The sequence below is a fragment of the Micromonospora sp. NPDC093277 genome, assembly GCF_044765245.1.
Taxonomy (GTDB): Bacteria; Actinomycetota; Actinomycetes; order Mycobacteriales; family Micromonosporaceae; genus Micromonospora.
The window spans coordinates 1-56,954 of sequence record NZ_JBIWJO010000022.1; the positions used below are offsets into that span (position 1 = coordinate 1).

At 67.6% G+C, this 56,954-nt stretch carries 53 protein-coding genes and 1 tRNA gene (1 of these 54 running past the window's edge); 31 read left to right on the forward strand and 23 right to left on the reverse strand.

From position 1 onward, the window contains the following. Positions 1–276: 276 nt before the first annotated feature. Positions 277–1,290: a potassium channel family protein gene (locus ACIRG9_RS30195; protein ID WP_402863449.1), complete on the reverse strand. Its 1,014-nt coding sequence runs from the start codon at positions 1,288–1,290 to the stop codon at positions 277–279. A 143-nt stretch (positions 1,291–1,433) separates the two neighbouring features. On the opposite strand from ACIRG9_RS30195, the gene ACIRG9_RS30200 reads away from it, so the two are divergent. After that, a complete protein-coding gene (locus tag ACIRG9_RS30200) occupies positions 1,434–2,018 on the forward strand; it encodes a helix-turn-helix domain-containing protein (protein ID WP_402863452.1) in 585 nt (194 codons plus the stop codon). Between the two features lie 132 nt (positions 2,019–2,150). Continuing rightward, positions 2,151–2,744 (forward strand): ClpP family protease, encoded by a 594-nt coding sequence (locus ACIRG9_RS30205; RefSeq protein ID WP_402863455.1) that lies wholly within the window; start codon positions 2,151–2,153, stop codon positions 2,742–2,744. Between the two features lie 58 nt (positions 2,745–2,802). Here the strand turns inward: ACIRG9_RS30205 and ACIRG9_RS30210 are convergent, their stop codons facing one another. Both ACIRG9_RS30210 and ACIRG9_RS30215 read right to left on the reverse strand, forming a co-directional pair. Then, positions 2,803–4,593, reverse strand: coding sequence for an adenylyl cyclase (locus tag ACIRG9_RS30210; protein WP_402863458.1), 1,791 nt, complete (start codon positions 4,591–4,593; stop codon positions 2,803–2,805). A gap of 129 nt (positions 4,594–4,722) precedes the next feature. After that, the gene (locus tag ACIRG9_RS30215) at positions 4,723–5,076 is read right to left on the reverse strand and encodes a winged helix-turn-helix transcriptional regulator (RefSeq protein ID WP_402863461.1); all 354 of its coding nucleotides are present in this window, start codon (positions 5,074–5,076) and stop codon (positions 4,723–4,725) included. Positions 5,077–5,199: 123 nt separating this feature from the next. Between ACIRG9_RS30215 and ACIRG9_RS30220 the strand changes: the two genes are divergently transcribed. After that, on the forward strand, positions 5,200–6,048 hold the full coding sequence (locus ACIRG9_RS30220) for an SDR family oxidoreductase (protein WP_402863464.1): 849 nt from the start codon (positions 5,200–5,202) through the stop codon (positions 6,046–6,048). Between the two features lie 55 nt (positions 6,049–6,103). On the opposite strand, the gene ACIRG9_RS30225 is transcribed toward ACIRG9_RS30220, so the two are convergent. Then, positions 6,104–6,880, reverse strand: coding sequence for an HAD-IIB family hydrolase (locus tag ACIRG9_RS30225; protein WP_402863467.1), 777 nt, complete (start codon positions 6,878–6,880; stop codon positions 6,104–6,106). A gap of 258 nt (positions 6,881–7,138) precedes the next feature. Between ACIRG9_RS30225 and ACIRG9_RS30230 the strand changes: the two genes are divergently transcribed. The 3 genes from ACIRG9_RS30230 (at position 7,139) to ACIRG9_RS30240 (ending at position 9,053) form a co-directional block, all read left to right on the forward strand. Continuing rightward, positions 7,139–7,324, forward strand: a complete 186-nt coding sequence (locus ACIRG9_RS30230; protein ID WP_402863470.1) for a hypothetical protein — start codon at positions 7,139–7,141, stop codon at positions 7,322–7,324. Between the two features lie 174 nt (positions 7,325–7,498). After that, the gene (locus ACIRG9_RS30235) at positions 7,499–8,224 is read left to right on the forward strand and encodes an LPXTG cell wall anchor domain-containing protein (protein WP_402863473.1); all 726 of its coding nucleotides are present in this window, start codon (positions 7,499–7,501) and stop codon (positions 8,222–8,224) included. A 244-nt stretch (positions 8,225–8,468) separates the two neighbouring features. Further along, positions 8,469–9,053, forward strand: a complete 585-nt coding sequence (locus tag ACIRG9_RS30240) for a dihydrofolate reductase family protein (RefSeq protein WP_402863476.1) — start codon at positions 8,469–8,471, stop codon at positions 9,051–9,053. A gap of 208 nt (positions 9,054–9,261) precedes the next feature. Here ACIRG9_RS30240 and ACIRG9_RS30245 read toward each other — a convergent pair whose 3' ends face one another. After that, the gene (locus ACIRG9_RS30245) at positions 9,262–10,269 is read right to left on the reverse strand and encodes an RNA polymerase subunit sigma-70 (protein WP_402863479.1); all 1,008 of its coding nucleotides are present in this window, start codon (positions 10,267–10,269) and stop codon (positions 9,262–9,264) included. A 450-nt stretch (positions 10,270–10,719) separates the two neighbouring features. Here ACIRG9_RS30245 and ACIRG9_RS30250 point away from each other — a divergent pair, with 450 nt between their 5' ends. The 10 genes from ACIRG9_RS30250 to ACIRG9_RS30295 all read left to right on the forward strand — a co-directional run bounded on the left by ACIRG9_RS30250 (position 10,720) and on the right by ACIRG9_RS30295 (position 19,480). Continuing rightward, positions 10,720–11,184 (forward strand): amino acid--tRNA ligase-related protein, encoded by a 465-nt coding sequence (locus tag ACIRG9_RS30250; protein ID WP_402863482.1) that lies wholly within the window; start codon positions 10,720–10,722, stop codon positions 11,182–11,184. After that, positions 11,181–11,903 (forward strand): hypothetical protein, encoded by a 723-nt coding sequence (locus ACIRG9_RS30255; protein WP_402863484.1) that lies wholly within the window; start codon positions 11,181–11,183, stop codon positions 11,901–11,903. Before ACIRG9_RS30250 ends, ACIRG9_RS30255 begins: the two co-directional genes overlap by 4 nt. Then, the gene (locus tag ACIRG9_RS30260) at positions 11,890–13,269 is read left to right on the forward strand and encodes a hypothetical protein (protein ID WP_402863487.1); all 1,380 of its coding nucleotides are present in this window, start codon (positions 11,890–11,892) and stop codon (positions 13,267–13,269) included. Before ACIRG9_RS30255 ends, ACIRG9_RS30260 begins: the two co-directional genes overlap by 14 nt. A 61-nt stretch (positions 13,270–13,330) precedes the next feature. Further along, complete coding sequence (locus ACIRG9_RS30265) at positions 13,331–14,584, forward strand: acetyl-CoA carboxylase biotin carboxylase subunit family protein (RefSeq protein ID WP_402863490.1); 1,254 nt, start codon at positions 13,331–13,333, stop codon at positions 14,582–14,584. 2 nt (positions 14,585–14,586) lie between these two features. Beyond that, a complete protein-coding gene (locus tag ACIRG9_RS30270) occupies positions 14,587–15,678 on the forward strand; it encodes a branched-chain amino acid aminotransferase (RefSeq protein ID WP_402863493.1) in 1,092 nt (363 codons plus the stop codon). Then, positions 15,675–16,853, forward strand: a complete 1,179-nt coding sequence (locus ACIRG9_RS30275; protein WP_402863496.1) for a cytochrome P450 — start codon at positions 15,675–15,677, stop codon at positions 16,851–16,853. Before ACIRG9_RS30270 ends, ACIRG9_RS30275 begins: the two co-directional genes overlap by 4 nt. A 3-nt stretch (positions 16,854–16,856) precedes the next feature. Further along, positions 16,857–17,108, forward strand: coding sequence for a GNAT family N-acetyltransferase (locus ACIRG9_RS30280; protein ID WP_402863499.1), 252 nt, complete (start codon positions 16,857–16,859; stop codon positions 17,106–17,108). Beyond that, positions 17,105–18,364: an MFS transporter gene (locus ACIRG9_RS30285; protein WP_402863501.1), complete on the forward strand. Its 1,260-nt coding sequence runs from the start codon at positions 17,105–17,107 to the stop codon at positions 18,362–18,364. Before ACIRG9_RS30280 ends, ACIRG9_RS30285 begins: the two co-directional genes overlap by 4 nt. Next, complete coding sequence (locus ACIRG9_RS30290) at positions 18,354–19,328, forward strand: hypothetical protein (protein ID WP_402863504.1); 975 nt, start codon at positions 18,354–18,356, stop codon at positions 19,326–19,328. The genes ACIRG9_RS30285 and ACIRG9_RS30290 overlap by 11 nt, the downstream gene beginning before the upstream one ends. Beyond that, positions 19,325–19,480 (forward strand): hypothetical protein, encoded by a 156-nt coding sequence (locus ACIRG9_RS30295; protein ID WP_402863507.1) that lies wholly within the window; start codon positions 19,325–19,327, stop codon positions 19,478–19,480. Before ACIRG9_RS30290 ends, ACIRG9_RS30295 begins: the two co-directional genes overlap by 4 nt. Positions 19,481–19,543: 63 nt before the next feature. Here the strand turns inward: ACIRG9_RS30295 and ACIRG9_RS30300 are convergent, their stop codons facing one another. Beyond that, a complete protein-coding gene (locus tag ACIRG9_RS30300) occupies positions 19,544–22,525 on the reverse strand; it encodes a glycine--tRNA ligase (RefSeq protein WP_402863510.1) in 2,982 nt (993 codons plus the stop codon). 324 nt (positions 22,526–22,849) lie between these two features. Continuing rightward, positions 22,850–23,659 carry a dTMP kinase gene (locus ACIRG9_RS30305; protein WP_402863513.1) on the reverse strand — a complete coding sequence of 270 codons (810 nt, stop codon included), beginning with the start codon at positions 23,657–23,659 and terminating at the stop codon, positions 22,850–22,852. A 759-nt stretch (positions 23,660–24,418) separates the two neighbouring features. Between ACIRG9_RS30305 and ACIRG9_RS30310 the strand changes: the two genes are divergently transcribed. Both ACIRG9_RS30310 and ACIRG9_RS30315 read left to right on the forward strand, forming a co-directional pair. Then, entirely contained in the window at positions 24,419–25,588 is a 1,170-nt protein-coding gene (locus ACIRG9_RS30310) for a radical SAM protein (protein ID WP_402863516.1), read from the forward strand. 384 nt (positions 25,589–25,972) lie between these two features. Then, complete coding sequence (locus ACIRG9_RS30315; protein ID WP_402863519.1) at positions 25,973–28,075, forward strand: B12-binding domain-containing radical SAM protein; 2,103 nt, start codon at positions 25,973–25,975, stop codon at positions 28,073–28,075. 295 nt (positions 28,076–28,370) lie between these two features. On the opposite strand, the gene ACIRG9_RS30320 is transcribed toward ACIRG9_RS30315, so the two are convergent. Next, on the reverse strand, positions 28,371–29,000 hold the full coding sequence (locus ACIRG9_RS30320; protein WP_402863522.1) for a hypothetical protein: 630 nt from the start codon (positions 28,998–29,000) through the stop codon (positions 28,371–28,373). Between the two features lie 185 nt (positions 29,001–29,185). On the opposite strand from ACIRG9_RS30320, the gene ACIRG9_RS30325 reads away from it, so the two are divergent. Next, the gene (locus tag ACIRG9_RS30325; protein ID WP_402863525.1) at positions 29,186–29,857 is read left to right on the forward strand and encodes a dTMP kinase; all 672 of its coding nucleotides are present in this window, start codon (positions 29,186–29,188) and stop codon (positions 29,855–29,857) included. A gap of 115 nt (positions 29,858–29,972) precedes the next feature. After that, positions 29,973–30,689, forward strand: a complete 717-nt coding sequence (locus ACIRG9_RS30330; RefSeq protein ID WP_402863529.1) for a nucleotidyltransferase family protein — start codon at positions 29,973–29,975, stop codon at positions 30,687–30,689. Between the two features lie 488 nt (positions 30,690–31,177). Here the strand turns inward: ACIRG9_RS30330 and ACIRG9_RS30335 are convergent, their stop codons facing one another. Then, positions 31,178–31,612 carry an NUDIX domain-containing protein gene (locus ACIRG9_RS30335; protein WP_402863532.1) on the reverse strand — a complete coding sequence of 145 codons (435 nt, stop codon included), beginning with the start codon at positions 31,610–31,612 and terminating at the stop codon, positions 31,178–31,180. Positions 31,613–32,257: 645 nt separating this feature from the next. Between ACIRG9_RS30335 and ACIRG9_RS30340 the strand changes: the two genes are divergently transcribed. From ACIRG9_RS30340 to ACIRG9_RS30360, 5 genes are all read left to right on the forward strand, one after another. Then, a complete protein-coding gene (locus tag ACIRG9_RS30340; RefSeq protein ID WP_402863535.1) occupies positions 32,258–32,476 on the forward strand; it encodes a hypothetical protein in 219 nt (72 codons plus the stop codon). A 171-nt stretch (positions 32,477–32,647) separates the two neighbouring features. Continuing rightward, positions 32,648–32,902, forward strand: a complete 255-nt coding sequence (locus ACIRG9_RS30345; RefSeq protein ID WP_402863538.1) for an acyl carrier protein — start codon at positions 32,648–32,650, stop codon at positions 32,900–32,902. Next, a complete protein-coding gene (locus ACIRG9_RS30350) occupies positions 32,892–33,764 on the forward strand; it encodes a hypothetical protein (RefSeq protein ID WP_402863541.1) in 873 nt (290 codons plus the stop codon). The genes ACIRG9_RS30345 and ACIRG9_RS30350 overlap by 11 nt, the downstream gene beginning before the upstream one ends. Beyond that, positions 33,764–34,921, forward strand: a complete 1,158-nt coding sequence (locus ACIRG9_RS30355; protein WP_402863544.1) for a nucleotidyltransferase family protein — start codon at positions 33,764–33,766, stop codon at positions 34,919–34,921. Before ACIRG9_RS30350 ends, ACIRG9_RS30355 begins: the two co-directional genes overlap by 1 nt. A 51-nt stretch (positions 34,922–34,972) precedes the next feature. Beyond that, on the forward strand, positions 34,973–35,989 hold the full coding sequence (locus ACIRG9_RS30360; RefSeq protein WP_402863547.1) for an LLM class flavin-dependent oxidoreductase: 1,017 nt from the start codon (positions 34,973–34,975) through the stop codon (positions 35,987–35,989). Positions 35,990–36,493: 504 nt separating this feature from the next. On the opposite strand, the gene ACIRG9_RS30365 is transcribed toward ACIRG9_RS30360, so the two are convergent. Next, positions 36,494–36,569 (reverse strand) — tRNA-Arg (locus tag ACIRG9_RS30365). Between the two features lie 355 nt (positions 36,570–36,924). On the opposite strand from ACIRG9_RS30365, the gene ACIRG9_RS30370 reads away from it, so the two are divergent. Beyond that, positions 36,925–39,456, forward strand: a complete 2,532-nt coding sequence (locus tag ACIRG9_RS30370) for a hypothetical protein (protein WP_402863550.1) — start codon at positions 36,925–36,927, stop codon at positions 39,454–39,456. 40 nt (positions 39,457–39,496) lie between these two features. Here ACIRG9_RS30370 and ACIRG9_RS30375 read toward each other — a convergent pair whose 3' ends face one another. Genes ACIRG9_RS30375 through ACIRG9_RS30400 form a run of 6 tightly spaced genes read right to left on the reverse strand, consistent with a single transcriptional unit; the run spans position 39,497 to position 44,600 of the window. After that, positions 39,497–39,694, reverse strand: coding sequence for a hypothetical protein (locus ACIRG9_RS30375; RefSeq protein WP_402863553.1), 198 nt, complete (start codon positions 39,692–39,694; stop codon positions 39,497–39,499). After that, positions 39,691–40,836, reverse strand: coding sequence for a hypothetical protein (locus ACIRG9_RS30380; RefSeq protein WP_402863556.1), 1,146 nt, complete (start codon positions 40,834–40,836; stop codon positions 39,691–39,693). The genes ACIRG9_RS30375 and ACIRG9_RS30380 overlap by 4 nt, the downstream gene beginning before the upstream one ends. 23 nt (positions 40,837–40,859) lie before the next feature. Then, positions 40,860–41,468, reverse strand: a complete 609-nt coding sequence (locus ACIRG9_RS30385; RefSeq protein ID WP_402863559.1) for an N-acetyltransferase — start codon at positions 41,466–41,468, stop codon at positions 40,860–40,862. A gap of 28 nt (positions 41,469–41,496) precedes the next feature. After that, on the reverse strand, positions 41,497–42,171 hold the full coding sequence (locus ACIRG9_RS30390; protein ID WP_402863562.1) for a GPP34 family phosphoprotein: 675 nt from the start codon (positions 42,169–42,171) through the stop codon (positions 41,497–41,499). A 12-nt stretch (positions 42,172–42,183) separates the two neighbouring features. After that, positions 42,184–43,197 (reverse strand): acetamidase/formamidase family protein, encoded by a 1,014-nt coding sequence (locus ACIRG9_RS30395; protein WP_402863565.1) that lies wholly within the window; start codon positions 43,195–43,197, stop codon positions 42,184–42,186. Then, complete coding sequence (locus ACIRG9_RS30400) at positions 43,194–44,600, reverse strand: APC family permease (protein ID WP_402863607.1); 1,407 nt, start codon at positions 44,598–44,600, stop codon at positions 43,194–43,196. Before ACIRG9_RS30400 ends, ACIRG9_RS30395 begins: the two co-directional genes overlap by 4 nt. A gap of 258 nt (positions 44,601–44,858) precedes the next feature. Between ACIRG9_RS30400 and ACIRG9_RS30405 the strand changes: the two genes are divergently transcribed. The 4 genes from ACIRG9_RS30405 (at position 44,859) to ACIRG9_RS30420 (ending at position 49,295) form a co-directional block, all read left to right on the forward strand. Further along, positions 44,859–46,223, forward strand: a complete 1,365-nt coding sequence (locus tag ACIRG9_RS30405) for a helix-turn-helix domain-containing protein (RefSeq protein ID WP_402863568.1) — start codon at positions 44,859–44,861, stop codon at positions 46,221–46,223. Positions 46,224–46,270: 47 nt separating this feature from the next. Beyond that, the gene (locus ACIRG9_RS30410) at positions 46,271–47,137 is read left to right on the forward strand and encodes a phosphotransferase (RefSeq protein WP_402863571.1); all 867 of its coding nucleotides are present in this window, start codon (positions 46,271–46,273) and stop codon (positions 47,135–47,137) included. Positions 47,138–47,239: 102 nt separating this feature from the next. Next, complete coding sequence (locus ACIRG9_RS30415; protein WP_402863573.1) at positions 47,240–48,130, forward strand: ribokinase; 891 nt, start codon at positions 47,240–47,242, stop codon at positions 48,128–48,130. Positions 48,131–48,494: 364 nt separating this feature from the next. Further along, complete coding sequence (locus ACIRG9_RS30420) at positions 48,495–49,295, forward strand: class I SAM-dependent methyltransferase (protein ID WP_402863576.1); 801 nt, start codon at positions 48,495–48,497, stop codon at positions 49,293–49,295. Positions 49,296–49,545: 250 nt separating this feature from the next. Here the strand turns inward: ACIRG9_RS30420 and ACIRG9_RS30425 are convergent, their stop codons facing one another. The 5 genes from ACIRG9_RS30425 to ACIRG9_RS30445 form a co-directional block, all read right to left on the reverse strand. Continuing rightward, on the reverse strand, positions 49,546–49,974 hold the full coding sequence (locus ACIRG9_RS30425) for a DUF6069 family protein (protein WP_402863579.1): 429 nt from the start codon (positions 49,972–49,974) through the stop codon (positions 49,546–49,548). Then, positions 49,967–50,434 carry an SRPBCC domain-containing protein gene (locus ACIRG9_RS30430; protein WP_402863581.1) on the reverse strand — a complete coding sequence of 156 codons (468 nt, stop codon included), beginning with the start codon at positions 50,432–50,434 and terminating at the stop codon, positions 49,967–49,969. Before ACIRG9_RS30430 ends, ACIRG9_RS30425 begins: the two co-directional genes overlap by 8 nt. Next, entirely contained in the window at positions 50,431–50,775 is a 345-nt protein-coding gene (locus tag ACIRG9_RS30435) for an ArsR/SmtB family transcription factor (protein WP_402863610.1), read from the reverse strand. Before ACIRG9_RS30435 ends, ACIRG9_RS30430 begins: the two co-directional genes overlap by 4 nt. A gap of 143 nt (positions 50,776–50,918) precedes the next feature. Further along, complete coding sequence (locus ACIRG9_RS30440) at positions 50,919–51,896, reverse strand: virginiamycin B lyase (protein WP_402863584.1); 978 nt, start codon at positions 51,894–51,896, stop codon at positions 50,919–50,921. A 293-nt stretch (positions 51,897–52,189) separates the two neighbouring features. Beyond that, on the reverse strand, positions 52,190–52,585 hold the full coding sequence (locus tag ACIRG9_RS30445; RefSeq protein WP_402863587.1) for an Imm1 family immunity protein: 396 nt from the start codon (positions 52,583–52,585) through the stop codon (positions 52,190–52,192). 315 nt (positions 52,586–52,900) lie between these two features. Here ACIRG9_RS30445 and ACIRG9_RS30450 point away from each other — a divergent pair, with 315 nt between their 5' ends. Beyond that, the gene (locus ACIRG9_RS30450; RefSeq protein ID WP_402863589.1) at positions 52,901–55,954 is read left to right on the forward strand and encodes an ExeM/NucH family extracellular endonuclease; all 3,054 of its coding nucleotides are present in this window, start codon (positions 52,901–52,903) and stop codon (positions 55,952–55,954) included. Positions 55,955–56,099: 145 nt separating this feature from the next. Here ACIRG9_RS30450 and ACIRG9_RS30455 read toward each other — a convergent pair whose 3' ends face one another. Together ACIRG9_RS30455 and ACIRG9_RS30460 are read right to left on the reverse strand one after the other, a co-directional pair. After that, positions 56,100–56,453, reverse strand: a complete 354-nt coding sequence (locus ACIRG9_RS30455; RefSeq protein WP_402863592.1) for a hypothetical protein — start codon at positions 56,451–56,453, stop codon at positions 56,100–56,102. A 344-nt stretch (positions 56,454–56,797) separates the two neighbouring features. Then, a protein-coding gene (locus ACIRG9_RS30460) for a WxL protein peptidoglycan domain-containing protein (protein WP_402863595.1) crosses the window boundary here: on the reverse strand, positions 56,798–56,954 show its 3' end. The gene runs 923 nt beyond the window's last position; only the last 157 of its 1,080 coding nucleotides appear in the window; its start codon lies off the right edge, out of view; the stop codon is at positions 56,798–56,800.

A 56,954-nucleotide genomic window follows, 5' to 3' on the forward strand; every position in this document is an offset into this window, starting at 1 on the left:
CAGGCACCAACGACACCCCCGAACAACAACTCGCCGGCCTCCTCGCCAGCGGCGACACCTGGACCATCGACTAGGTGTAGGCAACGTTCTCCCGGACGAAGTCTTCGCTCGTCCGGGAGAACAGCTCCGGCTGCTCCAGGTGGCACAGGTGTGCCGGACCGGGCTGGTCGTCGAGCAGGCCGGTCACCTCCGCGACCGCCCGATCGAGGGTGAACGGCCCGGGAGCGCTTCCGTGGCCGGGCAGGTCCGGAGTCAGCGCCGAGAAGCCCGTGCCGCTCAGCCCGTGGCGGCCGGCAGCGGGCGGTCGTCGCGCACGTACACGAGCATGTCGCCGGTCTCGATCTCCGCGCCGGCCTTGTCGGTGAGCGTCACCACCCGGCCCCGACGGACCAGGGCGATGACCAGCGAGTCGAGCTCGCGCGGCGATCGGCCCACCTCGTCGCGTTCGGCCGAGCGCATGGCCAGCGCCATGCCCTGCCCGGGGGTGAGCAGGTCCTCCACCACGTCGATCAGCGGCGGGGCGGAGGTGGAGAGGCCGAGCAGCCGGCCGGCGGTCGCCGCGGAGACGATCACGTGGTGCGCGCCGCTCTGCTTGAGCAGCGGCGCGTTCTCCGCCTCGCGGACGGCGGCGATGATCCGGACCTGGCCGGCGGTGATCTGCCGGGCGGTCAGCGCCACCATCACCGACGAGTCGTCGCTGTCGGTCGCGATGATCACCGCCTTGGCCGACCGTACGTGTGCCTCCTCCAGCACCGCCGAGCGGGTGGCTGAACCCTCGACGGTGACCAGCCCGGCCGAGGTGGCCTGCCGCAGCGCGGTGCTGTTCCGCTCCACCACCACGATCCGGGACTTGTCCAGCCCGTCCTCCAGCAGCGCGGTGACGGCACTGCGGCCCTTGGTGCCGTAGCCGCAGATGATCACGTGGTTCTTCACGGTCTTCCTCCACTGCGTCAGGCGCCGGCCGTTCCGGTACTGGTCGGTCAGGACTTCCAGGGTGGTGCCGACCAGGATGATCAGGAAGATCACCCGGGCTGGGGTGACGAACAGGACATTGGCCAGCCGGGCCGACTGGCTGGCCGGGGTGACGTCGCCGTAGCCGGTGGTGGAGAGCGAGACCACCGCGTAGTAGAAGCAGTCGAGGAGGGTCATCCCGTCCTCGTTCGCGTCGTGGTAGCCGTCACGGTCGAGCCAGACCACCGCCACCGTGACGAAGACCAGGACCACGGCGGCGAGCACGCGCAGACTGAGGGCGCGCAACGGGGCCCGCCGGTGCGCCGGAAAATGGATCACCGTGGGCCTCGCCTCGCCACCGTCGCCTGCACGTGGACAAGATAGCTCGTGTTCGGCTCCCCGACCGCTCGGGCCAGGCTCCCTTCCCGGCGGCCGGACGGGCATGATGGGGAGGTCGGGACGACGACCGCGAGGAGGCCCGCATGTCGTTGCTGCGACGGGTGATCGGCGGGGTGCTCCGCCGGGTACGGCTGCGGCAGGGCCGGACGCTGCGCGAGGTCGCCCAGGCGGCCGGCGTGTCGCTGCCGTACCTCTCTGAGGTGGAGCGGGGCCGCAAGGAGGCCTCCTCGGAGGTGCTGGCGGCGATCTGCCGCGCGCTCGGCATCCACCTCTCCGACCTGCTGGAAGAGGCCCGCGACGAGCTGCGCCGGGTCGAACGGCGGGCACCGGTGGCCGCCGGGCTGACGCTGGCCCGGCTGGACCGGGCGCCGGCGGGGCAGGGCAGGGGCACCGGCCCGCAGCTACGGGCCGGCGGTGGCTCGCGGCTGCACGTCACCCGGCGTCCCACCACCCCGACCCCGCTCCTCGGCGGGTCGCTGCGGCAGCCCGCCACCGCGCCGACGCCGGTGGGCCCCGTGATCGGGTACGCGCCGCCGACGGTTTTCGGGACCGGCACCCGGATCTGGCTGATCCCGTCCCCGCCGGCCGCGCGCCGCCGGCCGCGTACCTCGGTCACGCTGGCCCGGCGGCGGGCCCGGGCCGGCCGGCTCCGGCTGACCGCCGCGTAGGCCCGCCCGGTTCTGCCCGCGGCAGATCTGCGGCGGGCAGAAGTGCTGGTCCCGGGCCGCCGTCCGCCGGAGGCTGGAGACCGCCGGTTGCCGGGCCGTCCGTCGCCCACCGGCACGGAGGGTGGTCAGATCATGGGGTACGGCATCTGGATGTTGGACGGCGGGCAGCCGTCCTTCGGCGACCAGGTCTTCGAGCGGCTGCTCAAGGAGCGCATCATCTTCCTCGGCACCGAGGTCACCGACGCCTCGGCCAACCAGATCTGCGCACAGATCCTGCTGCTCGCCGCCGAGGACCCGGAGCGGGACATCTTCCTCTACATCAACTCGCCGGGCGGTTCGGTCAGCGCCGGGATGGCCGTCTACGACACCATGCGGTACGTCAAGAACGACGTGGCGACCCTGGCGCTCGGGATGGCCGGCTCGATGGGGCAGTTCCTGCTCTGTGCCGGCACGGCCGGGAAGCGTTTCGCGCTCCCCCACTCGCGGATCATGATGCACCAGCCGTCCGGCGGATTCGGCGGCACGGTCGCCGACATCACCATCCAGGCGGAGAACATGCTGCACGTGAAGCGGACCATGCAGGAGCTGATCGCCCAGCACAGCGGCCACTCGCTGGGCGAGATCCAGACCGACTGGGACCGGGACCGCTGGTTCACCGCCGAGCAGGCCCGCGAGTACGGCCTGATCGACCAGGTCGTCGCCAGCGCCGAGCAGCTTGCGGCCTGACGGTCGGGGACCCAGCGGGCGGCCGGCGGGGTGATCCCGCCGGCCGCCCGCGCTCGGCTCACGGGTAGCTGATCACCGCGCTGGTGCCGTACGAGCCGACGACCGGGGTGCCGGCCTCGTTGACGGTCCGCTCGATGCCGCCGCTGCCGTCGAGGAAGACGGTGATCGCGTCGTGGAAGCGCACCCCGGCCCGGCGGGGCGCCTCGATCGCCCGGTCGCAGCGGATGTCGACCTTCTGGTTGAAGTACGAGTAGACGCCGAGCCCCCACGCCTCGTGCTCGCGGACGTGCTCGGCGACCTTGTACGACGCCCAGCCCTGGCCGGTCGGGCTGCGCCAGGCGGCCTGGCTCGGCGGGTCGTACGGCAGCTCGCTCTGGTAGAAGACGGTGCGCCCGCGCTCGCCGTTCCAGACGGTCTGCCACCGCTGGTAGTGCTCGACGAAGAGCCCGTACGCAGTCACGTCGTCACCGTTGACCACCACGCCGGTCGCGGCGGTGTTGACGGTCCAGCCGATGGTGCCCGGCTTGCCGTGGTCGCCGCGCCAGGCCCAGATGTTGTCGATCAGGGTGTGCCGGCTGTTGACCACCAGGCTGGTGACGGCCCGGCCGGCGTACGGGCCGCCGATCCGGAAGAAGACGTCCTGGAGCGAGATCGGGTTGGTGGCGTGTGAGCGGTGGCTGTTGCGCTTGCCGACCTCGACCAGCACCTCCGACTCGACCGGGCCGGCGTCGACCAGCACCCCGGCGACGCGTACGCCGTCCACGTCCTCGATCCGCAGGGCCGCGTCGCCGGTGGTCGGGGCGAGGCTGGGCATGCCGAGGCCGAGCACGACGGTGTCCGGGTGCTTGACCCGCAGCGCCCGGTCCAGGTGGTAGACGCCCGGGGTGAGCAGCAGATGCCGCCCCTGGGACAGCTCCTGGTTGATCCGCTTCGCGGAGTCGGTCGGCTTGGCGATGAAGAAGTCGGACAGTGGCAGCGAGGGCACCGGCCGGACGCCCGCGCCCCAGGTGGTGCCCGCGGTGTCGCGGCGCAGCCCGGGTACGGCCACCCGCCAGCGGCCCGCGCCGTCGACGAGGAGGTACGGCTTCTCCCGGGTGACCGGGCTGGTCGGCAGCGTGGTGTACGGCGGGTCGGGGAAGCCCTGCGCGGGCGCGCCGATCACCCCGGAGAAGACCTGGTTCCACACCCCGTTGGTCCAGTCGCCGCCGAGTTCGCTGTCCCGGGTCAGCCACTGCTGCTGGGAGCCATTGATGGTGATGCCGTCCACCTTGGAGTCGGCGATGTAGCCGCCGCTGGAGTAGCCGCCGTTGCCGGGTTCCAGCCAGAGGATGCCCTTGATGTGCACCCGGCGCATCGGGGACGCCTGGGAGACCGCCCACTGGTTCGACCAGTCGGTCGGGGTGACGGCGAGGTTCTCGACCGAGCGCCAGAAGTTGGTGAGGGCGGAGATCCCGGCCGCCGAGTTCGGGTCGGGTTGGCCGACGACGCGGACCGCGCCGTGGACCTCCACGTCGTCCGGGTGCGCGCCGAGGCCGGCGACGGTGGTGTAGTAGCCGAGCTTCGCGTCGATCTCGTACCGGCCGGGCTTGAAGAGCACGGCGTACCGGTCGGCGCCCATCTCGTTGTGTTCCTGGGCGGCGAAGAGGCGGTCCAGGGTGGACTGGATCTCGGTGGCCGGGGTGGTCGGGTCGTACACGAAGACGTTGGGACCGAAGTCCGGCTCGGCGCTGTCGTCGCGGCGCGGTGCGGCGGCGGCCGGCAGGGCCGGGAGCCCGAGGGCGGTGAGCGACGCGGCCGAGACGGCGGTGACGGTGAGGAAACGACGGCGGGACGGGTCGAGTGGTCTCATCTGCCTGCCCTGTCGGTGGTGGGGTAGGGATCGGCCAGGAAAGGGCGTGAGAGCGCTCTCCTGGCCGGACGTCCTGTTCCTACCCCATCGACGTCGATCGCGCCAGGGCGCGCGCCGGTTCCGGAACCGTCAGCGGGCGTCGTAGCGGGCCTGGGCGGCCTCCACCTCGACCAGGTGGGTGGTGGCCCACGCCTCCAGGCCGGCGACCAGGTCGAGCAGGCTGCGGCCGAGGTCGGTGAGCGCATAGTCGACCCGCGGCGGCACGCTGGCCTGCACGGAACGGGTCACGATGCCGTCGCGCTCCAGGCCACGCAGGGTCTGGGTGAGCATCTTCTGGCTGATGCCGTCGATCCGCCCGGCCAACTCGCCGTAGCGCCTGGCACCGTCGGCGAGGGTGAGCACGACCAGCACGCTCCAGCGGTCGCCGATCCGGTCGAGGACCTTCCGACTGCCGCAGTTCCGGTTGAACGGGTCCGCCTGCACGACTAACTCTCTCTCAGTGCGTATCGAACTTCAAGGTGCCTACTCTCCAACGGGAAGTAAAGCCCCGATGTTCCCGTTGCCGTGCGATGACAGTGTTCTACCGAACGACCACAGGGAGCTGCCATGTCCATCGTCGTCACCGGGGCCACCGGCCACCTCGGTCGCCTGATCGTCGCGTCACTGCTGGACCGGGGCGTACCGGCCGACCAGATCGTGGCGGTCGGCCGCGACGTCGACCGGCTGGCCGGCCTCGCCGGACGCGGAGTGGCCACCCAGCACGTCGACTACGAAGACCCGGAATCGCTACAGGCTGCCTTCGCCGGCGCGGAGCAGCTGATGTTCGTCTCCGGCAGCGAGGTCGGCCGGCGCGTGGTGCAACACGGCAACGTCGTCACCGCCGCCAAGGCCGCCGGCATCGGGCTGGTCGCCTACACCAGCATTCCCAAGGCAGACACCTCCAGCCTGGTGCTCGCCGCCGAGCACAAGGCCACCGAACAGTTGATCCTGGACGCCGGGCTGCCCCACGTTTTCCTGCGCAACAGCTGGTACCTGGAGAACTACACCGACCAGCTCCCCACGTACCTCCAGCACGGGGTCGCGGGCGCGGCGGGTGACGGTCGGGTCAGCGCGGCCACCCGCGCCGACTACGCCGAGGCCGCCACCGTGGTGCTCACCACCGAAGGCCACACCAACCAGGTGTACGAGCTGGGCGGCGCGCCGTTCACGATGACCGAAATGGCCGCCGAGCTCTCCCGGCAGAGCGGCAACACCGTGACGTACCTCGACCTGCCGGTGGACAAGTACACCGAACTGCTGGTCGCGGCCGGCCTGCCGGAGGGGTATGCGGCCGTACTCGCCGACGGCGACCGCGGCCTCGCCCAGGGCGAGCTGGAAGTGGCCGGGGACGACCTGGCGAAGCTGCTCGGCCGCCGGGCGATCACGCTCGCCGAGGCGATCCGCGCGGCGCTCTGAGGCACCTGGAAGGCGGGGTCCCGGCACGCGCCGGCCCCGCCTCCGGGCTCGGCGGTTATGCCCGCTGGGCGTGCCGCCGGACCAGGTCGTCAACGAGCACCTGCACGTAGTCGGCCGTGTCCTGCCAGCAGGTGACGGCGTGACACCGGATGCCCATCGCCTTGACCGGGTAGTCGTTGCCACCGTGGTCCAGCCGGTCACCGACGAAGAGCACGTTGTCGTGCTCCAGGTCCAGGCACTCCAGCAGCTTGCGCATGCCGTACGCCTTGTCCACGCCCTTGCGGGTGACGTCGATCGAGGTGGAGCCGCCGCCGCGTACCTCCAGGTCGGGCAGCTTCTCGGCGACCGCGTCCCGGAGCCGCCGCTTCTTGCTGCCGTCCGGGTCCCAGCCGTACTTCTCGGCGGGCGGGGCGGACTGGCCCAGCGCGGAGAAGGTGATCTGGCTGCCCCGGTCCTCGATGATGTCCCCCCAGGTCTTCGTCTCCCAGAGGTCGAGCGCCTTCGCCGACTCGGTGAGCGCCGCGACGATGCGGGCCTTGTCCGCCTCGCTCAGGTCCTCGGCGTAGATCAGCCGCCAGTCGCCGTCCTGCCAACGCAGGTAGCGGGTGCCGCAGGTCGGCATCAGGTGCAGCCGCCGCAACTGCTCCTCCGTGAGGGCGAGGTGGTCCAGCACCTGCGCCTCGAACTGCTCGAGCCGGCCGCCGGAGATGATCAGGACGTCCACCTCGCCCAGCAGGTGGCCGAGGAGTTCCGCCATCCGACCATCGATCTGGGACTTGGAGACAGCCAGGGTGTCGTCCAGGTCGAACGCCACCACTCGAAGATCGTTCATCAGGTACCACCATGTCTCGCGGGCAGGCCAGAACTTGCAGGGTACCGACGGTGACCATCCGCCAGCCTGCGAACCCCGAGCGTCACGCTGCGCAGCCCCTCATCGCGGAGGGTAACAGCGAATCGAGTCGCCCGTGCCCGGAAGACGGGTCGAGGCCGATCGGCATCACGACGTGGCAGTCAGGCGACTTTGCCGCGCCCTGGCGATGGGGGCCGGCCTGAGTCACACCCGGTCCGCGCCCGTCCATAATATCCACGCATGTCACTTCGGGAGCTGCGCCTCGCCCTCTATCTCCTCGCCATGCTGATCACCAACGGCCTCGCGATTCCACTTCTTGTCCATGTAGGCGGCTGGCCCGTGGCCTTCCTACCAGTGGCAGGCACCGTCTTCGCGATTCAGTACGGACGCACCCTGCCTCGCAGCGGTGGGACGGATCTGACCTGACGAACAGCCTCGCTCAAGCGTTCAAGATCATTGGACGCACCCTGCACGGACCGTTGCGAACGGCGGCTCCGGGCGCTTCACCGCCTGCGCAGCGCCCGGCCGAGGCGGGACCGCCAGTAGGCCCCACTAACGGTAGTATCTCCGTTTTGGTCTGCAGCGGGGAGGAAGAACCACATGCGATGGAACATCCCAGCCGGCGTCCTAATAGCGCTGGCCTTTCTGATTCCGGCGGCACCGGCGGTGGCTCAAACTGAATCGCCCGGGCTGAACGAGGCCTGCCAAACGGTCGAGCGCAAGGTGTACAAGGATATCCGCGAGCTTGTCACCATCGACCTGGATACCGCCACCGACCAAGAGGTGCGGGTGTTGACCGCCCAGATCCTGGCCGCGGCAAACGCCGACTCGTTGCCCGTTTTGCCCGGCGCAATTCAGGAACGGCTGAAGGGCACCGCGGATGATCTCCGCGCATTCCTCAAGGCGGACGTGCTGAAGGTCTGGGCAACGGATCTGCGGATCTCGGTGGTCCGGACGTTGACGGGCGCTGGTACCAACGTGCAGGCGGCCGCGCAAAAGGTGCTCGACGACCCGGCCATCGATACCTACCTGGCTTACCTGAACAACGGCCTGTACGACGCACGTGCGCTTGACTGCGCGTCTCAGCCCACACCGACGCCGGCGTCTCCCACACCGACGCCGAGCGCCACGCCCAGCGCCGCGACGACCGTTGCACCGACCCCTGCTTCCTCCGCCAGCCTGGACAACCCCGGCGGCGAGGGCGGTGGGCTGCCCGTGACCGGTGCCGACACCGCGACCGTGGCCGGCATCGGCGGTGGGCTTCTGCTCCTCGGCGGCGCCAGCTACCTGATCGGACGCCGACGCCGTACCCGCTTCTCGGCATAGCTCACTCGACGCGCCCGGCTCGATGCTTCGTCGGGCCGGGCGCGATCAGCGCTGTGCTCGGCAAGGTTCGTCGCAACTCCCATGATCGTTGATCAAGGGTGTGACCTGGCGCCCCCGGCTAACCGACGCGGTTGGCTGGCCATGCCTGCACGGTGACCTTGTGTCTGCCAGCAGCGCGCACCGATGAGGTTTTCGCGCAGCGCCCGTCTGTACGTATGAGACCGACTTACGAGAGGCTGGCATGATGCGGAAACTGACCTTCGGCATGAACGTGACCCTGGACGGCTACATCGCCGCGCCCGGCGACGATCTCGGCTGGAGTGGCGGTGAGGGACCGGACTCGTCGCCGAGCGACGAGCTGTTCCAGTGGTGGTCCGACCGGGTGGGGGCGACGGGCCTGGCGCTGTATGGGCGCAAGCTGTGGGAGACGATGAGTTCCCACTGGCCGACCGCCGACCAGCAGCCCGGCGCCACACAGGCGGAAATCGAGTACGCCCGCCGCTGGCGGGACATGCCGAAGGTGGTGTTCTCCTCGACGACCAGCACGGTCGACTGGAACACCCGCCTGGTCACCGGCGACGCGGTCACCGAGATCACCCGGCTCAAGACGGAGGACGCCGGCCCGATGGACATCGGCGGCGCGACGCTCGCCGGGGCGGCCATGCGGGCCGGGCTGATCGACGAGTACATGCTGGTCACCGTGCCGGTCCTGGTGGGCGGCGGCACGCCGTTCTTCACCGCGCTGGACAGCTGGGTGAAGCTGAACCTCGTGGAAACGCGGACATTTCCCGGCGGCGTCGTGCTGACCCGATACGAGACGAGGCGATGAGCACGGGCCGGTTGCTCGGTTCGTGAGGCCGGGTCGAAATCCGTCCTGACGTTCTTCGGGCATCAAGTTGCCCCGCCGGCAACGCCGGCGGGGCGGTGGTGTTCGCGTTGTCGCGTTGGTGTTCAGCTGGTCGGGGTGCTCATTCCGCGGTGACTTCGGTGACGCCGGCCCGTGGCGCTGGACTCGTCGACGACGGGGACTTGTCTGATCACAGTGTCGGGAGCAGGTCCAGCCATGGCTTGTCGGTGGCGTCGAATCCGGTGAGCTCGGCGATCTTCCCGTCGACGATGTGCAGGACCGCGATGTTGAACAACCGGTACTCCGGGTCGTCAGGAGTGCGGAGGTACAGCGCGGCGGCGGGCATTCGGTTGACCGTCGTGGCGATACAGCGCCAGTCGTCGTAGCCGGGTTGGAACAGCCCACCGGAGACCCACCCGTCCACCGCGTCCTTGGCCGTGATGACCGAGGTGCCCGCCTCGGGCAGCATCACGAAGCGCAGGTCGTCGCGCAGCAGGGACATCAGCCCGTCGAGGTCGTTGCGCTCATGGGCGTCGATGTATGACCTCACCACGCCGCGCTCGTCATTCGACAGCTCGTGGGCGGCGGGGCTCCGCCAGTCGAGGCGGCGGTCGGGCAGCTGCTCGCGCATCGTCACGCGCGCCCGCTGCAGCGCGCTGGTCACCGATGCGATGGTCAGATCGAGGGCGTCGGCGGCCTTCGACGCCGGCCAGCCGACGACGTCGCGCAGGATGAACACCGCCCGCTGCCGCGGCGGCAGGTGCTGGACGGCGACGATGAACGCCAGCTCGATCGTCTCCCGCGCCACCACCGATTCCTGCGGGTCCTCGGGGAGCATCCGGTCGGGGTACGGCTGCAGGTACAGCACTTCGGAGCCGGGGTCCGACAGCCCGGACGGTACGGGTGTGCGGTCATTGCGCTTCTCCAGGAAGTCAAGGCAGACGTTCGTCGCGATCCGGTACAGCCAGGTCCGCAGCGCAGCGTGGCCCTTGAACGACTCCCGCTTGTTCCACGCTCGCAGGAACGTCTCCTGCGTCATGTCCTGGGCGTCCTCGTAGTTCGCAAGCATCCGGTAGCAGTGCACCTGCAGCTCACGCCGGTGGCGCTCCGTGATGAGCGCAAACCGCGCCGTATCGCCTGAGCGAACCACCGCGATGAACGAGGCCTCGTCAGCGCCCAGCGGTCCAGCGTCGGTCATGGTCACCAATCCTTCCACCGGTGCGAGGGGGCTACCAGAACCGACGACGTGGCGGAAGAATTCTGATCGGTGAAGGGCGGCGGACGCACCGCGACCGCGGCCCTCCGTCGAGGACGTGGCCTTCTACGGCGCTGTCGCACGCGTCCGATAGTCGTCTCCGGGCGTGGTGAGCACGCCGAACACTCACCGGGTCGTGACGGCGGTCAGTGAGCGGATACCGATTGCTCGATCGATGAGTCGACCTGCACTCCACCGCTCGCCGCACATCGGCGCTCGATCGTTGTGAGATTTATCTCACCCAATGTGTGGCACTATGTCCGTCTAGCACTTTTTATGACTTCCCCATCGAGTGAATCCCGGAGGTACCGTCAGTGGCCGAACGGCCACATTGGAGCGATTTGGACGTGGCTCAGGACATCTACCGTTCGATGCGGACAGTCAACTACGGGGATGGACGTGTCTCATTACCATCACGGTGCATGGCGTTCCGCACCGGCCCGATCCCTATCGATCATCGGCGCCCCCCGCTTCAAACTCATCGCCGGTCTCCAGGATCCGATCACGGTCCTGACGACCCTCTTCTGGGGTAGACGACGGGCTCGTAACGCCCCTCTCCCGATCACCGCGAACAGCATTTCCAGCCCTATGGGACCGGGCGGCGATTCACTTCCGGTACCGGTGGACCTGTTCGGTCAGAAGACATGTCTCGCCGACGCCATTCAATTCGCGCTGGAGTACGTCTCCCGGTTCAGCGACACCGGCGCCTGGTACCTGAAGATGAAGCAGCACAGCCCGATGCGCACCGCGGGCTTCGGACTCGGCGTCGAGCGATGGCTCATGTGGGTGCTGAACGCGTCGGCCATCCGCGACCGGCAGGTCGCGCCGCTTCTGAACAGCGTCTCGTTGCAACCATGACCGACACCTCGATACCCGTGGCGGACGCCCGCTACGAACTGTCCGGCTACCACCTGTTGCGCGGCGGCGGGTCCCACGGGGCCCGCGCCGCGCTGCGAGTGGTCCGCGCCGCACTGGAGCCGCTGGGCATCCGGCAGACCCACCTCCCGGTCGTCGCCCCGGACGCGGTCACGGCCGCCCTGCCGGACGCCGGAAGCAGCGAGGTACGCCGGATGCCGGTCCGCGCGGCCGGCAGCCAGCGCATCCGCGGCTGGTACGCCTCGGCCGGACAGTGCGCCCAAGGGCTGCCGCTGCTGACCCGGCGGCAATGGAGCTGGCGTGAGCTGCCGCTGGGCTACTGGTCGGCCGGGCCGGCGGTGCTGCCCCGGGACCAGGCGAGCCCGTACGGGGTCGAGGACGTCGTCTGCGTCAACGGCCTGGTGTGCCGGCCAATCTCCGATCCGGACGCCGCCGACGAGGTGCTCACCGTCCTCGGGTCGGTCAGCGCTCACCTTGGCGCCGCGAGCCGTCGCACGGAGTTGCCGTGGGCCTTCGCGCAACCGTCGGCGGCCCTCCTCGATCCGTCGACGGGGTACGTGGTGGCGACCTGCCACACGCTGCGTGGCAGGGAGTCCGGCGTTCGACACATGGGGAAATCCGGGATGGCCTGGGCAGACGTCACCTTCTTCTACCTCTCGCAGTACGCCCTGCTCGGCGGGAGCACCGATGTCCTCCGCTAGCGCCCAGCCGACCTCCGCCGACCTCGAGCGGGCCGAGATCATCGTGGCCGGCTACCCCATCGCCGGCTCGTCCGCCTGGCTGCCGCACGGCTTCGAGCTCTGCGACCGGGTGCTCGACCGGTTCTCGGCGGCGTTCGAGGACGCCGGCTTCGAGGAGCTGGCGATGCCGTCGCTGGTCGCCGAGACGACCTTCGACCAGCAGGCCGAGGCGATCAAGGACTTCCGGCGCCGCCTGTACATGGGGGAGCACCCAGACGGCACCGGCTGGCATGTCATCGCCCCCACCATCGAGGCGCAGATCTCGACGGTATTCGCCCGCTGGCTCGCCGACGGCGACCCGCTGCCGCTGCGGATCATCTGTGTGCGGACCGTCGGACGGCACGAGACCGGCGGATTGCGGCCGCTGTGGAAGGACCGCCTGGTCTGGCCGTTCTTCGAGGCGCAGGTCGCCCTGCACGGCGACGTCGGGCCCGAAATCGACCGGCTGGTCCGGATGCCGCGTGCGGTCTGCGCCGGTCTGGGCCTGCCGACGCTGGCCATCGAACGGCTGAGCGCCGCAGCGCTGAGCTCGTCGTACGCCGACCGCCGGCTTGAGCTGGTGACCGTGCTGCCCGGGGGCGAGCTCACCATGCTGACCTCGGTGTACGACCTGGGCTCACGGTTCAGCGACGCCTTCGCCGTCGGCGCGGGCGACGAGCCGCTGACGATGCTGAACTTCGCCTTCTCCGGCCGGCTGCTGCTTGCGCTGGTGCAGCATTCCTGGGCGGCGGACGGCCCGGTGTACCAGCCGGCACTGTCGCCGGTGCAGGTGGCGGTGCTGCCGTCCCGCAGCACCTCCGCGGAGCGGCTGGCGGCCGTGCATGAGGCAGCGGGCGCCGCCGGCATCCGCGCCGCGACGATGACCGGCCGGAACCTGGCTGCCCGGCGACAGCGTGCGGCCGACCTGGGCTGCCCGGTCGTCCTGCACCTGGACGAGTCCACCGGGAAAGACCTCTGGACGGAGCGTTTCACGCAGGCGAGCCACCATGTCGACCAGCACCCGGCCGCGTTCTCCGCGATGCGGGCCGACCTCGACCGGCTCGACGAGCGGATGCGGGCCGAGCGGGCGGACCGGCCCACCGGCTGGACGGTGCGGTGCACCGACCTCACCGAGGTGGCCGCCACGGTCGGCTCCGGAGTCCTGGCGGCGGTGCCGCTGTGCGGGCACGGCAGTTGCCCTATTTCGGTCGCCGACGACGCCGGAGTGGACCTGATCGGCCGTCTCTACCCGGAGACTGCCGGCGGCTCCGGCGGCGTGTGCCTGGCCTGCGGGGCAGCGAATCCCGACACGATCCTCTTCGGCCGCAAGATCAAGGGCGAGAAGTAGCCCCACCGGTTCCCGTGGCGCGATCTTCCCTCCGTGCACCTACCTGAGTGAAGGAGATCCGATGAACGTTCTGGTGTGCCGGTGGGACCGGCTTCCCCTGGAAGCGGTGCTCGACCGAGGTGCCCGCGTCACCCTGGTCTACGACGAGTGGGAGGCGGCCAACCGGTCCTTCGATCCCGCCCTGCTGGCCCGGGTCGAACGGGTGTACGTCATCCGCAGCTTCGACGCCCTGGACGAGCTTGCACAGCTCGCCGTCGAGCTGCGTCTGTACGGTGCCCCCATCGACAAGGTGCTCAGCCTCTCCGAGTTCAGCCAGTTCGGGGCCGCCTACCTCGCCCAGCTGCTCGGCGTCGACGAGCCGTCGGTCGAGACGTCCGTGCTGGTGCGGGACAAGCGGGCGATGAAGGCCAAGGTGAGCGGCCGGGGCGTCCGCTGCGCCCGGTTCGTCTCACTGACCACGACGGACGTGGCCGGGTCGGTCAAGCGGGTCGACGCCGAGTTGGGCTTCCCGGTCATCGTCAAGCCGGTCGCCGGGCTCGGCTCGGTGGACACCAGGTCGGTGGCGAGCAGCGCCGAACTCACCGAGCTGCTTCAGGGCGTCGCGACGAACGGCGTCGTGCAGTTCCTGATGGCCGAGGAGCCGGTGCGCGGCGAGGAGTACCACGTCGACGCGGTGTGGGCCGGCGGCCGGGTCCAGATGCTCGCCATCAGCCGCTACCTCAAGCCCCGGATGCTGGTCACCCACCCCGGCAGGGAGAACGGTTCGATCATTCTGCCCCGCGCTGGCCACGCCGAGTTGTACGCGCGGGTCGAAGCCATGCAGGCCGAGGTCAACGCGGCCCTCGAGATCCACAGCGGCATCACCCACCTGGAGCTCTTCGAGGACGCCGAGGGCCAACTCTGGTTCTCGGAGATCGCCACCCGCTACGCCGGGGGCGCGATCCCGGAGAGCTTCCGGCCGTACGGGATGGACCTCCGTGAAATGTGGATCGAGTCGGCGCTGAACGGTGGCAGCGCACCGTTGCGGCTGCACGAGCCGGAGTATCCGTACATCGGCTGGATCAACCTGGCCCCGGGCGAGGCCGGAGTGATCCGGCAGGAGCCCTCGGACGAGGAGATCGCCGCGTTCCCTTACGTCCTGGAAGTGACCCGGGCCCGGGGCGTCGGTTTCCATGTCGAATCCGTGCACCCCTCCGTCTGGTGCCTGCTGCTGGTGATCGGGGCCGACAGCCCTGAGCAGTTCCGGCAACGCGCGGCCGAACTGGAGGAGCTGCTGCTGCCCAGCTACCGGATGGAAGCGGTGACGTCCGACTGACCATGCGGTCCGCCGGAGACGGGACAACGAAAGCAGGGAACACCGTGACCGACACCGCCACTCTCGGCTTCGGCGCTTACTTCACCCGGCACATGATCACGTCCACCTGGCGTGCCGGGCGGTGGACGCCGTTGCAGGTGACCGACCACGCGCCGCTGGTTCTGTCCCCAGCTGCGATGGTGCTGCACTACGGACAGGCGATCTTCGAGGGTCTGAAGGCGTACGGGCAGCCCGACGGCAGCGTGAAGCTGTTCCGGCCGCGGGACAACGCCGAGCGGCTGAACCTGAGCGCCGAACGCCTCGCCATGCCCGCCGTGCCGATCGACATGTTTCTCGAGGCCTGCACGGAACTGGTCCGGGTGGACGCCGATCAGGTCCCGCGCGGCGAGTGGCAGAGCCTCTACCTGCGCCCGACCGTCATCGCCACCGAGTCCAACCTCGGTGTCCGGCCCAGCAACGAGTACCTCTTCATGGTCATCGCCTCGCCGGTGGACCACTTCTTCGCCGGTGGCGCGGACACCATCGACGTGTGGTGCGCCGACAGCCAGATCCGGGCGGCGCCGGGCGGGACCGGTGCGGCCAAGTGCGCCGGAAACTACGCAGGCAGCCTGCGGGCGAAGCGGATGGCGGTCGAGAACGGTTGCCACGAGGTGCTCTGGCTCGACGCGAAGGAACGGCGCTACGTCGAGGAGCTGGGGGCGATGAACTTCTTCTGCGTCCGGGCCACCAAGGGCGGGGAACCCGAGCTGGTCACTCCCCCGCTCTCCGGCACGATCCTGCCGGGCAACGTGCGGGCCAGCATGCTGGGCCTGGCGCGGAGCCGCGGCGTGCCGGTCGCCGAACGTCCGATCACCCTGGCCGAGCTGATCGGCGATCCGGCCGTCAAGGAGGCGTTCGCCTGCGGCACCGCCGCCACGGTCGTGCCGATCAGCGCCGTGGTCACCGGGGGCGAGCGGCACCGGATCGGCGACGGCCGCTCCGGCGCCCTGACCGGTGCGCTGCGCGACGACCTGTTGGACATCCAGTTCGGCCGGCGGGCCGATCCGTTCGGGTGGATGCACGAGGTCACGCTGTCCGCCGAGTCGATGTCATGATGACCGAGGATCCGTACGCCTGGTACGCGCAAATGCGTGAGCAGGGCCCGCTGGTGTGGCACGAAGCCACCGCGGCGTGGTACGCCACCGGTTACCGGGACGTCTCCCGGCTGCTGCTCGACGAGCGGCTCGGCGGACGCAACAAGGAGGCACTTCTGGCCGGCCTGCCGCCGGTGCCCCGCCGGGTCTTCACGGGCGTGGAGCGGCACATCGGACGGTGGATGATCTTCGCCGACCCGCCGTACCAGAGCCGCCTGCACGCCGCCGTCGCGCCGCTGTTCCGCCCGGCCGCGGTGATGGCGATGAGCGAGTCGTTCACCGACCGTGCCGAGAGCCTGCTCGGCGGCATGTCTCAGCACGGCGACCTGGTGGCGGATCTCGCCCGGCCGTTCGCCGTCGGCTGCACCGGCGAGCTGCTGGGCATCACGGCCGACGAGTGGCCGGCGATGACCCGCCACTCCGATGACCTGATCGCCTATCTGACCATGGGCTCCCTCGATCTGGCAGTCGCGGAACGCGCCCTCGCTACGGTCGAAGCCCTGCACCGGTACGTCGTCGACGTGGTCCTGCCGCGCGGCAACGGACCGATCGCACCGATCCTGGCGGATCGGCTCGCCGACGGCACGCTCGACGGCGGCGACGTCGTCGCGATCTGGGTCCAGCTGCTCACCGGCGGCATCGAGCCCGTCGGCACGGTGGCCGCGGGGGTCGTGGCCGAGCTGCTGGACGGGCGTAACGCGATGTACCTCCCGCAGGACGACGACGCCTGGGTGGAGGAGGCCCTGCGGTTCCACACCCCGTTCCACTTCGCCCCGCGGTGCGCCCGGGAGGCATTCTCCTACGGCGGCTGCGACGTACGCCAGGGCGATCGGGTGGTCCTGGTCCTGGCCGGCGCCAACCGGGACCCGTCCGTCTTCGCCCAGCCCGACGAGTTCCGGCCGGGCCGCAACGGACGCCCCAATCTCGCGTTCAGCCGCGGCCCGCATTTCTGCCTCGGCGCGGTCCTGGCCCGACAGCAGTTGCGCGCGCTCGTCGCCGTGTTCCGCCGGCGCCACGCCGACCGGTGGATCCCGGACGGGCAGTACCGGATCCGCCACGCATTCGGGGGGTCCGCCATCGAGAAGGCCACCGTGCGGCCGGCCGCGTCGGCCGCCGTGACCACGGGAGAAAGGTAAGCCGTGTCACGTGACCTGCGTTGGGCCGAGGAGCAGCCGACCCTGACGGGTGAGAAGGTCCGCCTGCGGCCGTGGCGGGACACCGACGCCACGGCCGTGTACGAGGCGTGCCAGGCTCCTGACGTCCAGCGTTACACGACCGTGCCGGTGCCGCACCTGCGTGACCACGAGGGCGTCATGCGCGGCCGGCTGGTCCGGCACGGTGTGCGGTACGACATCGCGGTACACGCGGCCCTGGTCGGTGAGGACCGGTGAAAGCCGTCCGTCAGCTGCGCAGCCTGCCGCCGGCCAGCCGCTTCCTGTTGGGCATCAACGCGGTCTCCTCGATCGGCAACGGACTCGTCCTGCCCTTTCTCGTGGTCTACCTGCACGACGCGGTGGGTCTGTCGACCCGGGCCGCCGCGTCCCTGCTGAGCGTCACCTCGGTGGCCGCGATCCTGGGTGGCCTGGTGGCCGGCCTCGCCGCCGACCGGTTCGGGGCGGCCACCGCGTCCGCCACCAATCTGACCATGGCGGCGATCGGCGTGGCCTCGTACGCGTTCGTGCAGAACACGACCGGAGCGGTCGTCGCGGCCTTCGTGGTCGGGATGGGCGTGGGGGGTAACGCCGCCTTCATGGCCGTGCTGGCCGACGTCACCCCCGAGCATCAGCACCAGTCCGTGTTCGGGTTCAACGCCGCCGTGGTGAACGCCGGCATCGCTATCGGAGGCGTGCTCGGCGGTTTCGTCGGCCACGTGGAGCAGATCTGGTCGTTCCGGATCCTGTACCTGTGCGACGCCGTCTCGTACCTGCTGGCCGCGGCCTGCATGGCCGTCCTCGCCGCCCGGCTGCGCCGGCAGACCCGGGCCCGGACTCCCGATCCGGCCGGCACACCGTCTCCGACGAGCTATCGGACCGTGCTGCGGCAACGCCCGTTCGTCATCCTGCTGGCCTTGGTCGTGCTGCTGTACTTCATCGGGTACGGGCAGCTGGAGTCGGGCTTCCCCGCCTTCGTCATCACGTCGACGCCGCTGGGCAGCGGCAGTCTGGCTACGCTGTTCGTGCTGAACACGATCGTCGTCGTCATCACTCAGCTGCTTCTCGGCGACCTGCTACAGGCCAGGACCCCGCGGCAGGTGGCGACGGCCGCCGCGGTGTTGTGGTCGGGTTCGTGGCTGTTTCTCGCCTTGGCGGCCACCATGGACAGCCGCGGGTGGGCGCTGGCCTACGCGGGCGGCGCCATGACCGTCTTCGCCGTCGGTGAGGTGTGCTTCGCCACCGCGCTGCCGACCCTGGTCAACCGGTTCGCCACCGACGGGCGCCGGGGCCGGTACAACGGCGCGTACTCGATCGCCACGTCGATCGGCTTCATCGCCGGACCCGCCTACGCCGGGCTGACGCTGGGCGCCGGGCAGCCCGCCTTGCTGATCGGCACCATTCTGGTCGTCGGCGTGGTCATCGTCGCGGCGCTGGTCCGCGCGTCGATCGTCCCGGCCACCTCCGTTGGACAGGAGCACGTGCATGTCGTCTGAGCAGGTGCTCGAGGCGCTCGCCGCCCATCGCACGTCGGCGCGCGGGGCGGGCTTGGTGAGCGTCCACGAGCACGTCGGCTCAGAGCTTCTGTACCAGGACAACCCGGGCCGCCACCTGTACCGGCAAGATCTGACCGAGCTCGCCGGCGTGCTCGACGGCGCGCGTCAAGCTCTCGAGGTAGGCGACGCCCGGACGGCGGTGCTCACGTTGCCCATGCCGTTCTACCGCACGTTCAAGCCGGCCTGCACGCGTACCGATCCGGCCACCGCGGTCGCCGAATCGGACGCCCGTAACGACGCGCTGATCGCCGCGTGTGCCGGGTGGCGGCGGGCGGACGTGTCGCCGCTGGTCGCGCTGCTGGCCGACCCAGCGCGACCGGCGAAGCTGTTCACCGAGCGGTACGCCCTCTGGCTGCCGGCCGTCTCGGCGTTGAAGTGGCATCCGCCAGCGGCCGGCACCCCGGTCGTCGAATACGTCCGCGGCGGCTACCTCGACCTGGCGGCCGAACTCGAGGTGCCGCTGATCGTGCACTGCTCGCCCGCCGGTCGGCTCGGTGACCTCGACGAGATCCTGCGTGACCTGCTGCCCGAGGCCGACCGGCTGGGTGTGCGGGTCAGCATCGCGCACGCCGCCTTCCTCAACGCGGCCGTCTCCCGGGTCGCCGAGTATCCCAGCGCCTACCTGGAGGTCTCGCCCTGGGAGGTGATCCGCCAGCGGACGGTCGGTGACGTCCCGGAGCCTCCCGACGAGCTGCTGATTCGACTGCTGCGACAGCACCCAGGACGCGTGGTGTTCTCCCTGGATACTCCCTGGCACCGGCAGCCGTGGGACGACGGGCGGGTGCTCGGCGTCGAGGTGGCCGCGACGTGTGCCCGGCTGCGCGCCAGCGCGGAAGCGGCCGGGGTGGCCCTCGACGAGGTGATCCGCGTCAATCCCGGCCGCCTGTTGTGGGGCGGGTGGTGACCGACCCTCGACGCTGGCCGGATCCGGGTGAGCAGGATCCGGCCCAGCGGGAGCAGCTCGCCGAGTTTTCCGTGCCGCTCGGCGCGGCCGGCGAGGTCCGCACCGACGAGCTGACCATCACGGGCCGGCCGGACCGAGCCGGCCGGACCTGAAGCCGGTGGTCACCGCTGTCGGCGGGACCCCGGCACCGGGCCGGAATCCCGCACGCCACCGCCTCAGCCGCGCAGCTGAGACCAGTCCAGGACGCCCTCGCCCAGGTCGCGGACGGAGGCGAGCAGACCGAGCCGGGCCGCCCGGAGCTGCGGCGCGTCGGCCATCACGAACACCTCGTCGAAGAAGGCGTTGACCGGGACGACCAAGCGGCCGGCGACGCGCCGAAATGTGTCCAGGTCGGCCTCCGGGTCCAGCTCGGAGCGGACCTGGGTCACGGCCTGGTGCAGGTCGAGCTCGACCGGCTCAACGAGATCACCGGGCTGGTATCCGGCGGGGTGACCGGCCGGAACGATGCGGCTGCACCGGCCGATGGCTGTCGCCAGGGACTGGAAGTCCTCGTCGGTCACGGCCGCCGCGAGCTGCTTCAGGGTGAGGTCGGCCAGCCATGGGCGCCCGGCCCGTACGGCAACGGCGCGGGCCAGGTGGGTCGGGGTGCCCGCCTCGGTGAGGCTCTGTTCGTAACGCTGGCTGATGAATTCGAGCACCTCGTCGAGCTTCTCCAGCGCGACCGGTACCGGTTGCTGCTCGGCCGCCAGGGCGAGGACCGCGCGGAGGTCCAGGGCGGCCAGCGCGGACTGGGAACGCAGCACGGCGAGCGCGCCGAGCACGGCACGCCGGACCGCGAACGGGTCGCTGGACCCGGTGGGCAGTCCCGCGGTGGCAGCCAGGCCGACTATCAGGTCGAGCCGGTCGGCCACGGAGAGCAGAGCGCCGGGAAGTGACGCGGGCAGCGCGTCGCCCGAGGCCCGCGGCATCTCCGCCTCGGCGATTGCGACGGCGACCTCTTCCGATTCGCCGCCGTGCCGGGCGTACTCCTCCGCCATGATGCCGGCCAGGCTGGTCAGCTCGGTGACGAGCTGCGAGCCCTGGTCGAACTTCACCAGGCCGACCGCGCGTTCCAGTGTCTTGCGCTCGTCGTCGGTCATGGTGACCAGGCCGGCCAGCCGCATGCCCAGCGCGCCGACCCGGGACGCCCGGTCCGCCATCGAGCCGAGTTCCTCGGTGAAGGTGAGGTTCTCCAGACGGTCACGCAGTGCGGGCAGCGGCATACCGCGGTCCGCACGGTAGAAGAACGCCGCGTCCTCGTACCGGGCACGCAGTACCGCCTCGTTGCCGGCGCGGACCAGATCGACGTCGATCGGGCCATTGGCCACCGCGACGAACGAAGGCAGCAGGCCGCCGCTGGCGTCCCGGACCGGCAGGTAGCGCTGGTGTTTGCGCATCACCGTGGTGAGCACCGCCTCGGGCAGTTCCAGGTAGCGCTCGGAGAACGCCCCCAGCAGTGGCGTCGGCTGCTCGACGAGGTAGGTGATCTGGTCCAGCAGCCGCGACTCGGCGGCCAGGTCGACGGTGCCGCCGACGGCGGCGGCCAGCTCGGCGCACTGCTCGCCGATGAGCCGCCGGCGCTCGGCCGGATCCACCACGATGCCGGCGGCGGCCACCACGTCCAGGTACTGCTCGGCGGTGGCGACAGACACGACCGGCTGTTCGCTCGTCCGGAGCAGGCGGGTCTGCCGGTCTGAGGCGAGACCGGACGCGGTCATCGGCACCACGTCGGGGCCCCAGAGCGCGAACAGCCAGCGGATCGGGCGGCTGAAGGCCAGGGCGGGGTCGTTCCATCGCATGTTCTTGGCGGACCGCAGGGTGCCGACCGCACGGCCGGTGACCTCGGCCAACACGTCAAGGGCGGAGCGGCCCTGCTCCTGGCGGGTGACCGCCACGTAGGTGACGCCGTCGAGATCCATCCGGTCCAGCTCGGCGACCTCACGGCCCTGAGAACGGGCGAAGCCCTTCGCCGCACCGGTCGGCTCACCGTTCTTGTCGTACGCGGCGGCCAGCTTGGGCCCCTTCATCGAACGAGTGAAATCCTCCTCCCGGGCGGCGACGTCGTCGACCACGACGACGAGCCGGCGGGGCGTCGCGTACACCCGCGTCGCGCCGTGGGCGAGCCGGGTGGCATCGAGTCGGGTCTCCACCTCGCGACCCAGGGCGGCGGCCGCAGCGGGCGCCTCGGCGGGAGGCAGTTCCTCGCAGCCGACCTCCAGCACGAACCGGCGGGCCGCGGACGTCTCGGTCTGCTCCGTCGCGACCGGGACGGCGGCGGTAACCGCCGGGGCGATGCCGAGGGGGTAGCCGAGCTCCTCGCGGCGGCTGATCCACAGGTCGGCGATGCGCCGGGAGAGCCGGCGCATCCGACCGAACGCGGCCGCCCGGTCGGCGGTGGCCACCGCGCCGCGCGCGTCCAGCACGTTGAACGCGTGCGAGCTCTTGAGCAGGTAGCCGTGGGCGGGCACGGGCAGTCCGACGTCGAGCATCCGGCCGGCCTCGGCCGTGTACAGCTCGAACAGCGAGCGGTTGGTCTCGATGTCGGCGTCGTCCAGGTAGTACCGCGACATCTCGTACTCGGCCTGGCCGATCATCTCGCCATACCTGACGCCGGGGGCGTACTCAATGTCCTTGAAGGTGGTCACCCCTTGCAGGGCCATGATGATCCGCTCGACACCGTAGGTGATCTCCACCGCGGACTGCTCGATGTTGATGCCACCGGCCTGCTGGAAGTAGGTGAACTGGGTGATCTCCAGGCCGTCCAGCCAGACCTCCCAGCCCAGGCCCCACATGCCGAGCGCCGGCGAGGTCCAGTTGTCCTCGACGAAACGGACGTCGTGGGCGACGACGTCGATGCCGAGCGCGGCGAGGCTGTCCAGGTAGAGCTGCTGGGCGTTGCCCGGCTCGGGCTTGAGCACGACCTGGAACTGGGTGTGGGTCTGGAGGCGGTTCGGGTTGTCACCGTAGCGGGAGTCATCGGGCCGTACCGATGGTTCCACGTACGCCACCCGCCACGGCTCGGGACCGAGAGAACGCAGGAAGGTGGCCGCGTTCCAGGTGCCGGCTCCGACCTCCGTGTTCATCGGCTGGACGCTCAGGCAGCCCTGCCCCGCCCAGTACTCAGAGAGCCGCGCGAGCGCGTCTTGCATGGTCAACATCGATGTACTCCGTCCGAATGACAACAGCCCCCGAGCTAATCCAGCGGGGGACACGTTCGCCCGGTCCAGATCCTACGGACGTCCGTGCCCGACACCGGGTCAACCGTAGGGCATTGATGGCCGATGAAGCGCCGCTGCCAGCTTCGTACGGATTTCGGTAACGTCGCGCTCCGTCTGATCGACGCGGCCCGGACAGCACGGTTCATATTTCGCCGGTGCGCCGGGCGACGCGACAACGTGGGGGCATTCGCGCCAGTCGGTGGTCACGCCGATCTCGAATCCGCACGCCAGCCGGGTCAGGGGTGTCGCCGTTACGTAGGTGGGTCAGGTCGAGCAGGGCTCACCGGCCAGGGGCAAGGTGACGCCATCGGGACCGGCGCTGGGTGCCGTCGGCTCGGATGACGGGGCCGTGGCGGTGGCCCGAGCAACGGTGCGAGCAGCGTTGACGACAGGTGTGAGTAGGTCGCGGGTGTCGTCGACGCTGACAGCCGGGTCGAGGTTGACGGTGTGCCAGCCAAGCGCATTGGCGAGGTTTTGCAGGCGGACGAGACCCTGGCGCTGGTAGGTGACGAACGTGTCGCGCCCGAGCGCCTGGTAACCCGCGTGCATGCCGAGCTCGGAGGGACGGAACTCGGCTTGCCTCCGGTCGTAGAGAGCACCAGGATCGGCTGCCAGCAGGATGACCGCGTCAGGCATGCGTACCCGGCCGAAAATGACCTCAAGCTGGTCGAGCGTGTAGCCCTGCACGAGAAGCTTCGAGAAGAACTTGTAAACCCAGCCGTCCGTTATGACGTCGTAGCCGGCCTCGAGAAGCGGACCGAGAACCGTTGTGCCGTGGGCGGTCGCCCAAGCGGCCTGGACCGCCACCCAGAACGCGTCGGGCAGGTCGGTCGCTTCGCCGCTGTGCCACAGGACGTCAGCCAGCTGCCGCATCAGATCGGCGGAGTACGCCGACGTCGCCGAGATTTGACGACGGCTGACGAAAACGAGCGGAGCTGGCTCGTCAGAGCCAGCAGTGGACCTGGATGGCAGCATGGCGACAGCACCCGCATAGTCGACGGTGCCCAACCGCTTCGCCAGCGTCGTCTTACCAACGCCGTCGGGCCCTTCCAATGCGATGAAACGTCCTGGCACAGTCATCCCCTCCGGCCGACAGCAATCTACTTCGGATCCTATGTGCCGCAGGATCAGCCGAGCTGGTGAGGCGCCAGGGGCGCGGTTGGCGCCAATCGGTGGCCTCGCGACTCGGCACTCCGGCTTCTTCCGCGCCGGAAAGCCCGCATAGAAACCTGGAACATGTCTCCCGCTGGTGTATCAGGCCCCGGTTTGGCCAGTCCGTCCGACAACGGCTTCGACCAGTTCATTCGAGCGCATGTACCGCCAACCGCGCTGGAAGATCAACGACAGCGCCTATCCAGTTACGGAGGCGCAAGATCCACCCTGCGGAGGCGCGTTGATCTCGGAATCCGAGACTCTGGCCCGCCGAGCGACGATGAGCAGCCCCAAAGGCACCACATCCCCCGTCAATATCCTGACCAGGTGGCACAGATGAGGTCAACCATCCCTGCCATCGATCGGCGGCTACCCAGCTAGCTGGGGCTGCTTCACGCGACGCTACGAACGAAATCCAGCCCGAAGCGAGGCCAAGGCATAGCCTATATCGACGCAGGTCATGTCCGACAACGACCACCAAGCACGGACTTGACGACTGAGGAGAGTGGACGGACGCCCCTTGCCTCCACAACATGCCTGTGGTTGACTCGCTTGAACCACGTCGGACGTTCAGGCCCCGTGAGTAGACGAACGTCTGTCTGGATGCTGGCCAATCGGTGGCTCCGCGCGCCGAGACGACATGGTTCGGAGGCTCGTGTGTCACTTGTGGATAACACACAAATGCTTGACGTCGCCGAGTTAGTGAGACTCAAAGCAGAGCTATTGCAACACGGCGTCGCTCCGACGGCTGAGTTCATTCGCACATATGGCCCACCGTACCTCTTCAAGAGAAGAGCATACGGGAACGCCGATGATTTGTCCTTCTTGCAGACAGGACTGCCGCAGGAGATCATCCTTGCTCCTGGAAAGGTGGTTGTCTCCGCCACCGCCAAGATAACCAGCCCTTGGAGCATGGACTTCCGAGACGGCAAATACCTGGTAATAGACAAAAGAAGCGGCCGCGAACATGTGATCGACTTTCCGCGCGCCCCGGCCTTCTACGAGCAGACGACCGCAAGCGGTGAAGCCGTCAACAGTCTCATCACCCTCTACGGCGGTGGCTCCTTGGGGCTTTTCGCCTACGGCAACTGCGCTTTGGTCGACATGAAAGCAGCATGTCACTATTGCAGCGTGGGGCCCAATCGCAGCCGCCAGGACGAATTTGCATACGCGATGTCCGCTCAACAGGTTCGCGAGGCGCTCGACGTTGCCTTGTCTGACCATAGTTGCCCCGTCGTGCAGGTCATGCTCAACGGCGGCAACTTCCGTGACGTCGACAAGAGCTTCAGCCACTATGTCGACCTTGTCGAAGCGGCGCGTCTGGCAGTGGACGCATCCGGCCGCAACGTCGAGTTGCATCTGATCGTCTATCCTCCATACAAGCTGGACCTCGTCGAGCGCCTCGAGGGCCTGAATGTGGACATCGCGATGAATACCGAGGTCCACGATCCCGAACTCTTCGCGAAGTATTGCCCCGGCAAAGAGGAATTGGGCGGCCAAGCCCACCTGAACCGAGGCCTCGACAAGGCAGTAAGCGTCCTCGGGCCCGGCCACGTCTTCAGCATCTTCGTCGGCGGCCTCGAGCCTCTGGACAGCTTGTACGCAGGCATGAGACAAGCCGCCGAGCGAGGCGCAATACCTGTGATCAACGTCTTGCATGCCGACCCGGAAACGCCCTTGGCGGGTCACCCCGAACCCAAGGTCGATGAAGTTCTGGCGATGGGCGAGGCTTTGGAATCCATCTACGACGAGTTTTCCTTCTGCCGCTCCTTCTACGAGGGCGTCGGACGCAACTCTCTGGATCACGAAGCCCACCTCCGCCTGTTCCGCCAACTGCGCGACGCATCTTGAAAGTTCGGCATGTTTCCCAACGTGCACAGATCGGTGACGGTCAACTGGTTTCGCCCTTACCACTTGGAGCGCTTGCCGACGCTTTCAGGATTGCAATGAGCGAGGCGTGACGTGTGCAGGTGTCATCCGACTTGATCCGGGAGATTGAGGCGCGAACGGAATGATCGAGTCTTGTTCCTGGGCCACCGGGTCTCTTGCGCGGGCTCGGAGAGGACACGGCTTACGCGGACACGGCGGAGCTGTCGACTGACCCGGGTCGATGGAAGGTGACCATGAGTGCGACTCGACTCATACGCCTTGCCCGGTTGAGAGACAGGTATTTTACGGGGAGGATTGCAGGTGTCAGCGAGTTCGGTAGGCCATGCCGCCAAACAGGTAGTCGAGATGCTGGAGCAGCTCGGAATCGAACGTTCGGTGGGCCGACAGACGGCAAACGAGCTGAACTACACCAGCCCGGAGGCTATGAAACACGAGCTGGCCCGAGTCCTTGGTGACCGGGTCGGGCGTCTCGTGATAACCGGGACGATGGATAGGCGTCTCATCATCGCCGAAGACAAGGCCATCGATCGATGGCATCTCGCTGACCTCTCCGGAGCACCACACAGCTCACGCGAATGGCCGGCTTGGACCGCCGGCCGGATCGAGATCGACAACCCGGAGCGGAGTTTATCACTGGCGCGGGTGACACCGGATGGCGTTCGGCGGCTCACTCGACCCCGCATGCTACTGACGGCTCTCTACCATCCAGAGCATTTTCCGCTACCCCGCTTCCCTCTCGGGATATCTGACCTGGCACGAGCCGCCCGAGCAACTTTACTGGGCGAGGTGCGACTGTTGGACATGCAACTGGGCGTGACGGTGGAAGACATTCTGGAACAGCTGCACGGCGAGCCGCCGGAGATCCTGGGAATCTCTGCCACCTTTGGCCAGCATGACTTGATGGTACGACTTCTGGATGAGGCGTACAAACTGCCCCGGCCGCCTATGGTGCTCGCCGGCGGCAGCCTCACCGCCCGCAACGAGAAGGTCCTCCTAGAACAGTTCCCCGAGTTGCTGATCGCCCGAGGGGCGGGCGAGCCAACCGTGCAGGACATCTTGGGCCTCTGGCACGGAGACTTCAAGACCGCAGAGGTCCGCGGGATCGGTTACCACGGAGCTGCCCGCGGTGCGGGCACGATGTCCATTGGTAGCTATCGCAGAACGGCCTCCGTTTCCAACCGGCTGCAAACCGACTACTTTCCCGAGCTGGATCTCCTTGAGGACACCTTTCGCCACCGCGGTGTAGCCCAGCTAGAAGGATCGCGAGGATGCACCAACTACTGCTCTTTCTGTCCGCGTGGCCACAAAGGCACGTGGGCGGGCGCAGTTCCGGAAAACTTTCCGTGGCTATTGCAGGAGATGCGACGCGTTTTTGACAAGTACCCGGAGGTCTCACGTACTCTCTATTTTGTCGACGAAGAGTTCATCGGTCGTGGATCAGACGCCGTGCCACGTGCGTTGAGCATGGCGAAGGAAATCCATAGAGCGGGCTTTTCTTGGGAGACCAGCTGTCGAATCGACCAGGTAGTGATGCCCGAGAACGAGCGCAGCTGGCATATCGAGCGCGGATCGATGTGGCGGGAGCTGGTACAGTCCGGTCTTCGTCGATGCCTCTTCGGCATCGAGTCGGGCGTGTCGTCGATTCTTCAGCGATTCAACAAGGAGACTACTGGCGAGCAGAACGCCTTGGGTATCCGTACGCTGTCGGCCCTCGGTGTGCCGACACGGTTCACCTACATCACTTTCGACCCGTTGATGTCGCTGCACGAGCTGGAGGCAACTCACGCCTTTCAGGGTCGTACAGACCTTCTCCTGAAGCCCCTTCCTCACCTGTCCGTCGAGGAGATCGCCGATGGTGTCAGGGATGAGGATTTCGTTAGGAAGCATTCTCGCGAGCGCCCCTTCTACCAGACCATTTCATACATGATGGTCTCGATGGAATGCCTCATCGGCGCCGCCTATACTAATCTCGCGCAGGCCGCAGGACTCACGGGAAACGTTCGCCCTTCAATGGGGCGGGTGGATTCCAGGTTCCTGGATTGGCGGATCGGGCGCAGCTCGCTGCATGCGCAGATGTGGGTGGATCGCAACTTCGCCCTCGACTATACGCTCAAGTCTCTGGAGAAAATTCACGAAGGCGAGCCACGTCGGCTGGCGCGAGAGGCGCGGGTCGTCATCAAAGACGCTGCGTTCTCCGTGTTCACCGACATGTTGTCCATCATCGGCAAGTACTCGCCTGATGTGGTGGCGGACGACAAGATCGATGCTGACCTTCGACAGGTTATGGACAGTCGCCTCGGCGAGCTTGCCGGCAAACTGGGCGAGACGGTGCGACGCGTGGCATCTGGCATGCCAGAGGATCAGGCACGCCTGATGAAGCGGGAATACCGTCAGTGGCAGGAGCTGGACGGCTGGCGGCTCATCAACGCGGGAGATAACTGCGACTGAACACGGTGACTAGAATCGTTCTCCGTTGTTCGGTATACCCGGCAGCCCACTCCGGTGACTGGACGTGTCTGGCCGCCTCGGCGCCCGTCGTTCCAGGTGAGCGATTTCGCGAACGATGGCGGCAAACTCGACGGCGGCAATGACTGCGTCGCTCCTGGTGGGGGCAAGCTGCGCTGGGCGTCGAGCGCACGTTCCTCCCCCCTGCACGACGTTCGAAGGCTCAGCCCCCGTGCTGCCGGCACCGGATACCGGACTTGACCGTAAGAGTCGCGCGGGTTACCGCGGCACGTTCGGCTCAGGAGCCTTCAGGCGAGGGCGCGAATTCAGGGCAGAATCGGTGGTAGGGTGCTGATTTCCACCGGTTGTACTCCTTCTTCAGACCTGCCTCGTGCAATAGGCTCTTCACCCAGGTGAATGCAATTTTCTCCGCCAGCAACATTTGATCGGCAATTGCCGCATGCATTCCGCGCGCCATGTCGTAGTCTTGCTGACATAGTACGGTCAGGTCGACCTCAATGCCTTCACGTGCGGCGGAGAACACCGTTCGAACGTTAGCGAAGCGCGTTTGCCTGTCGCCTAGGTGGGTGAATGCCGGTTCGAGCAGGTCCCGCAATTCGTGGCGGCGATCCCTTGGCCAGGCTACTCCGAGGTCGAGATCCGAGGCCGCAAGATTCAACCCCAGACCGAAGGAGCCGATATCGGACGCGGTCGCACCCGTAAGGCGCTCGATATCATCGATGAACGCGGCTCTGATCTCAAACAGTCGCTGGTCATCACGGTGAATATCAGCGTACAGTTGTTCGGCCGCCGCGACGTCATCGCGGGGCAGATCTTCTGGCCGCAGCCAACCAGACCGCATCACATCGTGAATGTTGAGCTTGGTGCGCGTCCGGAGGAGGGGGCTGTCGAGCTCTTCGGCGTTCACTGAGGACACACTACCGGGTGCCGACGCCTTCAGCTAGTGTATCTATCGTGTCGCCCGGAATCCTCGCCGTTTCCGCTCGACGTGGTCAACGAGCCGACCGCACCGTAGGACTAGCGCGGCTCCGTCCGCGGGATTCCGTGTGCCACCGACCTGACTGATCCATGCTCATCTTCGAAGGAACCTGTGTGCTTAAACTCAGAAGCGATCTGTTCATCGCAATCGAGGGGATCGACGGGTCCGGCAAGACGACAGCCACCCGGAATCTGGTCGAGGCATTACGGAAGTCGGGACACGAGGCAATCGCCCTCAATAAGCGGACGCCCGGCGTTTTGGACGATTATGTGACGAAGCACCTTTCCTTACTAGCCGAGGCGATCTGGACAAACAGCAAGAACTCTCCGATTCACCTTCTCGGGGAGCGGCATTGGATGCATCTTCATGCCGCTTACCTGTCTGCCCTGGGCAAGCAGATCAAAGAAGGGCAACTCGTCGACAAAGAGGGCTTCGTGGTGGTGGACGGCTGGGTGGGCAAACTCACCGCCCGCATGGCGACAGGCCGTGTAAACAGTGCCGAGGAAATCTTCAGTTTTTTCGGCAGTATTGTGCAGCCGGACGTGGTCATTGTTCTCGATGTGCCGCCGGAGGTTGCGGAGGATCGACTGGCAGGGGACTTCACTGTAGGGGAAACCCGCTCATTGGGTGCCGAGACGTCCCCCGGTTTCGTCGCCTATCAGTCCGAGGTTCGTGCAATCCTGCTCCACCTGGCCGAGAGCCACGGCTGGCTTGTATACCGTCATCAGGGTAAGTCTCCAGCCGAAGTGGCGCAGGACCTGATGGATATGCTCCCCGCGGCCTGAGACGGAGGGCGGTGGTGCTGGCCCGTGTCACAACGCATGGTAAGGCGAATTTGCCCATGATTCCTTGTATTCGGCGCCTCGTCCGGTAGCGCTCGGGCGACGCGGATCGATGTGGATGCGGCCCGACGACGATAACGGGGTGATCATGAATCCCGCACGGTTTTCACTGGCCGAACAACTCGTCGTGTTCAAGGAGGTGCTAAGCAGGAACGAGGTGCTGTTCGAGGTACTGAATCGAGCGGCAGGCATGAACCTCCCGAATTGCTATGTGACCTCCGGCGCAATCTTTCAGACGATATGGAACGGAATGACCGGTCGGCCGGTCGAGTGGGGGATCCGTGATTACGATCTCTTCTACTTTGACGACACCGACACGTCGTGGGAGGCGGAGGACGCCGTGATCCGCAAAGGGCGTGAGGTCTTCGAAGACTCGACCTCCATGGTGGAGATCCGCAACCAGGCTCGGGTCCATCTGTGGTATGAGCGAAAGTTCGGGATCAGTTGTCCACCATATGAGTCGACCGAGGCCGCAATCGATAGTTTCGTCGCTACTGCGTGCAGCGTAGGCGTTCGTCAGGAGGCCGACCGGACGTTGTCGGTCTACGCCCCTTATGGGCTGTCGGATATCTTCAACATGGTAGTCAGACCCAATGCGGTCCAGGCGACAGCTGCGGTGTATGAAAAGAAGGTGGCCCGTTGGCTGAGTCATTGGCCGGAGCTGAAAGTCCTGAAGTGGCCGCAGTCCACGCTTGCCTACCAAGTCGAAGACGGCCGCGGCCCTTCAACAAGGCTAGTCGGCGATACGGCCCACGAACATGAACGTGTCTCCTGATCAGGAGTGATCCGACTCGTATAGCGCCCGCACCTTGTCAGTCCTTTGCTGCGTCCCGCTCCGCCAAGGTCCGTCGCGGGTCGAACTGCGGTCGCCGCTCCTGATCGTCCGGAAGAACACCGACCAGAATCTCCAGGGTCTGCTGTTCCCCAATACAACGCCTCCTGCAACGCCGTCGCGGGGACGGCGTCCAGCAGGCCGTACGCAGGCAGCACGGTCATGACCCCGTGCGGTTCGCTTCTCCGACGATGGAAAATTTGGCCGGTGCGGCACCAAAGAGATCGACCGTCAGGACCCTGCCGCCAGAGCAGGTGAAACAGCACCGGCAGCACCGCGAGCGGGCTGCCCACCCGGGCGGCTCCGGCGGTCAGCGGTGCTGGAGAGACGAACGTCCGCACCAGTTGATCGGCGACGCCGGAAAGCGCTTCTGCGCCCGCCTCAAGCGGTCCGCCGCTACGTGGCCCGAACACCGAGCTGCGACTGATCTATCAGGCTTGCCAACCGCCAACCCCGAACGATTCCCCACGGCCAATAGCGTGCAACGCCTGCGCCGTATAGGGGATGGTCTGCTCGGGAAGGCGAGACAACGGAAACCATCGAAGCTCACTGCAACGATGCGGCTCAGCGTTGATTATGGTCCCGCGCCACTTCGACACCCTGAAGAACAGGTGCAGCCGAGCCTCGTCTGGATCGCGATGGTGAAGCACGTGGACCAGGCCCAGATCTGCATCGGTGAGGTTCATGCCGAGCTCCTCTTTTGCCTCACGACGCGCACAGGCAATTGCCGACTCGTCCGACTCGAGGTGACCAGCTGGCAGGTGCCACCAGCCTTCGCCGAAGGTCGAACCCGTTCGACGACCGAGTAGAACCTCCGAATCGGACTCGATGACCAGGAGAACGCCGACCACCGTGCGATGACGCATGACTATCACACTACCCGAAGGGCGCCTACGGGTGGACCCTGCGTACCGCCTGGCCTCCGCACAGAATGGCGGGCCATGTATGTCAGACCCGGCCGGGATGCGAGGCCGGCGCAGACCCCGTCCCACATCGAGCGTTTCGACGTTGGTCACGCAGCTCACGGCGGCACGGCGGGTTTTCGCCTGCCCCCACCTGCGCAACGGCGACACCCACACCCAAGTTCCGTCGCCCTGGCCGAAGACGAAACCCACATCGACATGCTTGCCCGGGTCCGCCTCAGTTCGGCTACAGTGTCCCTGGCCGGCCTCTTGGGAGTCATCGCCTGCGGTGCACCAGTCGGGGCATCCGGTGGCACGCTGGTAAGGCCCCGTGACGGAGTGCGACTCGCTCGTGAGGACGCGCGATTCGAATCGGCGAGGAAGAAGCGGAGGCCAGGTGTCGCATCGACCAATCTTGGCGCTCCCGGTGCCTTTGCGCCCTGTCGCGCGCCGTCACCGGATGGGTTCCCGCGAAATCGCGGTTAAGGGCTGGAGTCGTGCCGCCGGGAGCAATGCGTGAGCCGCCCGACCTCGCGTGAATGCCTGAGCTCTTTGCCTAACGAGCCGTCCGAGGTGGCGTTGCGGTGGTGACCAGCATTTCCGCATCTGATGGCCGGTGCCTTCGTCCAGCCACAGCTGTCTCGCGATGGCATGGCGCACCGCGTGCCGTCCCCGATCCGGGTCAACGGCGACGAGCGCTTCGGCGAGATCATCACGCAACGGCAGCTGCCTCTGGACATGGCCGAGGAAGAGCCCTCGGCTCGCCCGGCCGTGTTCTTCGGCGCGCCCAGAGCGCGGGCCAGGCGCCGCGGCGAAAGCGGAATCTGATCGTGCTCGGTGGATGTATCGACGTCGCGAGAGGTGCCGGCACGCGGATGAGCCGATCCTCGACATCGAGACCGGCCGGTCCAGGAACGTGCCTCGAACTGTGGAGATCGCGGCCCGACCGCCCGGACGGCACGTGATTGGCGCCCCACTCCATACCTACCAGGAGGAAAGTTGGAAACGCAGGTCAGAGAGATTCTGGTGAAGCACTCGGGCCTCGGCGACAGCGTGAGTGGCGTCGACGCCGGCGAGAACCTCTGGCAGCTGGGCATGACCTCGTTGGCCAGCGTCCAGGTGATGGTGGCCTTGGAGGAGACGTTCGGCGTGGAGATCCCCGACGATAAGCTCCGGCACGCCACCTTTGCCTCGGTCGACAACATCATGTCCTGCATGCGGTCGCTGTCACCGGGCGTCCCAGATGAGCGATGAGCCGCAGCCGGCCCGCCCGGCATCGCCGAGCGTCAAGCTGTCCACAGGGGACGTCGAGTCCGTAATCCGCGGCCTCGGGGACTCGTTGACCTCGCTGGGAGGCGTTCCCCCGGCCCGGTCGTTCCGGACGCCGCCCGTCATCGCGCGGTCGGTCATCGAGCGGGCCGGGTATGTCGACAGTTTCCCGAACCTGCTCGGTGCGGTTTACACCCGTCGGGAAGAGAACCTCGACGGCGTGGCAGCTGGGGGGCACCGACCTGGGCCCCCGTACCCGGAGCAGGCGCTCTCCGACCTGGTACTCCTCCCGGCCGCCTGCTACTCGCTCTATCCTCGGCATCAGGGGAGCCGCCTGGCCGACGCCGTCGAGTACAGCGTCGAGGGCGCCTGCTTCCGGCAGGAGGGCAGCGACGAGCCCGGTCGGCTCCGGTCGTTTCGGATGAGGGAATTCGTCCGGCTCGGCGGCGGGGCAGAATGTCATGCCTGGCGGGACGCGTGGCTGGAGTCGGCCGAGGCATGGTTGCGAGAACTCGGCCTGCTACCGAAGCGTGTGGTCGCGAACGATCCATTCTTCGGCCGGGCCCAACGTCTGCTCCGCGTCACCCAACGCGAGCAGGAACTCAAGTGGGAACTGGTGGTCGAGGTCGGTCCCGATTGCTCGCAGGCGGTCGCCTCGTGCAACTACCACAAGAGTCACTTCGGCGAGGTGTTCGAGATAGCCGACCCGACCGGCCAGCCCGCGCACTCCGCCTGCGCCGCCTTCGGCTACGAGCGGCTCGCGCTGGCGTTGGCGCACCGGCACGGTGCCGATCAGCGCCGGTGGCCGGCAAGTGTGCGCAGCATGGTGAACTTGGGGGACAACTGATGACCTCGCCCGTGGTACCCACGTCGTCGGTGTCGGCGTTACGACCGGAGGCGCGTCTGCTGCTGGTGCTGGCCAGTCCGCGGTGGACGCCGGAAACCGACGCTGCCGCGCGGAAACTGCTCACCGATCACGATGACCTGGATTGGGCATACCTGCTCGATCAGGCCCTGCGCCAGCAGGTGGTGAGCCTGGTCGGTCGAAACATCACTCACCACCGCCTGTGGCAGTTGCCGACGGACCACTACCGGATTCCGCACCCCTGGGTCTACTCGGCCGCGTACGAGGCGAACACGCGACGCAACCGGAGCCTGTTCACGGAGTTCGCGCGCGTCTTCCGGACGCTCAATCGACGCGGTGTCCGATACGCGGTGCGCAAGGGACCGGTGCTGTGTGCGACGGTCTACGACGATCCCGGTATCCGACGGATGAGCGACCTGGACGTCCTGATCGAGCGGGACTCGCTGCCGCAGGCGGCCGAGGTGCTGACCGATCTCGGCTACGCCCAAGGCACGCTCTCCGACGAGGGAACCCGGGTGATCCCCCACGAGCGCTCGACCGAGTTGTTCTGGGGCATGCACCTGAACAACGCGCTGCCGTTCAAGAAGCCCACCACCGACCCAGAGGTCGACGTCTTCGATGTAGACCTCTGTCTGGATCTGTTCCAACGGCGGTCGGCCGGGAGCGTCGACATCGGGCTCGTCCTGGACCGCGCGGTTCCCCAACGGATCTGCGGCACGGAGTCGTACGCGCTCAGCCCGCTCGACCACCTGATGGACGTCTGCCTCCACCTCTACAAAGAGGCCTCCAGCTATCTCAGCATCGAGCGGGGCCGGGACATCAACCTGATGCGCTTTCTCGACGTCGCCGAGTCTGTCCGGGTCAGTCCGCCCGAGCTGCTGGACCAGCTGGTGCATCATGCCACCGAACTCAACGGAACTCGGGAGCTCTACTACGCGCTCCATCACAGCGCGATCCTGTACCCCGACTCCATTCCCCCCGATCTCCTCGATCGGTTGGCACCCGCCGACCTGGCTTACCTCGACGCGTACGGGACGCTCGAGGACAGGCCGGGCCAGTGGCGGCAGGGGTTCCTGGACCGGCTCTTCAACCCCGACCGCAAGTTCGAGCTCAGTGGCGGGTCCACCATCCCGTACTGATGAACAGTGGTGGGGACTACACCGCAACGGCGCGCCGGAGAGGAACAATCTGTGCAGCTATACGCTTTCGACGTCTACGGGACAGCTCTCCAACCGTCGTCGGACGCCCCTGAGCCGGCGTTGACGCAGGTAGCCGAGTTCTCCCGGCGTGCCGAGGCGAATGCTCTGACCGGCGTCCTGATCTTCTACAACCATCGCACCCTCGATCCGTGGGCGATGGCTGCGGCGATCATGCACCAGACCCAGAGTCTGGTGCCGCTGGTCGCGTTGCAGCCCTATGCGCTCCCACCCTTCGCGGCCGCGAAGATGATCAGCAGCCTGACCCGGCTCCACCGTCGGCGACTGGATCTCAATGTCATCATCGGCTCGTCCCCCGATGAGCTTGTCCAGGTGGACGACGCGCTCGGACACGAAGACCGGTACGCCCGGGCCTCGGAATACTTGGCGGTACTCCGGAGACTACTCTCGTCCGACGAGCCGGTGGACGCCGATGGCCGGTACTACCGATTCCGTGGGCTGCGGATGGAATGCCAGATCGAACCCGCCCTGCGCCCGCGGATCTTTGTGGCCGGATCGTCCGAGGCAAGCCGGAAACTTGCCGAGGAGGCGGCCGATGTCATGGTGACGCATCCCGAGCCCGTGGATCAGTTCACGGAAAACTTTCTCGCCGCACGCCGCGGGACCGGCCCAGAAATCGCGGTCCGACTCGGTCTGCTGGCGCGGGAGACCGGCGACGAGGCATGGGAGGTCGCTCGCAAGAAGTACACGGTCGACAGGATGGCCGTGGCGCGCACCGCGCTCATGCGGGAATCGGAGTCTGACTGGAGCCGCAGGCTGGCTCAGCTCTCCACCAGCGGGGAGTCGTACGATGGCGTCTACTCGACCGCCTTGTTCCGGAGTGGCAAAGCGGCGGCGCCCCTGCTTGTCGGGAGCTATGACACCATCGCGGATTACCTGGGACGGTATTTCGCTGTTGGTATCAGCAAGCTCCTGCTGTCGCAAGTGGACTCCGATGAGGACTACCGGCACGTGCAGCAGGTTCTGACCCGGGTACGGCGGACCACATAATCGGGACGGCCAGCGACAGGGCGCCAGCCCCGGTGAGCTTTTCCATGGCGTTGCGGACCGCGCCGGGGCTGCGTCCGCCGATCTCACGGGCGACGGTGCCGGGGGTCACGTCGTGGCCGGTGCCGAGGTCGCGCATGTGTACGTCGGGGCGTTGGCCGGGTCCACGGTGGCGAGGGTCCCCGATCACCCACAGCCCAGCTCGGGCACGCCACCGAGCAGGTCACCAACAGGCACTACATCGTCAAGCCCGCTCTCGCCCCGGACAGCTCCGACATCCTCGAACAACTCGGCGCTAGCCGGGCCACGACCAGGCTCGAGCGCCGCCCCCATGACCCACGCCGGACCGGATAGACACGCAGGGACAGCCGTCGACACCCCACAGGAAGGGTCGACCAGAACCTGATCGCCCACCGTGTTACTGGGGGGGGGGTCGGGGGGCGATTCAACATTGCATAGATAGATGCCGACGCCCTGGCCGGGTTATTCCTGGTCAGGGCCCCGCACTGGTGCCCCCGGCAGGATTCGAACCTGCGACACACGGTTTAGGAAACCGTTGCTCTATCCCCTGAGCTACGAGGGCGCGAGCGCTCAGTCTAGCGACCTGCGCGCCGACCCGGGGTGGCAGGGAGTGGTCCGCGTTGACCTGCGTCGTCCCGGTCCGGCTGGCCCCGGCCCTGGCCAGGTGAACGCCACGATCGGCAGGTCCGGGTGGTGCGCCACGGCCCAGGCGAACGCTGCCGGCCGAGTCCCGTCGCTCGGCCGGGGGTGAGCATCCGTAGCACCGGCCGGCGGTGCCACATACGAGCATGTGCGCGGAGGTTTGGCGCCGGTCGCGGTGATCAAGCATCACCTCGGCATATGCGAATGGGTGCTACCGTGAGGCCGCGCCGGGGGTGTCCGAGCGCGACCAACGGACTCGCCTTCGGGAGTATCACTTGCGGTCGTATCGGCTAATTGCCACCGCATCTCTGACCACCCTGCTCGTGGCCCTGCCTGGTTCTGTCTCGGTTGCGGCGCCTGCGCTGGACGTCGCGGCGACCGCCAAGGCCGGCGGTGCCACCGTCACGACTGCTGATGGCCGGCAGAAGGCGGTCCGACTCGCCACCGGCGAGCGGTTGGAGTTGATGGGCGACGGCACCCGCCCGGGGTCGCTGTTCCGTGTTCTCCCGGCAGCCAACGCAGACACCACCGGGCGCTATGCGTACGGGTCGGTCGGCGGGACGCTGCGGGTGCAACCGAAGGGCCACCGGGCCCAGGCGATGGAGCTGACGACCGGAGCTCGCGAGTCCGCGGCGGTGGCAGCCACGGCCGACACCTACCCGGTGAAACTCACCATCGCCAGCGCGACCCCGGTCTCCTTCAAGCTCCTGTACGTCTGGAACCGTCAGACCTGGGCCTATCACGCGGCCGAGGACGAGGAGTACACCCCGAACGGCAGCGTGCAGCTTCCCTCCGGCGACTACTTCGCCGTCGCGCTCTACAGCCGGCCGGGCCACGCAGGCAGTTTCCTGCTCACCCGGACCTTCCAGGTCACCAATGCCGGCACCACGGTCCGGTTCGACGAGAGCACGGCAAGGGAAACGCGAATCGCGGTCGACGACGCCACCGCGCGCCGCCACACCGCCGCCGTGTGGATCTCCGTGCCCGGCGGTGGGCTGGCCGGCTTCGCCGGCGACGGAGCCGACAAGGTCTATGTGACGCCCTTCTCCGTCCCCGGAGTCTCGCTGCGGCTTCACGAGATCCTGATGAAGCAGGGGACGTCGGAATACGTGCCGAGCCCTTACCGGTACGACCTCTACCACAGCTTCGACGGAACCGTTCCGGCCACTCCGGTGGCGACGGTGGTCACGGCCGGGCTGGCCAGGACGGTCACCGCAATCCGGGGGCAGGCAAGGAACACCAACGGTTTACTGCTGACGGTGCCGACCACGGGTGACTGGACAGGCGTCTACCTTGCGTCTCCGGTGGCGATCCCGGGCAACATCACCGAGTACATGACGCCTAACCGGTCCTTCGGGCGGCTGCTCTACTACCGCCACCTGTCGCACGACCTGACCTTGAAGGATCGGACCCTGCCAGCGGGCACGTCCGCGGGCGAGACGATCGGCGGCGCGCCGTTCGCTCCTCGCCCGTCTCAGGTCGCCAGCTCCGGCCGGGACAACACGAGGATGACGATCTACGAGTACACGTCGCTGAGTGACGCCGCGGGCAACCTGGGGCTTGACAACGATGCGAAGGTATCCGTCAAACTCAGCTCCGGGTCGGAGACCTACGCTTCGGCCACCGGCCTGTCGCCGTACGAGACGGTGTCCGCGGCGGTCCCGGCGGTGGCTGCGGTCTACCAGTTGGACCACACCGTCACCCGCGCCGGCTCATGGTCGCGGCTCTCCACTGAGGTGCGGAGTGAATGGCGCTTCCTCTCCGCCGGCACCGCCTATCGAAGCCAGCTTCCCCTGACCGACGTCAACTTCGCAGTGGCGGGGCTGGACGCCCGAAACACGGCCTGGGCCGCGCCGGTGAGCATCGATGCGACGGCCACCTCGCGCCGCTGGGAGGCGACCCCGACGCTGACCGGGCTGGAATATTCGACCGACGACGGCGCGACCTGGACGGCGCTGCCTGTCTCTGGATCGGAGGCCCGCGCATCGATCGAGATGACGCTGCCCTCCACCGCCGCCTTCGTCTCGTTGCGCGCCACGGCGGTTGACGACTTCGGCAGCAGCCTCCAGCGCACGGTCATCCGGGCCTTCGCCGGCCCGGCCTCCGAATACGACGAGACGGTCGGTGCCACCAGGATCTCCAACGTGGTGGTCAACGGAGGCAACGCCCTCATCCTGGCCCCGTCCGGAGTTCGCCAGTTCACCGCGACGTTCACCGCCACGGACCCGTCCGGGATCGCCGGCGGCGATGTCTACCTCTACCGCGGTTCGTACCGCAACCCGGATCGGGTGCTGGTCAGCGGATGGGCCCCGGTCTGCACCCCGGTCACCGCGACAACATCAACCTGCCAGGCGACCTTCCGTGTCGATCCGAGGCTCAGCCTGGGTAAGAACACCCTGGCGGGGGTCTGGCAGGTCGCCGTTCGCGCACACAGCAAGAACCAGGTGAGCTTCACCGACCGGCACGCGGTGGCCAGCATCGCGGTGCGGCGCCACGCCAAGCTGACGACCAGCGCCGCACCGAAATCGGTCCGCAAGGGCAAGATCATCACCGTCAAGGGCGCGCTCACCCAGGCAAACTGGGAAAACGGAGCCTACATCGGCTACGCGGGCCAGCTGGTGACGCTGCAGTTCCGCAAGGCCGGCAGCAGCAAGTACGTCACGGTGAAGAAGGTCCGTCTCGACCGGTACGGCAAGGTGACCGTAAAGGTCAAGGCCTCGGCTCGTGGATACTGGCGCTTCGCCTACGCGGGCACCACGGCCACTGCGGCGGTCACCAGCGGCACCGCGTACGTCAAGGTCACGTAGCCGCCCCACCGCCTGCATCCTCGTGGCGATCGGCCGAGGGTCAGGGTGGGGCGACCTCGACGAAGCCGAAGAGCCGTTCGATCAGCTGGAGTGACTGGCCGCGGTTGGCGAAGCCGCGGCAGGTCGCCGGTTTGGCCTTGGACGCCCATCGGCACGGGTACGGTGTCACGTTCGCCTTTAGCCGGTAGCTGCAGTTCGGCGCGTTTCTCCGCGTCAAGAAGCCCTGCAGGGTGCTCACGGTGCGGGTCTCCTGTCGAGGACCGGCGAGTCGTCGGATGCGATGTGGTGGTGGCCTTTGGTGTCGCAGTCGTGCCAGATGCGGGTCAGGTGTTGGGTCATGTGGGCGGTGGCGGGGTGGCCGGGGTGTTCGCGTCGGTGGGTGGCGATGGTGTCGGCGAGCAGGGTGCGGGCGGGCTGGCAGTGGCCGAGGGCGTGCAGGACGACCGCGATGGTTGCGCGGGTGGCGAGGGTGCGGTGGGCGTGGGGGCCTTCGGCGTGGGTGAGGTGGTCGGCGAGTTCACGGTAGAGGTGGTGGGCACGTTGCTGGTGTCCGGCGTGCTGGTGGGCGGTGGCGAGCAGGTGCAGGGCGTCGAGGCTGCGCGGGTGGGTGGGTCCGTGGAGGTTGAGGGTGCTGCGGTGGGCGTAGGTGGCCCAGGTGGTGGCGGCGTTCGGGTAGCCGTCGCGTAGGTGGAGCTGGGCCAGGAGGGCTGCGGCCTCGGCGTGGCGGGGGTGGGCGGGCACGGTGGCAGGGTTGACGCCGGCGAGCATGCCGGTCAGTAGCTGCCGGGCGCGTGGCCGGTCGCTGACGGCGAGGCGACGCACGGCATCGATCCGGTGCGCGTGGTCGGCGGGCGCAAGGTCGGCTTCGGGTACGCCGGTGGCGTACCAGGTGAGGGTCAGGTCGCCGGGGGCGGCGCCGACGGTGATCCGCGCGAGGACGCGGTCGGCGTAGGTGGCGGCGAGGTGTGGGGGTGTGGGCCTGCCGCGGGTGGGGATGATTCGGGGCGCGTACCGCAGGATGGCCCGGCCGATGCTGTCGGCGATTGCCGCAGCGTCGATGGGTCGTGGCCGGCAGTCTGGTCGGCACCGATACCCCTGAACGGGATCATGCGGCTCGGCGGGGAGCATGCCGTGGTGGCAGAACCGGCAGTGCAGCAGCCCCGCCAGCACATACGTCTCCGGTGGGGAGCCGGCGGCAGCCGGTCGGGGTGGGGGTGGGCTGGTGGCGTGGTTGACCCATTTCTGGACGAGGCGTCGTTCGAGGCCCATCTGCTGGGCGACGCTGGTGACCGCGCCGTACGCCCTGGCGGTGCGGGCATCCGCGACTCGCTGGACGACGGCGTTGATCAGGTCGGGTGGGTATCTGCGGGGGAAGGCCATGGGAAGTGTTGGGGTGTCGGTGGTCAGGGGGCGGTGGTGGTGCTGCCGCGGTGGGTGTTGCGGCGCATCGGGTGCAGGGTCGGCCCGTCGGGCAGGGTGATCGACGGTCGGGGTGTGTAGCCGTGGCGGGCGAGCAGCGACCGTCCGCCGCTGGGGGTGGCGACCCAGGACGGTAGGTCGACGCGGTCGATGCGGCTGCGGTGGTGGGCCAGCAGCGCGGCGCCGAGGCCGGCCCATTGGGCGTTGGGGTGTACGGCGAACATGGCGAGGTTGTAGTGCGGCTCGGTGGGTTGTCTGGTGGACAGCATCCTGTCGAGCAGCATGAATCGGTCCGCGTGCGCTCCGGCGGTGTCAGCGAGGCGGATGCGGTAGTTCGCTGGCGGTGGGATGGGCCGGTAGCGGTGGAAGCCGACCGTGGTGGCGGTGAGGTCTTCGGTGACGTGGACGTCGCCGAAGAACAGGGCGTGTTCCACCCAGATCAGCAGGACGTCGGCCAGGAGCTGCCGGCGTTGCTGCGAGTCGGGCACCAGCCACGCGGCGAGTGGGCTGGGGTGCACGGCGTCGGCGATCAGCGCCGTGACCGCGTCCTTGTCCGCCCAGTGGGCAGCGCGGATGCGAATGTTCGGTTCCATGATTGGTTGGTGTCCCTGTCCGGCGGGGTCAGCGGTAGGCGGCGGTCGCGAGGTCACCGACGGTGGCGTCGACGGTGGTGGTGATGTTGCGTACCGATCGGTGGTGTTGGGCGGCGATGGTGGTGAGTCGTGTGGTGATGGTGGTGGTGTCGTCGTCGAGGTAGAGGTGTTCGGTGAGGCCGAGGGCGGCGACGAGGCCGGCGAGGGCGGCGGTGTGGTTGTCGGGTTGTTCGCGGCCGTGGGCGAGGTATCGCAGTCGGGCGCGGGCGACGATGGCCCATTTGTTGTTGGTGGCGAGGTAGGTGTCGGTGCGGGCGAGGCCGGCGAGGCGTCGGCGGGTGTGGTGGCGGAGGATGCCGGCGGCGACGAGGCCGGCGCGGGTGCGTTCGTACAGGTCGGTGGCGAAGTCGCGCAGGAACGTTCGTACTGGTGGTGCGGTGTGGCCGTGGCGGATTGCGGCGATGGCGGTGTCGGCGATCAGGTCGCCGACCGGGTGGTCGGTGTGTAGTCGCAGCCATCGTTCACCGGGCGGGCGGTCGTCGGTGGGGTCGAGGACGATGCGTCCGGCGAGGTACAGGTCGATCAGGACGGCGCCGGCCAGGCCGAGGGCGAGGGCTTGGCGGTGGATGTGTGGGTTGCCGGTGTCGTCGTTGTGGCCGAGCAGGAACAACTCGTCGCGCAGTGGCAGCAGAGGAAGACTCATCGTCGTCGCCCCCTACCGCAGCCCGACGGTGTGTTGTCGCAGCCGTGCGTGCACACCCTGGTAGGCGGGGTCCGGTGCGGGAAGCAGCGCTTTGTCGATGGCGGCGAGGATCGTGTAGTTGGGGTCGCAGACGTTGCCGATCGGCGCCCGTCCCACCTGCGACACGAGTTGGTAGGCGTCCAGCGCTTCCAGGCCGGTCAGTTCGCTGGTCCAGGTGACCATGTCGTGGTGGGCGATGCGGTAGGCGTCTTCCAGGGGGCGGGCGCAGCCGACAGACATGATCGACGTGTCGGTCTCCAGCCGGGGCCATACCGTCGACACGCCTTTGATCACCTCGATGGTGAGGGTTGTGGTGGTGGCGATCTCGACCCCGACGCCGCAGGCTTCTCCTTCGCCTTGGCAGGCGTGACCGTCGCCGAGGGCGAACAGTGCTCCGTGCACGTTCACGCCGAGGTAGAGGGTGGTGCCGGCGCGTAGGTGTGGGGTGTCGAGGTTCCCGCCGTGCATGTCGGGGACGATCGTGGAGCGGGTCTCGAAGCCGCCGGGGGCGACGCCGATGGTGCCGATCATCGGATCGAGCGGCAGGTTGATGGCGTGGCCAGTTTCGGTGGCCTGGAACCGGACGGTGCCGGTGTGCCTGTCGATGCCGTAGACCCATACCCGCTCCTGCAACGGTGGCTGCAACGTCGCCGTGTGCGAGGTCGAGGTGAGGGCGCCGAAGTGCGGGAACGTGGCCGACACGCCCCAGTCCCGGGTGGGGGCGATGGTGGCGAGGTGGATGGCGAGGGTGTCGCCGGGTTCGGCGTCCTGCACGAAGAACGGCCCCGACACCGGGTTGAGGTAGGGCATGCGGCACACCTGCGACGGCAGATCCGCCGGCCCCCGCACGAGGCCGCCGAAGCAGTCCTCCGTGTCCACTTCGAGGACGTCGCCGGAGTGTAGGTGCGCGACTGGCAGTCGCCCGCCGAACGTGTACGCCAACTCGTCTCGCACGGGACGGTAGGTGATCTTGTTCATGGTGGTCACACCCGTTCCACGTCGCACTGCTGCGGCTGGACGGGGGCGAGGCCGGAGAGGGTGGGGCGGCGGCCGGTCAGGTACAGGCCGGCGAGGACGATGACGCCGAGGGTCAGCCAGGCCAGGCCGAGGCGTTGGGCGGCGATGTTGGCGTTGACCACCACGTAGGCCAAGATCGCGAACCCGACCGCCGGCATCACCAGATGCGCCCAGAGATTGCCGCTGCGCCTGCGGACGAGGTGATGTACCACCACGGAGACGTGCAGGACGAGGAAGGCGACCATTGCCCCGAAGTTGATCAGCGAGGACAGCAGGGTGATTCCGTCGGAGCGGGTAGCCATGTAGAGGCCGAGTGCGAGGGACACGGTCCCGGTGAGGAGGGTGGCGTTGATCGGCACGTTGCGGCGGATCGACACCCTCGACAGGAACGCGGGCAGCTGCCGGTCCCGGGCCATCGCATACAGCAGCCGGGAGGTGGCGACCTGGGCCACCATCGAGTTCGGCAACCCCCACGCCACCGCCGTCGCCACCGCACACAGCGTCGCGAGCCAGCTCCCGCCGGCTACCTGGGCGGCGTCGTAGAAGGCGGTCCCGTTCGGATCCCCTTCGGTCAGCAGCGCACTGGGGTTGGGGACGAGCATCGCGGCCAGCCACGTCTGCGCGATGAACAACACCCCCGCCAACACGAGCACGGCGGCCATGGCCCGGCCGATCTGCCGGGAGCCGCCCTTGGCTTCCTCGGCGAGCATGCTGATGCCGTCAAAGCCGAGGAAGGAGAGCACGGCGATCGACACCGCACCGGCCACCACCGACCAGGTGAACGTGTCGGAGTTGTAGAACGCCGCCCAACTGAAGTGGCCCTTCCCGGAGGCGATAGCCCAGCCGGCGACGGCGATAAACGCCGCCAAGACAATCAGCTCACCGACCAACATGACCCGGGTAACCACCGCGGTCATCCGGATCCCGACCGAGTTCACCAGGGTGTTGACCGCGACGAAGCCCAACAGCCACAACCACACAGGAACCGCCGGCGCGGTCGCGTGCATCGCCACCGACGCCACCAAATACAACAACCCCGGCACCAGAATGTAATCGAGCAAGATCACCCAACCAGCCAGGAACCCGACCGGCGGGCTGATGCCCCGGCCCGAATAATTGTAAACACTCCCCGACATCGGAAACGCCCTCACCATCTGCGCATACGAAAACGCCGTGAACACCAACGCCACCACACCGATCGTGTAGGCCAGGGCGACCATGCCGCCGGAGCCGGCGTACACGCTGCCGAAGATCGCCATCGGCGCAATCGGAACCATGTACACCAGTCCATACGCGATCAGGTCCCGGAAACGGAGCAGGCGGCTTAGTTCCTGCCGATAGCCGTACCGCGCTAGGTCATTTTGTTCGTGCATGCGAGCGCCTTCCAAGGAAAGGGTCAGGAGCAGTCCGATAGATCTGATGCAGTTGGCAGCCGTCCCGCCGCCGAATCGCGGCGCAGGGTCAGAATTCCGTGACATCACGTAGGGTGTAAGCGCCAGCACCGATCTGCTTCGATAGGCGGGGCGGGTGCCTAGCCGCGCTAGTCGCCAAGGCAAGCCGGGGCTCCCCCCGCGACGAGATGACGGCTAGCCTGCTTGGACGGGCCTGCCTCCAAGCCGACTGGGATCGACATGAACGTTGATCATGTTTCGACGGACGCCGTTTCCTCCGCAGTGTGGGAACACCGGGAGATGCGCCAGGCGCTGGCTGCCCGCGACTTGAAATCGGTCTACGAACGGCTCCAGCGGGTCGGCGTCTCGCAACGACGGATCGCGCGCCTCACGGGGCAAACAGCTTCAGAGGTCTACGAGGTGCTCAAAGGTCGGCGGGTCATGGCGCATGACGTCTTGGTCCGCATCGCCGACGGACTCGGCGTCCCTCGTGGCTATATGGGGGTTGCCTACGACGAGTCGACCGAGGCCGCTCTCGACCTTGCCGCTGCGACATGCTCAACACGAGCAGACGAACGGGAGGAGGTCAGGCGTCTTCTTTCGCATGCCGCCAACGTCACGATGGGGACTGCCACTGGCGAGCTTGCCCGTTGGTGGCAACCAATCGACCGTCAGGTTGCTCCCGCCCCGATGCAAGTCGGCATGTGGGATGTCGAGCAGATTGAGGCGCTCACCGCCGCGATGCGAGCCCTGGACTACCGACACGGTGGAGGAGCCTGCCGCGACGCGGTCGCCGCCCAGGTCTGCTGGGCTCAACAACTCCTCGGGGCCACCTGCGACGACCGCACCCGCTTGCGCCTACATCTAGCTCTGGCAGACCTGCACAACCTCGCCGGATGGACCTCGTTCGATGTGGGGATGTACTCGGTCGCGCGGAAGCACTTCGCCCGTGCCCTTGAGCAGGCGAAGCATGCCGAAGACCTTTCGTTGGCAGCCAATGTCCTATACCGCATGGGACGCCTCCACCTGCACCGCAGCATGTACCGGGAGGCCCTGCGCTTCTTTCAGCTCGGCCAGATCACTGCTCAGGATTCCGGCTCCGAACTCACGGTGGCGATGCTCTGCGCCAACGAGGCATGGGCATACGCGCTACTCAACGATTCCCAGCAGATGCACAGATCGATTCGTCGAGCCCAAGACGAATTCGCTCGCGCAGAACGCCGGGATGCGCCAGTCTGGGTGAGATTCTTCGGTGATGCCGATCTGCACGCATCCATCGGTGTCACCCTCTCCGCCCTGCCAGAAGGAAGCGAGGCGGACCTCAACGACAGTATCGACCACATACGACAGGCAATCGCATTGCGAGGACCTGGCATGGTCCGAAGTCAAATCTTCGAACTGACCGCCCTCGCCATCGGCTGTCTTCGAATCGGTGACCGCGACGGCGGGCTCCAAGCTGGCCGGGAGGCAGTAGCCAAGGCGGCATCGGTGAGATCAGTCCGCACGATCGATCGCATGGAACCCCTTCGGTGCCTCGTGCAGGGACGGGACGGCGAACTGGGAGACCTCGCGAATGAAATCGCAGCCCTGCGAGCAGCCTCATGACCGGTCCGCGCGTACGAGACGATGCCCGTACCTCCCTGAGCCGCGACATGCTCACCGTCGTCCTAGACACCGTCTGCAGACAGGCCGGTCTCGATCCCAATGGCGCGAGACTGATCAAGTTCACCAACAACGCGGTCTTGGAGCTGGCCCGACAACCGATAGTCGTTCGAATCGCCGGTTCGCAAACCGTCCGCGACCGCGCACCGAAGGTCATCAACGTCGCCAAGTGGCTCGCCCGGAATGGCATGCCCGCCGTGCGACTGCTCGACGGGATCCATCAGCCCGTCCAGGCACATGGGCACCTGGCAACGCTCTGGCAACGCGTTTCCCCCACGGGGCGCGCACCAAACGGAGCCGACCTCGGACGAATCCTCCATCGATACCACCGACTCCTGCCTCCCGACGTACCCCTCCCACCATGGCGCCCCCTGGCGCCGATCCGACAACGCATCGCCGAGACCGACGTGCTGTCCGAGAGCGATCTGGCGTTCCTTGAGACCAAGTGCGGTGAGCTAGAAGAAGCAGTTGCTGACCTCGCATACGACCTCCCACAAGGGCCGATCCATGGCGACAGCTTTCTCGGCAACCTCATTCCCGGGCGTACGGGACCCGTCATCTGCGACTTCGACTCCGCAGCCGAAGGGCCACGCGAATGGGACCTCACGCCAATAGCGGTGGGGAACCTCCGCTTCGCCTACCCCGGCAGAATTCAACAGGAGTTGGCTGACACATACGGGTTCGACATAACCCGCTGGCCAGGCTTTCCCGCCTTCCGCCAACTCCGCGAACTCCAGCTCGTAACCAGCGTGCTGCCGGTACTACGTGACAACCCATCCCTCTACGAGCAGTGGCGGCACCGACTAAAGACCTTCCAGAGCGGCGACATTGAGGCCGTCTGGACGCCATATCGATGACGAAGGTCCTGACGTGACGGACCTTCGCAGTCTCACATCCGGCCCCACCGAGCCAGGCGTGGCGGATCTGCACGCCGCGCTAGCCGCGTCCGCTGAGACAGCATGACCAACAGGAGCCTCAACGGTGCCTTCGATGTCGCCTTCGTCGGCAGGGCAAACATCGACCTGACCGCCCAAGTCCCACATCGGGCCAGCCCAGGCCGTACCACCTTCGCCTCGTCCCTGACGACCAGTCCCGGCGGCAAGAGCCTCAACCAAGCCATCGCCGCAGCCAGCCGCGGAGGACAGTGCTGCCTGATCGCCAACATCGGCGACGACAGATGGGCTCATCAGATCACGGCGGCCCTGGCAGAGGCAGGCGTCGACACCCGCCACGTCACACTTCTGCCTGAGACGACCACCGGGGCAGCCATCATCGAAGTCACCCCCGACGGCGAAAGCTACATCACCCTCGCCCTCTCACCCGCGACTGAACTCACCGCCGACGACGTTCGCTGCGCCCTCGATGCCCTCGACGCACGAGCCGTTGTCGTTCAACTGGACCTGTCACCTCGGCCAGTCACCACGCTGCTACACCGACGGCCCGCACCTATCGTCATCGGCAACCTCGTCCCCCACCCAGACCTCGACAAGGCCCTGCTGCGGCACCTCGACGTCCTGGTGGTCAACCAACACGAAGCCGCCGCCATCCTGCATACCACCAACGACGACCCGCTCACCACAGCCGCCGAGCTGCGGCAGCTAGGACCCCACGTTGTCGTCGTGACGGCAGGCGCGCACGGCGCCGCCTACGCCGACTCCCACGGTTCCGGCCAAGTGCCGGCACCCACCGTGCCGGTCGTCGACACCACGGGAGCCGGCGACGCCTTCCTCGGAGCCCTCGCCCTCGACCTGGCACGATACGTCCCACTACCCGACGCCATCACCACGGCCGTCCATCAGGGATCCCTGGTGGTACAACACGCCGGAGCCCAGCCCGTCACTAACGAGTAGGCGTAATGCGAGTCGACCACCTCGCTCGGAAAGGCATCGGCCAGCGCTGGAACCATCGTCAGGTCGCGGTGCTGGCGTAGCCGCGGCAGAAGCCGTCCGACCGCGCGAAGAGTTCTGGCCGAGGAGGTAGCCCTCGCAACTTCCAACGCAACCAGCCCTTCAGTCGCCGCACGCTCCGGCTCGCCCTCGTCGAGGTACGCCATGGCCAGGTCCGCACGCCACAGGCCCTCGTCGAGCCGCCCATTCTGCGGCAAGCCAGCGAGAATCTCCTCATACGTTCTGGTAGCGGCGGCGCTCTCGCCGAGAAACTGCCGGCAGCGCGCCTCATGAGTCCTTCCGTCGTCGTAAGAAACGGAGCGGCAGTATGAGCAGCGAACCGACGACCGACCGCAGTGTGCTCACCAACGCCGCCTACGCCTGCGGGCAGCACCTGTCCGCCCGGCAGGCGCTCTACCGCTACCAGACACCGGCATACGACCTGCCCGCCATCGTCATTGAGAACCTGATCACCGTCACGGGCGCCATCGCCGACGTGGGCTGCGGCAACGGCCGCTATCTGCGACGCCTACGAGCCGACCGTCCCGATCTCACCACCATCGGGATCGACATCGCCGCAGGCATCCTCCAAGAAACACCCCCACCCACGGTGGTCGCCGACGCCGCAGCTCTACCACTGCAGGACGAATCGGTCGATGCCGTGCTCGCGATGCACATGCTCTACCACGTCACCGACACCGAACTCGGCCTGACCGAACTCACCCGCGTCCTGCGCCCCCACGGCATCCTCGTCGTATCCACCAACGCCACCGACGACAAACACGAACTCGACGACTTGTGGTCGGCCGCCGCTGCGGACGTTCTCGGCATCCCCACCGGTCCACGACGCATTTCGCTCAGCAGCCGCTTCCCCCTCGACGACGCCCAAGACCGCCTACGCCCCCACGTCAGCGACATCCACTTCATCGACCTACCCGGCAGCATCGTCGTCACTGAACCCCAACCAGTCCTCAACCACCTCGCCTCATACCAAGCATGGGCACACGAAACCGGCGTGCCCTTCGAACCAACCCTCCACCGCGTACGCGAACGCCTCAATGAAGCAATCGACCGAAACGGCGCCTTCGTCATTTCCGGACACGGAGGCATCCTCGTCTGCCGCCGATAGATGCACCCGCGTACGGGTGGCGACGACGACTTTGCCCCCGTCCATAGGCGACCAGTATTCCGGGGATGATCGCCGACGTCGCCCGGGTTTATCACATGCAATGACGCTGCTGATCACGTCCCGCTACCCGGCGGCCTCGTGCACGACATCTACCTCTGACCAGGTCAAGCCCGCCACTTTTGGAGCCGTTTCGACCTACACGGAAAGCCGTCCTGTCTGACAGGGTCTCCTTTCCGGCGTACGGCGCGGCTCAGGTTGGTATGGCTCTTGTAGCGCGGATGGCCTGCGCTCGTCGTCCGATGGCGACCACGGCGGCGATGGTGATCGGGATGAGTGCCAGGTGGCAGAGGGCCAGTGCCGCCTTGCTCGCAGTGTCCAAGTCGGTGGGCAGGGTCATCAGGGCAACCGTGCCGACCGCCAGCACCGGGCCGACGACCAAGGCTGCCCGGACGACCCAGGCAGCAAACGGTGCCAGCAGGGCGACGGCGGCAAGGCCGACCAGCAGCGGTACTGCGGTGAAACCAGCGATGGTGACCGCGTCGACCTCGGCCGGTCCGCTGGAGGAGGTGAACTGGAACGTGCCGCCGGCTGCTCTCCCGACGCTGTAGACGACGAGATTGACCGCCACGGCCGTGACGCCGCCGAGGGCGACGACCGCCGCCCGAGAGAGCCTAGCCATCAGCAGGCTCCGTTCCGCGCTGACGGACCAGGAACACCTCGATACGGGCGAATGCGCCGGTCCACACCTCGCTGACGAAGAAGTCACGAACCTCGGGAACCGGGAAGCCGCTCTGCACGACGGTCATCAGGGTGCCGCCGTCCTTCTCTTCGAAAGTGACCTCGATGCGGGTCGTCATGGTCATGCCGTCCGGGCTGGCGCCGGTGGACTCGGTGACGAGCCGGTGCGGGCGGTCGATCTCGACGAACGTCTGCGTCTCTCGGAACAGCATGTCTGGGTTGGGCCCCCACACTGCAGTCTGCTGTCCGCCGACTCGCAGATCGACCTCGATCTCGACGATGCCGGGCTGCTCGTCGAGGATGGTGAACCAGATCTTCTGCTTCTCCGCGTCTGTGTACGCGTCGAAGACCTCCTCGGGCGTCGCGGGCAGTTGCCGCGTCATCCGCATGTCGAGCGTCATGAATCCTGTCCCTTCGGGGCGGGCTGGAGGGTGAAGTAGGCGTCGAGACCGTCGAGGCGGCGGGCCCAGAGACGCTGGTAGAAGCTGATCCAGGCCATCGCCTCGTCCAGCGGCGCAATGCCGAGGCGGCACTGGCGTGACCGGCCGACCTTCTCCGTGACGACGAGTCCCGCGTCTTCGAGCACCTGGACGTGCTTCTTCATGCCGGTCAGGCTCATCCCGGTGGGCTCGGCCAGTTCGCCGATGGTGGCCGGGCCATCGCCGAGCCGGATCAGAATGCCTCGGCGGGTCGGGTCGGCCAGAGAGGCGAACACCCGGTCCAGGACATGTTGGTGAACCACGTAGTTCACCTTACGACACTGAACCTTCAGGTTCAATATCGTCCTGGTGTGGCAAGCGGCGACGCACTCAATTCGGCTATGAGTGGATGTCTCATGACCGCGGCGGGTCGGGCGTCGCGCAGAACGTCGACCACGACCGCCGGTCAGGATGCGAGGCGGGCGGCTGTGCCTGTTTCCAGGGCCGACCAGACTGTGCCGTCGAAGGCGACGGTGATTCCGTGGGGTTCAGATCTCGGGGTTGGTAGGTCGTAATGGCGGAAGGCGCCGTGCGGGCTGACGTGTCCGATGCGGTTGGCACCCCATTCGGTGAACCAGCAGCCGCCCACCGGGTCGGCGACGATCGCGTGGGGTTTGGCCGCGCGGTCCGGCAGCGGGAACTCCTGGATCTTGCCGTCAGGCGTGATCCGGCCGACCTGCCCGGCGATGATCTCCACGAACCAGAGGGCGCCGTCGGTGCCGGCCGCGATGCCGACCGGTCCGGCACCAGCAGTGGGTAATTCGTGAAGGGTGACGGTGCCGCCGGGGTCGATCCGACCGATCGCGTTGGCCTGGTTCAGCGTGAACCACAGCGCCTCGTCCGGGCCTGCCGTGATCATCGACGGGAAGGCGCCCTGGACCGGCAGCGCAAACTCGGTGATGGCACCACTGTCGGTTAGCCGACCGATGGTGTCGGCGTTCATCTCGGTAAACCACAGCGCGCCGTCAGGGCCTGCCGCAATGCCGAACGGTCCGCTGTTCGGCGTGGGAGTGGCGAACGACATGCTGGTGCCGTCCGTGGCTATACGGCCGATCCGGTGGTCCCGGTTGCGGGTGAACCACAACGCGCCGTCAGGCCCGGACGTGATGATGGAGGGGCCGCAACCCGCCGAGTCCAACGTATGCGTGGTGACGTCGTCACCTGGCCCGAGGCGGCTGATGTGTCCGCTGTGCACGAGGGTGAACCACAGCGCTCCGTCGGGACCGGTGGTTACGCCGTACGGGCCGGCACCTCGGTCCGCCACCGAGACCTCGGTGATCAGGTGGTGTTTATCAGGCATCGGGGCCTCCTTCGCAGCCGACGACACCATCACCCGCTGATCAGTCGCCGCGCAATCGATATCGCCAAAGACACCGTCGAACACAGCGAACGCCCTGTCGCCGACCGGGTCAGACGCGCGCTCATCAGAAGCCAGATGCGGATACGCCAAACGGTCGATGTCGGCTCGCTGGTAACGGAATATCGCGGTGGTCGCCCGCCCGGCTCCTGTGGGTCTCGCTGAATCCGCTAGCCGGCTCCCGGGCGGTTGAAGGCTCGCACGCGCCTCCACATCTGCACGGTGCTGTGCACGTTCAGCGGCCCAGCACGCGCCAGCGCCACTTAAAGCTGCACCGAATAGGTCTGCTCGGCGATGCGGTACCAGATCAGCGGCGGCTGCTACTGGTCGTACTTCCAGTGCACATTGGCGGGGCGCTGGCCCGTGTTGGCGTATTCCACGACGACAGCCCGGGCGACTGCGGTGGCCACCCGTGCACGGTTGGCGGGAATGTCCTGGAGGCCGGTATCGGGTGATTCGTAGACGGTGATCGGGGTGTCAGGGGCAAGGTCGGCGACGTAGCTCCTGTCGGGCAGCCAGCGCACCGCCGCGCGGTCGGCGTCGATGTCGATGTCAATGCGCAGGACTGGCTGGTCGAGGGTGCCGACAGTAAGCGTCTGTCCGCAGCCCCCGTGCGGCATGATCGTTTCGATCTGCTCGTCGAAGCGGCGAGCGGCGTCCTCAGGGCTGGTCAGTTCGTAGGGGTGGCCGTGATAGTCGCGCAGTAGCAACGTCATCGGGTGATCCTCGCTCCGGTGCCGGTGTACACACGGTGCCACCACCTGGCACCGCCCAACGAACGTTGCGGCTGGTCGTGCGTCCGGTGCGTAAACGAGGCAAACCGTGCGCGACGGCATCAAGCGCTGACATCAATTCGGTGAAGTTGCGCAAGGCTGTCACATGGTGTTCAGCTTTCATCCGCCGATAGACGCAGTCGGGCACCTAGCGTCCCGGTAGGTCGGCCCGCAGACTGTCGGAGCCGCGTCACCATCATCGGAAGGTTCGGGTCCATGTCCCGTGCACTCATACGGCGATGCATCGTCGCCCTGTCCTTGTCAACAGCTGGCTTGGCCTCGCCGCTGCTCGCCTCCCCCGCATCCGCCACTCCGGACGGTGCCGGTCTGGTCATCAGCGAGGCGTACGTCAACGGCGGCTCAGCCGGCGCGAGCCACCTCAACAAGTTCATCGAGCTCTTCAACCCGACGTCGAAGGCGATCTCGCTCAGCGGCGACACGCTGCAGTACCGCGCGCCCACGAGCACCGTCGTGCCGAGCGGCGCGCAGGTGTTCGCGCTGTCGGGAACGGTGGCCGCGCACGGCCACTTCCTCATCCAGCTGCCGAGCAACGGCGCCAACGGCGAATCGCTGCCGACGGCCGACATGAACACCGGCGGCAGCATCAACCCGGGCGCGGGTGGTGGCACGCTCTTCATCGCGGCCAGCACCTCGGGCGTGCTCCCCACCGACGCCTCCGTCATCGACAAGATCGGCTGGGGCAACAGCAACTCCCCGGAGGGGAACGCCGCGACCGGCAACTCGGTCGTCCTGAGCTACCAGCGTGACGCGGCCGGTAAGGACACGGACAACAACGCCGCCGACTTCCGCGTCGCCACCCCGACGCCGCAGAACGCCGCGTCCGACGGCGGTACGACTGCCGTCACGGTGACGAACCCCGGCGATCAGAACGGGACGCTCAACGTTGCGATCGCGCCGCTGACCCTCAGCGTCACGGGCGGCACCGCGCCGTACACCTGGGCTGCGACCGGGCTGCCCGCGGGCCTGGCGGTCTCCTCCGCCGGGGTCGTGTCGGGCACCCCGACCGCGGCCGGCACGTCCTCGGTGACGGTCACCGCGACCGACTCGGCCGGCGCCAGCGGCTCGGCGTCCTTCAGCTTCACCGTCGCGTCCGAGGCGAAGGTCCTGCCGATCGCCGAGATCCAGGGCACGAACACCGACACCTCGCCGTACGCCAACAAGAACGTGACGACCGACGGTGTCGTGACCGCCGTCTACCGCACCGGCGGGTTCAACGGCTTCTTCATCCAGACCGGTGGCACCGGCGGCACCGAGGCGGAGGACGCCACCCCGGGCGCCTCCGACGCGGTCTTCGTGTTCGGCTCGAACTCGGCCGGCCAGGTCAGCATCGGCGACAGTGTCCGGGTCACCGGCACGGTGGTGGAGTACCAGGGCGAGACCGAGATCAGCTCCCCGACGGTCACGAAGCTCGCCACGGCGCTGCCCGCCGTCAAGCCGGCCGTGATCCCGTGGTCCCACCTCGCCACGGACGCTCAGAAGGAGGCGCACGAGGGCGAGCTGATCGCGCCCCAGGGCAACTTCACCGTGTCGGACAACTACGACGCGAACTGGTACGGCTCCTTCACCCTCGCCGCCGGTGACACGCCGCTGCGGCAGCCCACCGACGCCGGCCCCGCCGGCAGCCCCCAGGCGTACGCCGTGGTCGACGACAACGCCGCCCGGATGGTGACCCTGGACGACGGCGCCAGCTGGAACTACAGCGGCAGCTCGTACACCGGCACGCCGCTGCCGTGGCTCACGCCCGGCAACCCCGTCCGCGTCGGCTCGAAGGTCAGCTTCCACCAGCCGGTGATCCTCGAATACCGGTTCTCGCTGTGGAACTTCCAGCCGACCCAGCAGGTGACCGACGACGGCCACGCGGTCGCGACCTTCAGCGACACCCGCACCCCGAACCAGCAGCCGGCCGCCGTCGGTGGCAGCGTCCACCTGGCGACGTTCAACGTCCAGAACTACTTCCCGATGACCGGGCAGGCGTACGTCGCCAAGGGTCTGGGCACCTGCACCTACTACGACGACCGGGCCGGCAACCACATCGGCGTGAAGACCTGCTCCGGCCCCGGCAACAGCGCCGGCCCGCGCGGCGCGGCCGACGACGCCAACTTCCAGCGGCAGCAGGCGAAGATCGTCACCGGCATCAACCGGCTCGGCGCCAGCATCGTGTCGCTGGAGGAGGTCGAGAACTCCGTGAAGTTCGGCCTGCCGCGGGACACCGCGCTCGCCGGGCTCGTCGACGCGCTCAACGCCGCCGCCGGCTCGAAGGTGTGGGCGTACGTGCCCTCCCCGGCCGACGACAAGCTGCCGCCGCTCACCCAGCAGGACGTGATCCGTACGGCGTTCATCTACAAGCCGGCGGATGTCGCGCTCGTCGGTTCGTCGGTGGTGCTCACCGGTGACTCGGGCCCCGGCCAGCCGTTCTCGATCGCTCGCCAGCCGCTGGCGCAGGGCTTCAAGAAGGCCGGCGCGACCGACGCCGACGCGTTCGTGGTCGTCGCCAACCACTGGAAGTCGAAGGGCAGCGGCACCCCGCTGTACGACGGCGACACCGAGAACACGTCCTCGCCGGCGGTGAACCAGGGTTCCTACAACGCGACCCGGGTGCGCCAGGCGCACGACACGAGCGCCTTCGCCACGCAGGTGGCGGCGGGCCTGGGCACGGACCGGATCTTCCTGGTCGGCGACTTCAACGCCTACACCCAGGAGGACCCGATGCGGGTCCTCTACGACAACGGCTACACCGATCTGGGCGCCACCCTCGCCCCGTCGGAGTCGACGTACTCGTACAACGGTCTCGTGGGTTCGCTCGACCACGTGCTGGCCAACGCCGCCGCCCGCGCGCTGGTCACCGGCGCGGACGTGTGGGAGATCAACGCCCAGGAGGCTGTGGCCTTCGGCTACAGCCGCTACAACTACAACGCCACCCTGCTGTTCAACGGCAGCGACCCGTTCTCGGCGTCGGACCACAACCCGGTCGTCGTCGGGCTGAACCCGCCGGTGACGCCGACGGTGCCGGCCTGGAACGCGTCGAAGGTGTACAACACCGGCGACCAGGTCTCCTACCAGGGCTCCACCTGGGAGGCGCTCTGGTGGACCCAGAAGCAGACCCCGGGTGACCCTTACGGCCCGTGGCAGCAGATGGTGACCGCCGCCGACGGCACCGCCGTCTGGACCCCGTCGCGCATCTTCGACACCGGGGACACGGTCGTCTACCAGGGCAAGAAGTACGTCGCCCAGTACTGGACCCGCAACCAGGCACCCGGCCAGCCCTACGGCCCGTGGAAGAGCGTCAGCTGATCCGACGGTAATACGCTCGGGGCCGCCTTCCACGCGAAGGCGGCCCCGATTCGTTGAGCCCTTCAATCCCGATCATGCTGGGGGCCTCTGTCCACCTGTGGAATCTGCCGCACAGGGATGAGTCCCGGGCCTACGCGCAAATGGCCTACGCTGCTCGCCGCCGCAGCGCGCTGGCGCTCGACACAGCCACGCCCGCGACAACAGCTTGTCCAGCCACCTCCACCGAGAGGTAGGCGGGCGAGAGGGTGATCAGAATGGCCAGCCCAGCAACTCCACCCAGGAGCATCACACACAGCGCTCGAAATGCGATTCCTGGATCGGCTGCCCGGCCTATTGCGGCAAGCAGCCCTAGGATCGCCACGGTGGGCACAAGGTAGAGGAACAACTCGATTCCGAGCACGAGCAGGACCCCGTCCGGCTGGGCGAAACCGATGTAGTCCTCTCGCCCGATCACCACGAGCAACAGAATGAACTTCAACGGCATGAGCAGCGCCCCCACGAGGGACACCCTTCCCATCCACCAGGCGGCCCCTCGTCGACCGGCATCGGTCATCTCAGCACCCCAGCTCCAGCAAGTGCGGCATATGCCAGGACTTGTCCCGGTCTTTAGATAGGTCGACTTGACGCCAAGAGAGCCCGGTAGGAGTCATGCCCTCAGCAAGGTATCGCGAGTCCCCACCAGCGATCCACTCCCCGAAGGGCGTACCCCGGCCTCTCCGACGCCGCGTTCGCGATGAACCCGCTCATCGAGGCCGGGTCCCGCGACCAGTTGCCGTTCTGAGACGAGTTTGCGGCGTCGGCCTCAGCAGGCCGACGCCGCAAAAAACGCGGGACGCGCGGCAATCAGTGGGTCGACGTCTCCTGCTCGCGGAGTGCCTGCTCGACAGCCTCCCGCACGCGGGCTTCCTCGCGCTGCTTGCGCTGCAGCCGGCTGCGGCGCGCGAGCAGGGGCGCCCCGACGGCGGCTGCGACCAGGACGAGGACCAGCACCAACAGGGTC

Bases quoted from the DNA above. Each gene is read 5' to 3' on its own strand.
- ACIRG9_RS30200 (WP_402863452.1), top strand. From the start codon at position 1,434: ATGTCGTTGCTGCGACGGGTGATCGGCGGGGTGCTCCGCCGGGTACGG.
- ACIRG9_RS30205 (WP_402863455.1), top strand. From the start codon at position 2,151: ATGGGGTACGGCATCTGGATGTTGGACGGCGGGCAGCCGTCCTTCGGC.
- ACIRG9_RS30210 (WP_402863458.1), bottom strand. From the start codon at position 4,593: ATGAGACCACTCGACCCGTCCCGCCGTCGTTTCCTCACCGTCACCGCC.
- ACIRG9_RS30220 (WP_402863464.1), top strand. From the start codon at position 5,200: ATGTCCATCGTCGTCACCGGGGCCACCGGCCACCTCGGTCGCCTGATC.
- ACIRG9_RS30225 (WP_402863467.1), bottom strand. From the start codon at position 6,880: ATGAACGATCTTCGAGTGGTGGCGTTCGACCTGGACGACACCCTGGCT.
- ACIRG9_RS30230 (WP_402863470.1), top strand. From the start codon at position 7,139: ATGTCACTTCGGGAGCTGCGCCTCGCCCTCTATCTCCTCGCCATGCTG.
- ACIRG9_RS30235 (WP_402863473.1), top strand. From the start codon at position 7,499: ATGCGATGGAACATCCCAGCCGGCGTCCTAATAGCGCTGGCCTTTCTG.
- ACIRG9_RS30240 (WP_402863476.1), top strand. From the start codon at position 8,469: ATGCGGAAACTGACCTTCGGCATGAACGTGACCCTGGACGGCTACATC.
- ACIRG9_RS30245 (WP_402863479.1), bottom strand. From the start codon at position 10,269: ATGACCGACGCTGGACCGCTGGGCGCTGACGAGGCCTCGTTCATCGCG.
- ACIRG9_RS30250 (WP_402863482.1), top strand. From the start codon at position 10,720: ATGGACGTGTCTCATTACCATCACGGTGCATGGCGTTCCGCACCGGCC.
- ACIRG9_RS30255 (WP_402863484.1), top strand. From the start codon at position 11,181: ATGACCGACACCTCGATACCCGTGGCGGACGCCCGCTACGAACTGTCC.
- ACIRG9_RS30260 (WP_402863487.1), top strand. From the start codon at position 11,890: ATGTCCTCCGCTAGCGCCCAGCCGACCTCCGCCGACCTCGAGCGGGCC.
- ACIRG9_RS30265 (WP_402863490.1), top strand. From the start codon at position 13,331: ATGAACGTTCTGGTGTGCCGGTGGGACCGGCTTCCCCTGGAAGCGGTG.
- ACIRG9_RS30270 (WP_402863493.1), top strand. From the start codon at position 14,587: ATGCGGTCCGCCGGAGACGGGACAACGAAAGCAGGGAACACCGTGACC.
- ACIRG9_RS30275 (WP_402863496.1), top strand. From the start codon at position 15,675: ATGATGACCGAGGATCCGTACGCCTGGTACGCGCAAATGCGTGAGCAG.
- ACIRG9_RS30290 (WP_402863504.1), top strand. From the start codon at position 18,354: ATGTCGTCTGAGCAGGTGCTCGAGGCGCTCGCCGCCCATCGCACGTCG.
- ACIRG9_RS30300 (WP_402863510.1), bottom strand. From the start codon at position 22,525: ATGTTGACCATGCAAGACGCGCTCGCGCGGCTCTCTGAGTACTGGGCG.
- ACIRG9_RS30310 (WP_402863516.1), top strand. From the start codon at position 24,419: ATGCTTGACGTCGCCGAGTTAGTGAGACTCAAAGCAGAGCTATTGCAA.
- ACIRG9_RS30315 (WP_402863519.1), top strand. From the start codon at position 25,973: ATGCTGGAGCAGCTCGGAATCGAACGTTCGGTGGGCCGACAGACGGCA.
- ACIRG9_RS30330 (WP_402863529.1), top strand. From the start codon at position 29,973: ATGCGGCCCGACGACGATAACGGGGTGATCATGAATCCCGCACGGTTT.
- ACIRG9_RS30335 (WP_402863532.1), bottom strand. From the start codon at position 31,612: ATGCGTCATCGCACGGTGGTCGGCGTTCTCCTGGTCATCGAGTCCGAT.
- ACIRG9_RS30340 (WP_402863535.1), top strand. From the start codon at position 32,258: ATGGCCGGTGCCTTCGTCCAGCCACAGCTGTCTCGCGATGGCATGGCG.
- ACIRG9_RS30350 (WP_402863541.1), top strand. From the start codon at position 32,892: ATGAGCGATGAGCCGCAGCCGGCCCGCCCGGCATCGCCGAGCGTCAAG.
- ACIRG9_RS30355 (WP_402863544.1), top strand. From the start codon at position 33,764: ATGACCTCGCCCGTGGTACCCACGTCGTCGGTGTCGGCGTTACGACCG.
- ACIRG9_RS30380 (WP_402863556.1), bottom strand. From the start codon at position 40,836: ATGGCCTTCCCCCGCAGATACCCACCCGACCTGATCAACGCCGTCGTC.
- ACIRG9_RS30385 (WP_402863559.1), bottom strand. From the start codon at position 41,468: ATGGAACCGAACATTCGCATCCGCGCTGCCCACTGGGCGGACAAGGAC.
- ACIRG9_RS30390 (WP_402863562.1), bottom strand. From the start codon at position 42,171: ATGAGTCTTCCTCTGCTGCCACTGCGCGACGAGTTGTTCCTGCTCGGC.
- ACIRG9_RS30400 (WP_402863607.1), bottom strand. From the start codon at position 44,600: ATGCACGAACAAAATGACCTAGCGCGGTACGGCTATCGGCAGGAACTA.
- ACIRG9_RS30405 (WP_402863568.1), top strand. From the start codon at position 44,859: ATGAACGTTGATCATGTTTCGACGGACGCCGTTTCCTCCGCAGTGTGG.
- ACIRG9_RS30410 (WP_402863571.1), top strand. From the start codon at position 46,271: ATGCTCACCGTCGTCCTAGACACCGTCTGCAGACAGGCCGGTCTCGAT.
- ACIRG9_RS30415 (WP_402863573.1), top strand. From the start codon at position 47,240: ATGACCAACAGGAGCCTCAACGGTGCCTTCGATGTCGCCTTCGTCGGC.
- ACIRG9_RS30420 (WP_402863576.1), top strand. From the start codon at position 48,495: ATGAGCAGCGAACCGACGACCGACCGCAGTGTGCTCACCAACGCCGCC.
- ACIRG9_RS30425 (WP_402863579.1), bottom strand. From the start codon at position 49,974: ATGGCTAGGCTCTCTCGGGCGGCGGTCGTCGCCCTCGGCGGCGTCACG.
- ACIRG9_RS30430 (WP_402863581.1), bottom strand. From the start codon at position 50,434: ATGACGCTCGACATGCGGATGACGCGGCAACTGCCCGCGACGCCCGAG.
- ACIRG9_RS30445 (WP_402863587.1), bottom strand. From the start codon at position 52,585: ATGACGTTGCTACTGCGCGACTATCACGGCCACCCCTACGAACTGACC.